This window comes from Curtobacterium sp. 'Ferrero' (genome assembly GCF_002412165.1).
Taxonomy (GTDB): Bacteria; Actinomycetota; Actinomycetes; order Actinomycetales; family Microbacteriaceae; genus Curtobacterium.
Genome location: NZ_NXIA01000009.1, coordinates 57672 through 115342, shown reverse-complemented (window position 1 = coordinate 115342; position 57671 = coordinate 57672). Strand labels below are relative to the sequence as shown.

Annotated in this window: 55 protein-coding genes (2 of these 55 cut by a window edge); 8 read left to right on the top strand and 47 right to left on the bottom strand. The window is 71.6% G+C overall.

Going from position 1 to position 57671, the window contains the following annotated elements; all coding sequences use genetic code 11:
- From tdh to Csp2054_RS09860, 15 genes are all read right to left on the bottom strand, one after another.
- A protein-coding gene (gene tdh / locus Csp2054_RS09930; protein ID WP_096899173.1) for an L-threonine 3-dehydrogenase crosses the window boundary here: on the bottom strand, window positions 1–984 show its 5' portion. It extends 84 nt beyond the left edge of the window; only the first 984 of its 1068 coding nucleotides appear in the window; the start codon lies at window positions 982–984; the stop codon falls past the left edge of the window.
- 272 nt (window positions 985–1256) lie between these two features.
- Window positions 1257–3239: a hypothetical protein gene (locus tag Csp2054_RS09925; RefSeq protein ID WP_096899146.1), complete on the bottom strand. Its 1983-nt coding sequence runs from the start codon at window positions 3237–3239 to the stop codon at window positions 1257–1259.
- An 8-nt stretch (window positions 3240–3247) separates the two neighbouring features.
- Window positions 3248–4462, bottom strand: a complete 1215-nt coding sequence (metK, locus tag Csp2054_RS09920) for a methionine adenosyltransferase (protein ID WP_096899145.1) — start codon at window positions 4460–4462, stop codon at window positions 3248–3250.
- A gap of 5 nt (window positions 4463–4467) precedes the next feature.
- The gene (gene rpoZ / locus Csp2054_RS09915) at window positions 4468–4731 is read right to left on the bottom strand and encodes a DNA-directed RNA polymerase subunit omega (protein WP_022906709.1); all 264 of its coding nucleotides are present in this window, start codon (window positions 4729–4731) and stop codon (window positions 4468–4470) included.
- Between the two features lie 53 nt (window positions 4732–4784).
- Window positions 4785–5705 (bottom strand): guanylate kinase, encoded by a 921-nt coding sequence (gene gmk, locus Csp2054_RS09910; RefSeq protein ID WP_096899144.1) that lies wholly within the window; start codon window positions 5703–5705, stop codon window positions 4785–4787.
- On the bottom strand, window positions 5702–6574 hold the full coding sequence (gene pyrF / locus Csp2054_RS09905) for an orotidine-5'-phosphate decarboxylase (RefSeq protein WP_096899172.1): 873 nt from the start codon (window positions 6572–6574) through the stop codon (window positions 5702–5704). The genes gmk and pyrF overlap by 4 nt, the downstream gene beginning before the upstream one ends.
- 68 nt (window positions 6575–6642) lie before the next feature.
- A complete protein-coding gene (gene carB / locus Csp2054_RS09900; RefSeq protein WP_096899143.1) occupies window positions 6643–9921 on the bottom strand; it encodes a carbamoyl-phosphate synthase large subunit in 3279 nt (1092 codons plus the stop codon).
- Entirely contained in the window at window positions 9921–11120 is a 1200-nt protein-coding gene (gene carA / locus Csp2054_RS09895) for a glutamine-hydrolyzing carbamoyl-phosphate synthase small subunit (RefSeq protein ID WP_096899142.1), read from the bottom strand. Before carA ends, carB begins: the two co-directional genes overlap by 1 nt.
- Window positions 11120–11662 carry a hypothetical protein gene (locus Csp2054_RS09890; protein ID WP_096899141.1) on the bottom strand — a complete coding sequence of 181 codons (543 nt, stop codon included), beginning with the start codon at window positions 11660–11662 and terminating at the stop codon, window positions 11120–11122. The genes carA and Csp2054_RS09890 overlap by 1 nt, the downstream gene beginning before the upstream one ends.
- On the bottom strand, window positions 11659–13014 hold the full coding sequence (locus Csp2054_RS09885) for a dihydroorotase (RefSeq protein WP_096899140.1): 1356 nt from the start codon (window positions 13012–13014) through the stop codon (window positions 11659–11661). The genes Csp2054_RS09890 and Csp2054_RS09885 overlap by 4 nt, the downstream gene beginning before the upstream one ends.
- Window positions 13011–13991, bottom strand: a complete 981-nt coding sequence (locus tag Csp2054_RS09880) for an aspartate carbamoyltransferase catalytic subunit (RefSeq protein WP_096899139.1) — start codon at window positions 13989–13991, stop codon at window positions 13011–13013. Before Csp2054_RS09880 ends, Csp2054_RS09885 begins: the two co-directional genes overlap by 4 nt.
- Window positions 13988–14551 (bottom strand): bifunctional pyr operon transcriptional regulator/uracil phosphoribosyltransferase PyrR, encoded by a 564-nt coding sequence (gene pyrR, locus Csp2054_RS09875; protein WP_096899138.1) that lies wholly within the window; start codon window positions 14549–14551, stop codon window positions 13988–13990. Before pyrR ends, Csp2054_RS09880 begins: the two co-directional genes overlap by 4 nt.
- A 57-nt stretch (window positions 14552–14608) precedes the next feature.
- Window positions 14609–15085, bottom strand: a complete 477-nt coding sequence (gene nusB / locus Csp2054_RS09870; protein ID WP_096899137.1) for a transcription antitermination factor NusB — start codon at window positions 15083–15085, stop codon at window positions 14609–14611.
- Window positions 15086–15096: 11 nt separating this feature from the next.
- The gene (gene efp / locus Csp2054_RS09865) at window positions 15097–15660 is read right to left on the bottom strand and encodes an elongation factor P (RefSeq protein WP_096899136.1); all 564 of its coding nucleotides are present in this window, start codon (window positions 15658–15660) and stop codon (window positions 15097–15099) included.
- Window positions 15661–15798: 138 nt separating this feature from the next.
- On the bottom strand, window positions 15799–17487 hold the full coding sequence (locus tag Csp2054_RS09860) for an ABC1 kinase family protein (protein WP_096899135.1): 1689 nt from the start codon (window positions 17485–17487) through the stop codon (window positions 15799–15801).
- Between the two features lie 149 nt (window positions 17488–17636).
- Here Csp2054_RS09860 and Csp2054_RS09855 point away from each other — a divergent pair, with 149 nt between their 5' ends.
- Both Csp2054_RS09855 and Csp2054_RS09850 read left to right on the top strand, forming a co-directional pair.
- Window positions 17637–17933, top strand: a complete 297-nt coding sequence (locus tag Csp2054_RS09855) for a hypothetical protein (protein ID WP_096899134.1) — start codon at window positions 17637–17639, stop codon at window positions 17931–17933.
- Window positions 17933–18127, top strand: coding sequence for a hypothetical protein (locus tag Csp2054_RS09850; RefSeq protein WP_096899133.1), 195 nt, complete (start codon window positions 17933–17935; stop codon window positions 18125–18127). Before Csp2054_RS09855 ends, Csp2054_RS09850 begins: the two co-directional genes overlap by 1 nt.
- Before the next feature lie 24 nt (window positions 18128–18151).
- Here Csp2054_RS09850 and aroB read toward each other — a convergent pair whose 3' ends face one another.
- From aroB to Csp2054_RS09805, 9 genes are all read right to left on the bottom strand, one after another.
- Window positions 18152–19261 (bottom strand): 3-dehydroquinate synthase, encoded by a 1110-nt coding sequence (gene aroB, locus Csp2054_RS09845; RefSeq protein ID WP_411897149.1) that lies wholly within the window; start codon window positions 19259–19261, stop codon window positions 18152–18154.
- A complete protein-coding gene (locus tag Csp2054_RS09840; protein ID WP_411897148.1) occupies window positions 19258–19848 on the bottom strand; it encodes a shikimate kinase in 591 nt (196 codons plus the stop codon). The genes aroB and Csp2054_RS09840 overlap by 4 nt, the downstream gene beginning before the upstream one ends.
- Window positions 19845–21065, bottom strand: coding sequence for a chorismate synthase (gene aroC / locus Csp2054_RS09835; RefSeq protein ID WP_096899132.1), 1221 nt, complete (start codon window positions 21063–21065; stop codon window positions 19845–19847). The genes Csp2054_RS09840 and aroC overlap by 4 nt, the downstream gene beginning before the upstream one ends.
- Window positions 21066–21136: 71 nt before the next feature.
- Window positions 21137–22645 (bottom strand): endolytic transglycosylase MltG, encoded by a 1509-nt coding sequence (mltG, locus tag Csp2054_RS09830; protein WP_141399215.1) that lies wholly within the window; start codon window positions 22643–22645, stop codon window positions 21137–21139.
- Window positions 22646–22731: 86 nt separating this feature from the next.
- Entirely contained in the window at window positions 22732–23181 is a 450-nt protein-coding gene (gene ruvX / locus Csp2054_RS09825; RefSeq protein ID WP_096899130.1) for a Holliday junction resolvase RuvX, read from the bottom strand.
- Between the two features lie 2 nt (window positions 23182–23183).
- Window positions 23184–25841: an alanine--tRNA ligase gene (gene alaS, locus Csp2054_RS09820; RefSeq protein ID WP_096899129.1), complete on the bottom strand. Its 2658-nt coding sequence runs from the start codon at window positions 25839–25841 to the stop codon at window positions 23184–23186.
- A gap of 62 nt (window positions 25842–25903) precedes the next feature.
- On the bottom strand, window positions 25904–26086 hold the full coding sequence (locus Csp2054_RS09815) for a hypothetical protein (RefSeq protein WP_096899128.1): 183 nt from the start codon (window positions 26084–26086) through the stop codon (window positions 25904–25906).
- Between the two features lie 126 nt (window positions 26087–26212).
- Window positions 26213–26842, bottom strand: a complete 630-nt coding sequence (gene rpsD / locus Csp2054_RS09810; protein ID WP_096899127.1) for a 30S ribosomal protein S4 — start codon at window positions 26840–26842, stop codon at window positions 26213–26215.
- A 234-nt stretch (window positions 26843–27076) separates the two neighbouring features.
- Window positions 27077–28450: a replication-associated recombination protein A gene (locus tag Csp2054_RS09805; protein WP_096899126.1), complete on the bottom strand. Its 1374-nt coding sequence runs from the start codon at window positions 28448–28450 to the stop codon at window positions 27077–27079.
- Window positions 28451–28594: 144 nt separating this feature from the next.
- Between Csp2054_RS09805 and Csp2054_RS09800 the strand changes: the two genes are divergently transcribed.
- Both Csp2054_RS09800 and Csp2054_RS09795 read left to right on the top strand, forming a co-directional pair.
- Window positions 28595–29407, top strand: coding sequence for a peptidylprolyl isomerase (locus Csp2054_RS09800; protein WP_096899125.1), 813 nt, complete (start codon window positions 28595–28597; stop codon window positions 29405–29407).
- A gap of 113 nt (window positions 29408–29520) precedes the next feature.
- Entirely contained in the window at window positions 29521–30753 is a 1233-nt protein-coding gene (locus tag Csp2054_RS09795) for a DUF349 domain-containing protein (RefSeq protein WP_176491646.1), read from the top strand.
- Window positions 30754–31023: 270 nt separating this feature from the next.
- Here Csp2054_RS09795 and Csp2054_RS09790 read toward each other — a convergent pair whose 3' ends face one another.
- The 5 genes from Csp2054_RS09790 to Csp2054_RS09770 form a co-directional block, all read right to left on the bottom strand.
- Window positions 31024–31986: a bifunctional riboflavin kinase/FAD synthetase gene (locus Csp2054_RS09790; RefSeq protein ID WP_096899123.1), complete on the bottom strand. Its 963-nt coding sequence runs from the start codon at window positions 31984–31986 to the stop codon at window positions 31024–31026.
- 8 nt (window positions 31987–31994) lie between these two features.
- Window positions 31995–32441: a hypothetical protein gene (locus Csp2054_RS09785; protein WP_096899122.1), complete on the bottom strand. Its 447-nt coding sequence runs from the start codon at window positions 32439–32441 to the stop codon at window positions 31995–31997.
- A 145-nt stretch (window positions 32442–32586) separates the two neighbouring features.
- Window positions 32587–32952 (bottom strand): hypothetical protein, encoded by a 366-nt coding sequence (locus Csp2054_RS09780; protein WP_096899121.1) that lies wholly within the window; start codon window positions 32950–32952, stop codon window positions 32587–32589.
- Window positions 32953–32955: 3 nt separating this feature from the next.
- Complete coding sequence (gene truB / locus Csp2054_RS09775) at window positions 32956–33891, bottom strand: tRNA pseudouridine(55) synthase TruB (protein WP_096899120.1); 936 nt, start codon at window positions 33889–33891, stop codon at window positions 32956–32958.
- Window positions 33892–33928: 37 nt separating this feature from the next.
- The gene (locus Csp2054_RS09770; RefSeq protein WP_096899119.1) at window positions 33929–34375 is read right to left on the bottom strand and encodes a hypothetical protein; all 447 of its coding nucleotides are present in this window, start codon (window positions 34373–34375) and stop codon (window positions 33929–33931) included.
- Window positions 34376–34505: 130 nt separating this feature from the next.
- Between Csp2054_RS09770 and Csp2054_RS09765 the strand changes: the two genes are divergently transcribed.
- Window positions 34506–35357, top strand: coding sequence for an A/G-specific adenine glycosylase (locus Csp2054_RS09765; RefSeq protein ID WP_411897151.1), 852 nt, complete (start codon window positions 34506–34508; stop codon window positions 35355–35357).
- 3 nt (window positions 35358–35360) lie between these two features.
- Here Csp2054_RS09765 and rbfA read toward each other — a convergent pair whose 3' ends face one another.
- The 12 genes from rbfA to Csp2054_RS09705 form a co-directional block, all read right to left on the bottom strand.
- Entirely contained in the window at window positions 35361–35801 is a 441-nt protein-coding gene (gene rbfA / locus Csp2054_RS09760; protein ID WP_096899117.1) for a 30S ribosome-binding factor RbfA, read from the bottom strand.
- 89 nt (window positions 35802–35890) lie between these two features.
- Window positions 35891–38719, bottom strand: coding sequence for a translation initiation factor IF-2 (infB, locus tag Csp2054_RS09755; protein ID WP_096899116.1), 2829 nt, complete (start codon window positions 38717–38719; stop codon window positions 35891–35893).
- A gap of 74 nt (window positions 38720–38793) precedes the next feature.
- Window positions 38794–39108: a YlxR family protein gene (locus Csp2054_RS09750; RefSeq protein ID WP_096899115.1), complete on the bottom strand. Its 315-nt coding sequence runs from the start codon at window positions 39106–39108 to the stop codon at window positions 38794–38796.
- A 124-nt stretch (window positions 39109–39232) separates the two neighbouring features.
- Window positions 39233–40228: a transcription termination factor NusA gene (nusA, locus tag Csp2054_RS09745; protein ID WP_096899114.1), complete on the bottom strand. Its 996-nt coding sequence runs from the start codon at window positions 40226–40228 to the stop codon at window positions 39233–39235.
- A gap of 157 nt (window positions 40229–40385) precedes the next feature.
- The gene (locus tag Csp2054_RS09740; protein WP_096899113.1) at window positions 40386–42140 is read right to left on the bottom strand and encodes a proline--tRNA ligase; all 1755 of its coding nucleotides are present in this window, start codon (window positions 42138–42140) and stop codon (window positions 40386–40388) included.
- A gap of 100 nt (window positions 42141–42240) precedes the next feature.
- Window positions 42241–43374 (bottom strand): flavodoxin-dependent (E)-4-hydroxy-3-methylbut-2-enyl-diphosphate synthase, encoded by a 1134-nt coding sequence (ispG, locus tag Csp2054_RS09735; protein WP_096899169.1) that lies wholly within the window; start codon window positions 43372–43374, stop codon window positions 42241–42243.
- A gap of 89 nt (window positions 43375–43463) precedes the next feature.
- The gene (locus tag Csp2054_RS09730) at window positions 43464–44018 is read right to left on the bottom strand and encodes a cysteine hydrolase family protein (protein WP_096899112.1); all 555 of its coding nucleotides are present in this window, start codon (window positions 44016–44018) and stop codon (window positions 43464–43466) included.
- A complete protein-coding gene (locus Csp2054_RS09725; RefSeq protein ID WP_411897147.1) occupies window positions 44015–45502 on the bottom strand; it encodes a purine-cytosine permease family protein in 1488 nt (495 codons plus the stop codon). The genes Csp2054_RS09730 and Csp2054_RS09725 overlap by 4 nt, the downstream gene beginning before the upstream one ends.
- 24 nt (window positions 45503–45526) lie before the next feature.
- Window positions 45527–46861 carry a M50 family metallopeptidase gene (locus Csp2054_RS09720; RefSeq protein ID WP_176491645.1) on the bottom strand — a complete coding sequence of 445 codons (1335 nt, stop codon included), beginning with the start codon at window positions 46859–46861 and terminating at the stop codon, window positions 45527–45529.
- Window positions 46862–46975: 114 nt separating this feature from the next.
- Window positions 46976–48037: a 1-deoxy-D-xylulose-5-phosphate reductoisomerase gene (gene dxr / locus Csp2054_RS09715; RefSeq protein ID WP_096899168.1), complete on the bottom strand. Its 1062-nt coding sequence runs from the start codon at window positions 48035–48037 to the stop codon at window positions 46976–46978.
- 178 nt (window positions 48038–48215) lie between these two features.
- Window positions 48216–49187, bottom strand: a complete 972-nt coding sequence (locus Csp2054_RS09710; RefSeq protein WP_096899109.1) for an FKBP-type peptidyl-prolyl cis-trans isomerase — start codon at window positions 49185–49187, stop codon at window positions 48216–48218.
- A gap of 6 nt (window positions 49188–49193) precedes the next feature.
- The gene (locus Csp2054_RS09705; RefSeq protein WP_096899108.1) at window positions 49194–49691 is read right to left on the bottom strand and encodes an OsmC family protein; all 498 of its coding nucleotides are present in this window, start codon (window positions 49689–49691) and stop codon (window positions 49194–49196) included.
- Between the two features lie 35 nt (window positions 49692–49726).
- Here Csp2054_RS09705 and Csp2054_RS09700 point away from each other — a divergent pair, with 35 nt between their 5' ends.
- Complete coding sequence (locus tag Csp2054_RS09700; RefSeq protein WP_096899107.1) at window positions 49727–50698, top strand: asparaginase; 972 nt, start codon at window positions 49727–49729, stop codon at window positions 50696–50698.
- On the opposite strand, the gene Csp2054_RS09695 is transcribed toward Csp2054_RS09700, so the two are convergent.
- Together Csp2054_RS09695 and Csp2054_RS09690 are read right to left on the bottom strand one after the other, a co-directional pair.
- Complete coding sequence (locus Csp2054_RS09695) at window positions 50619–51770, bottom strand: hypothetical protein (protein ID WP_096899106.1); 1152 nt, start codon at window positions 51768–51770, stop codon at window positions 50619–50621. The two genes, Csp2054_RS09700 and Csp2054_RS09695, sit on opposite strands and share 80 nt — an antisense overlap.
- Before the next feature lie 102 nt (window positions 51771–51872).
- On the bottom strand, window positions 51873–52697 hold the full coding sequence (locus Csp2054_RS09690) for a hypothetical protein (RefSeq protein WP_096899105.1): 825 nt from the start codon (window positions 52695–52697) through the stop codon (window positions 51873–51875).
- A gap of 845 nt (window positions 52698–53542) precedes the next feature.
- Between Csp2054_RS09690 and Csp2054_RS09685 the strand changes: the two genes are divergently transcribed.
- Entirely contained in the window at window positions 53543–53956 is a 414-nt protein-coding gene (locus tag Csp2054_RS09685; RefSeq protein ID WP_096899104.1) for a hypothetical protein, read from the top strand.
- Between the two features lie 8 nt (window positions 53957–53964).
- Here Csp2054_RS09685 and Csp2054_RS09680 read toward each other — a convergent pair whose 3' ends face one another.
- Window positions 53965–54348 (bottom strand): NUDIX domain-containing protein, encoded by a 384-nt coding sequence (locus Csp2054_RS09680; RefSeq protein ID WP_255252689.1) that lies wholly within the window; start codon window positions 54346–54348, stop codon window positions 53965–53967.
- Window positions 54349–54554: 206 nt separating this feature from the next.
- On the opposite strand from Csp2054_RS09680, the gene Csp2054_RS09675 reads away from it, so the two are divergent.
- Window positions 54555–55091 (top strand): AAA family ATPase, encoded by a 537-nt coding sequence (locus tag Csp2054_RS09675; protein WP_217990901.1) that lies wholly within the window; start codon window positions 54555–54557, stop codon window positions 55089–55091.
- A gap of 184 nt (window positions 55092–55275) precedes the next feature.
- Here the strand turns inward: Csp2054_RS09675 and Csp2054_RS18090 are convergent, their stop codons facing one another.
- The 3 genes from Csp2054_RS18090 to Csp2054_RS09665 form a co-directional block, all read right to left on the bottom strand.
- Complete coding sequence (locus Csp2054_RS18090) at window positions 55276–55719, bottom strand: barstar family protein (RefSeq protein WP_176491644.1); 444 nt, start codon at window positions 55717–55719, stop codon at window positions 55276–55278.
- A 217-nt stretch (window positions 55720–55936) separates the two neighbouring features.
- Window positions 55937–56173: a hypothetical protein gene (locus Csp2054_RS18085; RefSeq protein WP_176491643.1), complete on the bottom strand. Its 237-nt coding sequence runs from the start codon at window positions 56171–56173 to the stop codon at window positions 55937–55939.
- A 331-nt stretch (window positions 56174–56504) separates the two neighbouring features.
- A protein-coding gene (locus tag Csp2054_RS09665) for an FHA domain-containing protein (RefSeq protein ID WP_096899101.1) crosses the window boundary here: on the bottom strand, window positions 56505–57671 show its 3' portion. Its footprint extends 579 nt past the window's final position; only the last 1167 of its 1746 coding nucleotides appear in the window; its start codon lies off the right edge, out of view — the gene reads right to left on this strand; it ends in the stop codon at window positions 56505–56507.

The window sequence follows — 57671 nt, the reverse complement described above, 5'->3', positions numbered from 1 at the left end:
GTAGCGCGCGGACACGATCGAGCCGATGCGCTCGCGCAGGACCGCGCTGCTCTGCAGCATCGAGCTCATCGCCTGCCACGTCTCGAACATCTCGCGGCCGTAGATGCCCTTCACGGTGAGCATGTGCGTGACGACCTTGCCCCAGTCGACCGCGATCGGCCCGCTCGGCAGCCCGAGCATCGCGATCCGGCCACCGTGGTTCATGTTCTCGACCATCGCGGGCAGCGCGGTCGGCGCGCCGGACATCTCGAACCCGACGTCGAACCCCTCCCGCATGCCGAGCCGCTCCTGCGCCGCACGGATCGCGGCAGCGCCACCCCCCGGTTTCGCGTCTCCGCGCACGTCCACCCCGAGGTCGGCGCCCATCGCCTCGGCCATCCGCAGACGGTTCGGGCTGACGTCGGTCCCGACCACGAACCGGGCGCCCGCGTGCCGTGCGACCGCGATCGCCATGAGCCCGATCGGTCCGCACCCGGCGACGAGGACGTCCTCGCCGACGAGCGGGAACGCGAGCGCCGTGTGCACGGCGTTGCCGAGCGGGTCGAACAGGGCACCGACCTCGGGCTCGACCTCGCCGTGGTGCACCCACACGTTCGTGCCGGGCAGCGTCAGGTACTCGGCGAACGCACCGTCGCGCTGCACCCCGAGGCCCTTCGTCCTGATGCACATCTGTCGGCGGCCTGCACGGCAGTTCCGGCAGGTGCCGCACACGATGTGCCCTTCGCCGGAGACCCGGTCGCCCACGGCGACGTCCCGGACGGCGGCACCGACCTCGACGACCTCGCCGAAGAACTCGTGCCCGGGGACGAGCGGCGCCGTCACCGCCGAGGCCGCCCAGTCGTCCCACCGCTGGATGTGCAGGTCGGTGCCGCAGATCCCGGTCCGCAGCACGCGGATGAGGACCTCGTCCTCGGTCGGGACCGGCACGGGCCGGTCGGTCATGGTCAGTCCCGGACCGGCGTCCGGCTTGTAGAGCGCCCGCATCGGCGTCACCTCGTCACTTCGTCGTGCGTGTGATGTGTTCGGCGGTGGTTCGTGGCCACCGTCGTCCAGCCTCCCACAGGTCGGCTCGCGCGGGGTGCGCGGCACGATGCAGGCGCATCGTGCGACGAAACACGCGTCGATCACGCGGTGTGGTGTCGCACGGTGCACGCGCATCCGATGCGGGCGCATCGTCCGACGAAACACGCGTCGATCGTGCGGAGTGATGTCGCAGGACGAGCACGCAACGATGCCGCGGACAGGGGCTGCGCGGGTCAGACCTCGGTGAAGGGCTCCGCGTCGTCGAGCCGCACGCGCAGGGTCGGTGCCGCACGACGGCGGTTGCCGCCCGGGAGCACTCGCCGGGTCGACGACCGCCGGATGACCTCGGCCTTGAGCGTCGCCGCGACCTCGGCGCCGTGCGCGTACGGGAACCGCACGATCGCCCGCACCGTCCCCGGCACCGGGTCGCCCTCGACGGGCACCGGCCCGAGCACCGGACCGGCGATGGCGTCACCGAGGGCCTCGACCGCTGCCGTCACCGCCTCGTCCGTCCCGGTGAGCGTCGCGACGCGGACGGCGGGCGGGAAGTGCAGCTCCCGACGGTCCGCGAGCTCGTCGTGCGCGGGGCCGTCGAGCCGCCACGTCGCCATCGCCGTCGCGAGCCGCCCGCCGATGCCGACGAGGTAGACCTCGGCACCCGGCGCGCCCTTGGCGGCGGCGTTCGTCCAGAAACGCAGGACGTCCTCCTGCACGCGGAGCCCCTCGCGGGCCAGCAGCCGTTCGCCGTCGAGCAGCAGCACGCACGCGTAGCCGCCGGGCACGCTGGGCTCCGCACCGCGGGTGGCGACGACGACCGACGGCCGCGCCGGGACCTCGTCGAGCGGGCGGGACCCGTCGGCCACCACGATCCGCGTGCCCGGGAACGCCCGACCGAGCTCGTCCGCGGTCCGCTGCGCGCCCTGCCCGACAGGCTTGAGCCTCCCACCGCCGCACGTCGGGCACCGGAACCCGACCGCGAGGGCCCCGCAGAACCGGCACTGCGGCGTGGCGTTGCGGTGCGGGGCGCCGAGCGGACCGCCACAGACCCGGCAGTGCGCCCGTTCACCGCAGTCGGCGCACACGAGCCCGGTGCCGAAACCCGGGTTGGCGACCTGCACGAGCACGGCGCCGTGCTGACTGGCCTCGCGGGCGGCGCGCCAGGCCGTGCTCGGGATGCGGGCCTGGGCGGCGAAGCCCTCGGCACTCGCCTGCTGCGCCGTCGGGATCACCTTCGGCGTCGGCACCCGGTACGGCGTGACCTCCTGCAGCCAGTGCAGTTCGACGAGCCGTTGCACGTCGGTCGAGCGGGCGTGCGCGAGGAACAGGAGTGCTGCGCCCGACTGCGCCGTGCGGACGAGGGCGACGTCCCGGGTGTGCACGTACGGCGCCCGGGGCTCGATGAAGGAGGCGTCGCCGTCGTCCCACATCGCGATGAGTCCGAGCTCGGTCGCCGGCGCGAACACGGCGGTCCGGTTGCCGATCGCGACGACCGCGTGCGTCCGCGCCTGCAGCAGGGCCTTCGCGCGCTGCCCGTTCGTCTGCTTGGCGTCGAACCGGACGACCCGCTCGGGCGGCAGGAGCGCGAGCAGCGCGCGTTCGAGGTCGGTCACGTCGCGGAAGTCCGGCACCGCCAGCACGGCGGACTGCTCCCGCGCGACGACGTGCGACGCCGCCTGGGCGAGCGTCGCCGCCCAGCCGGGCACCCAGCAGGGTTCGTCGGCGGAGCCGAGGTCGACGGGGTGGGGGACGGCGTCGACCGCAGCCCGTCCGCGGTCGGCGAGCAGTGCCTCCAGGACGCCGTCGGCGTAGCCGGTGACGGGCGTGGGCTGCACCGCCGGCGGTGACCACGAGGGGTCGCGGGCGAGCCACGCCTTCTCGGCGCGGACCTGGCGCGTCGGCACCGCGAGCCGGAGCACGTCGGACGCGACGCCGGCGGCCCGGTCAGCGACCGCGCGCGCCAGCGTCCAGATCTCCGGGGCCAGGACCGGCACCGGCGAGAGCACCGCTTCGACCTGACTGAGTTCGCCCGGGTAGTCGCCCTCCGAGACGACCTCGACGACGTACGCGTCGGACATCCGCGCACCGGTGCGCAACGGCACCTTGACGCGGACCCCCGGCACGCAGTCGTCCTCGAGCTCGTCCGGCACCCGGTAGTCGAACAGACGGTCCAACTGCGGGAGCGGCGAGTCGAGGACGACGCGCGCGACGGTGGTCACACGGTGACCTAGACGGCGGCGGCGACGAGCCCTGCTGCGGCCCGGAGCGCCTCGACGCGGTCGAGCTGTTCCCAGGTGAACCCGGGGAGCTCGCGGCCGAAGTGCCCGTACGTCGCGGTCTGCGCGTAGCGGGGCTTGAGGAGGTCGAGGTCGCGGATGATCGCGGCCGGCCGGAGGTCGAAGACCTGCAGGATGGCCTGCTCGATGGTGGCGTCGTCGACGTGGCCCGTGCCGAACGACTCCACGTAGAGCCCGACGGGCTTCGCGCGGCCGATGGCGTAGGCGACCTGCACCTCGAGGCGGTCGGCGAGCCCGGCGGCGACGGCGTTCTTCGCCACCCAGCGGAGCGCGTACGCGGCGGAGCGGTCGACCTTCGACGGGTCCTTGCCGGAGAACGCCCCACCGCCGTGGCGGGACGCCCCACCGTACGTGTCGACGATCACCTTGCGGCCGGTGAGCCCGGCGTCGCCCTGCGGCCCGCCGATCTCGAACCGACCGGTCGGGTTCACGATGACGTCGACGTGCGACGAGTCGAGGTCGACGAGGTCGAGCACCGGGTGGATCACGTGCGCGGTGACGTCGGCGGTGAGCTGCTCGAGGGTGACGCTCGGAGCGTGCTGCGTGGAGAGCACGACCGTCTCGACCGTCTTCGGCACGACGCCGTCGTAGCCGACCGTGACCTGCGTCTTGCCGTCCGGACGGAGGTACGACAGCTCGCCCGACTTGCGGACCGCGGCGAGGCGCTCGGCCAGCCGGTGCGCGAGCCAGATCGCGACGGGCATGTACTCGGGGGTCTCGTTCGTCGCGAACCCGAACATGATGCCCTGGTCGCCCGCACCCTGGCGGTCGAGCGGGTCCACGCCGGAGCCCGAGCGACTGTCGAGCGACTCGTCGACCCCCTGGGCGATGTCCGGCGACTGCGCGCCGATCGAGACCTCGACGCCACAGGTGCGGCCGTCGAAGGAGACCTCGGACGAGTTGTACCCGATGCCCGTGATGACGTCGCGGACGAGCTTCGGGATCTCGACGTAGCCGGATGTCGTGACCTCGCCGGCGACGTGCACGAGACCGGTGGTGACCATGGTCTCGACCGCGACGCGCGCGTGCGGGTCGGCCTCGAGCAGGGCGTCGAGGATGGTGTCCGAGATCTGGTCGCAGATCTTGTCGGGGTGCCCCTCGGTCACCGACTCGGACGTGAACAGGCGCAGGTTGCTCGTCGTCACCGGGGTCAGTCGGTCGGCTGCTGCTGCTTGGTGACCGTCAGCTTGTCCTCGTTGATCTCGTGGAGCGCGACGGAGAGCGGCTTGTCGTCGATGGTGGAGTCGACGAGCGGACCGACGTTGTCGAAGAGCGAGCCCTCGTGCAGGTCGGCGTAGTAGTCGTTGATCTGGCGGGCGCGCTTCGACGCGAAGATCACGAGCGCGTACTTCGACTCGACCTTGGCGAGCAGGTCGTCGATGGGCGGGTCGATGATGCCCTGGGGGTTGGCCATGGTGTCTCCTGTCAACGGTCGTGTCGCGCCCGGTGGGCACAGCGCAGCCCCGGCTAGGGCGCAGTGAACAAGTCTACGACTTCGTGTGCCGCGGTGCTGACATCGGAGTTCACGATCTTCACGTCGAACTCGTCCTGCGCGGCGAGTTCGACCTTCGCGGTCTCGAGGCGTCGGGCCTGTTCCTCGGGCGACTCGGTGCCCCGGCCGATGAGCCGACGGACGAGTTCCTCCCAGCTCGGGGGCAGCAGGAACACGAGGACCGCCTCGGGCATGGCGTCCTTCACCTGGCGGGCGCCCTGCAGGTCGATCTCGAGCATCACGCGGTCACCGGCGTCGAGCGCGCGGTCGATCGGCGGACGCGGCGTGCCGTACCGGTAGGAGTTGTGCACGGTCGCCCACTCGAGCAGCTCGCGGTCGCGGATCATCCGGTCGAACTCGGCGTCGTCGACGAAGTAGTAGTGCACGCCGTCCACCTCGCCCGGGCGGGGCTTGCGGGTCGTGGCGGACACGCTGAGGTTGACGTCGGGGAAGTGCTCGCGGATGTACGCGCTCACGGTGCCCTTGCCGACCGCGGTGGGGCCGGCGAGCACGACGAGCTTCGAGGCGCCGCGCTTCCGACCGCGCGCCGCGAGCCAGTCGGCCAGCACGGAGCGCTGCCGCACGCCGAGACCGCCGAGCCGCTTCGACGGCGCGATGCGCAGGCTTGCCATCACCGAGTCCGCCCGCGCCGGGCCGATGCCCGGCAGGCTCGTCAGGAGGTCGCGGACCCGCAGGGACTTCTCGGCGGGAGCGTCCTCGTCGGACCAGGCCGCCCGCGCGACGTCGAGCGCCGAGCGCTCCCCCGAGACGACCGCGGCCTTGACCGCGGCCCGGGCACGCCGGGCTGCGACGGCGGCCTGCGCGGCGGCGACGCGGTCGACCTCCGGTGGGTTGCGGTGCGCCGGGAGCGCCCCGCGGTCGGCACCTTCCGTCACGCGGCGGCCCCGAGCGCGGCGGCGATCCGGTCGGCGCGGTCGGCCACCAGTGCGGCGACACCGTCGGGTCCGTCGACGAGCAGCCCGCGCGACTCGTTCACGAGCACCTGCTCGGCCCGCGAGCCGTACCGGGCACGGAGGTCCTCGATCCGGGCGCCCTGCGCGCCGAACCCCGGGGCGAGCACCGGCGCGGAGCCGATGTCGTCGGCGGTGATGCCGAAGTCGGTCAGGTCGAGGGTCGCGCCGAGCACGAGCCCGACGTCGCCGAGGGGCTGCGCCCCCACGGAACGGTTGTCGTCTGCCACGTCCACGACGATACCGGCAGCGACGGTCCGTCCCGCACGCGGTCCCTCGGCGAGCACCGCCGTCTGCAGCACGCGGGCCTCGGGGTTGCTCGTCGCGGCGAGCACGAACACCCCGGCCCCGTTCGCCCGCGCGGTGTCGATCGTGCCGCGGAGCGAGCCGTAGCCGAGGTACGGCGACACCGTCATGGCATCGGCCCGGAACGGCCCGTCGCGGTCGACCCACGCCTCCGCGTAGTCGTCGCCGGTGCTGCCGATGTCGCCCCGCTTCACGTCGGCCACGACCAGGAGGCCCGCATCGCGTGCCCGACGGATCGTCGCGTCGAGCGCACGGTAGCCGGCGACGCCCGCCGCCTCGAAGAACGCGATCTGCGGCTTCACGACGGCGGCGCGGCCGGCGGCCGCGTCGACCAGGGTCGCGCCGAAGGCGGTCAGTCCCTGCTCGTCGCGGCCGAGCCCCCACGCCGCCAGGGTGGCGGCGTGGGGGTCGATGCCGACGCAGAGCGCGGAACGTGAAGCGATGGCGGACGCGAGCCGGACGCCGAAGGAGGCTGGGCCTCTCCCCACCGGCACGGCCGACCCGCCGCTGGCGCGTCGGTCCGGAACCGGCGGCGTTGGCCCAGGCTGCACTGCGCTCACCAGGTGGCGCGCTCGAGCGCGTAGTCCTGCAGGCTGCGGACCGTGTGCTCGGTGCCGATCGTCTCGATCGCGGCGACCGCCGCGCCGAGCTGGGCGATCGTCGTGAACAGCGGCTTGTCGGCCGCCACGGTGGCCGCACGGATCTCGTAGCCGTCCGCGCGACCGGCCGCACCGGACGGCGTGTTGATGACGACGTCGACCTCGCCGCGGGCGAGCAGGTCGACGACGCTCTCGCCGCCCTCGCTGTACTTGCCGACCAGCGTCACCTCGATGCCGTTGCGGCGGAGGACCTCGGCCGTGCCCTCGGTCGCCGTGATCGTGAACCCGAGCTGCTGCAGGCGGTGGATCGGCAGGACGACCTGGCGCTTGTCGGTGTCGGCGACGCTCACGAACACCGTGCCGCTCGTCGGCAGGCCGCCGTACGCGGCGTCCTGCGACTTGAGGAAGGCCCGCGGGAAGTCGCGGTCGATGCCCATGACCTCGCCCGTGGAGCGCATCTCGGGGCTGAGCACCGAGTCGACCACCTGGCCGTCGTGCGTGCGGAAGCGGCGGAAGGGCAGCACGGCCTCCTTGACGGCGACCGGGGCCTGCGCGGGCACCGAGGAGCCGTCGCGCTCCGGCAGGAGTCCCTCGGCGACGAGCGCATCGATCGAGGTCCCCGTCATGATCCGGCTCGCGGCCTTCGCCAGCGGGATGCCGAGCGCCTTCGAGACGAAGGGCACCGTGCGGCTCGCGCGCGGGTTCGCCTCGAGGACGTAGAGCACGCCGGCGCCGATGGCGAACTGCACGTTGAGCAGCCCCTGCACGCCGATGCCGCGGGCGATCCGCTCGGTGGCTTCGACCACGCCGCGGATCTCCGCCTTGCCGAGGCCGACCGGGGGCAGGGTGCAGGCCGAGTCGCCGGAGTGGATGCCGGCCTCCTCGATGTGCTCCATGATCCCGCCGACGTACAGCCGCTCGCCGTCGAAGAGCGCGTCGACGTCGATCTCCACCGCGTCGTCGAGGAAGCGGTCGACCAGGAGCGGCAGCTCCGGGCCGATGATCGCCTGGTCGGCCATCCGGTCGAAGTAGTCCGCGAGGGCGGCCGGGTCGTAGACGATCTCCATTCCGCGGCCGCCGAGCACGAAGGACGGGCGGACCAGGACCGGGTAGCCGATCTCCTCGGCCACGGCGGTCGCGCTCGCGAGGTCGTGCGCGGTGCCGTTGCGGGGCGCCAGCAGGCCGGCCTCCTCGAGGATGGCGGCGAACTGGCCGCGCTCCTCGGCGGAGTCGATGGCGGCGGGCGACGTGCCGAGGATCGGGATGCCCGCGGCCTCGAGCGGCTTCGCGAGTCCGAGGGCCGTCTGGCCGCCGAGCTGCACGACCACGCCGACGAGCTCGCCGGACGCCCGCTCGGCCTCGATCACCTCGAGGACGTCCTCGGTGGTCAGCGGCTCGAAGTACAGGCGGTCCGAGGTGTCGTAGTCGGTCGAGACCGTCTCCGGGTTGCAGTTGATCATGATCGTCTCGAACCCGGCGTCGCTCAGCGCGAAGGACGCGTGCACGCAGGAGTAGTCGAACTCGACGCCCTGGCCGATGCGGTTCGGGCCGGAGCCGAGGATGACGACCTTCTTGCGGTCGCTCGCGGCGACCTCGGTCTCGGTGTCGTACGACGAGTAGTGGTACGGCGTGAGGGCCGGGAACTCACCGGCGCAGGTGTCCACCGTCTTGAAGACCGGGCGGATGCCGAGCCCGTGCCGGGTGTCGCGGGCCTCCTGCTCGGAGATCCCCCGCAGCGACGCGATCTGGACGTCGCTGAAGCCGTGCTCCTTGGCCCACCGCAGGGTGTCGGCGTCGAGGGTCTCGGCGGCGGCGACCTCGGCCGCGACCTCGTTGATGAGGACGATCTGGTCGATGAACCACGGGTCGATCCCCGTGGCCTCGAAGACCTCCTCCGCCGTGGCGCCGGCGACCAGGGCCTGCTGCACCGTGACGATGCGGCCGTCCGTCGGGGTCCTCGACTTCTCGAGCAGCGCGTCCTTGTCGAGCTCGGCGGCCGGGGTGTCCCAGTGGAACGAGGACCCGCGCTTCTCGAGCGAGCGGAGGGACTTCTGCAGGGCCGTCGCGTAGTTCCGGCCGATGGCCATCGCCTCGCCGACGCTCTTCATCGTCGTGGTGAGGGTGGCGTCGGCGGCCGGGAACTTCTCGAACGCGAACCGCGGGGTCTTCACGACGACGTAGTCGAGCGTCGGCTCGAAGCTCGCCGGCGTCACCTGCGTGATGTCGTTCTGGATCTCGTCGAGGCGGTACCCGATGGCGAGCTTCGCGGCGATCTTCGCGATCGGGAAGCCCGTCGCCTTCGAGGCCAGGGCGGACGACCGCGAGACGCGGGGGTTCATCTCGATGACGATGATCCGGCCGTTCGACGGGTCCACCGCGAACTGGATGTTGCAGCCGCCGGTGTCGACGCCCACCCGGCGGATGATGTCGATGCCGATGTTCCGCATGGCCTGGTACTCGCGGTCGGTGAGCGTCAGCGCCGGGGCGACGGTGATCGAGTCGCCCGTGTGCACGCCCACCGGGTCGACGTTCTCGATCGAGCAGATCACGACGGTGTTGTCGAAGTTGTCGCGCATCAGCTCGAGCTCGTACTCCTTCCACCCGAGGATCGACTCCTCGAGCAGGACCTCGCTCGTGGGGCTCGACTGCAGGCCGTCGCCGACCATGCGGACGAGCTCGTCCTCGGTGTACGCGAACCCGGAACCGAGGCCGCCCATGGTGAACGACGGACGGATGACCAGCGGGTACCCGAGGTCGGCCGCGTACTCCTTGGCCTCGTCGAGGGTGTGCGCGATGTGGCTGCGGGCCACGTCCGCGCCGGACTCCAGGACGAGGTCCTTGAAGAGCTGCCGGTCCTCGCCGCGCTGGATCGCGTCGACCTTCGCGCCGATGAGCTCGACGCCGTGCTTCTCGAGGATGCCGGCCTTGTCGAGGGAGATCGCCGCGTTGAGCGCGGTCTGCCCGCCGAGCGTCGGCAGGACGGCGTCGGGGCGCTCGATCTTGATGATCTCCTCGAGGGAGGCGTCCGTGATCGGCTCGATGTAGGTGGCGTCGGCGAAGTCCGGGTCGGTCATGATCGTCGCCGGGTTCGGGTTGACGAGGATGACGCGGACGCCCTCGGCGCGGAGGACACGGCACGCCTGGGTGCCGGAGTAGTCGAACTCGGCGGCCTGCCCGATGACGATCGGGCCGGAGCCGATGACGAGGACGGAGTTGATGTCTGCGCGCTTCGGCATCAGTTGGCTTCCTTGGTGACGTCGGCTGCGGGGGTGGTGGCGGTGGCGGTCGCCGCGTCGAGCGGCTGCCCGTCGCGTCGGGCACGCACGAGGTCCGCGAACCGGTCGAACAGGTACATCGAGTCGTGCGGACCGGCCGCCGCTTCGGGGTGGTACTGCACGCTGAAGGCGGGCACGTCGAGCGCGCGGAGGCCCTCGACCACGTTGTCGTTCAGCGAGTAGTGCGAGACCTCGACCCGGCCGAACCCGGCGGGCGATTCGACGACCTCGCCGAGCGGCGCGTCCACGGCGAAGCCGTGGTTCTGGCTGGTGATCTCGACCTTGCCCGTCGCCGTGTCGAGCACGGGCTGGTTGATGCCGCGGTGGCCGAACGGCAGCTTGTACGTGCCGAACCCGAGCGCGCGCCCGAGGAGCTGGTTGCCGAAGCAGATGCCGAAGAACGGGCGGCCGGTCCTCAGCGACTCCTGCAGCAGTTCGACCTGCGCGTCGCTCGCGGCGGGGTCGCCCGGGCCGTTGGAGTAGAAGAGCGCGTCGGGATCGAGCTCCTGCAGCGCGGACGCCGTGATGTCCTGCGGCACGACGTGCACCTCGAACCCGCGCTCGGCGAGGTACCGGGTGGTCGAGGCCTTCACACCGAGGTCGAGCACGGCCAGGCGACCGATCTGCTCGCCCACCGCGGGGACCACGTAGGTCTCGGGCGTGCTCACCGTCGCGGAGAAGCTCGCGCCCGCCATGCCGGCCTGCTCGCGGACGGCCGCGAGCTGCTCGTCGGCGGGCAGGTCGGCGTCGGCGCCGCTGAAGACGCCGCCCTTCATGGCGCCGGCGTCGCGGATCCGGCGGGTGAGCGCCCGCGTGTCGATGCCGGAGATCCCGACGATGCCGTCGCGGACCAGGTGGTCGTCGAGCGTGGCGTTCGCGCGGTGGTTCGACACGATGCGGCTGGGGTCGCGCACCACGTAGCCGGCGACCCAGATGCGACGGGACTCGGGGTCCTCGTCGTTCACGCCCGTGTTGCCGATGTGCGGCGCGGTCTGCACCACGATCTGTCCGGCGTAGGACGGATCGGTCAGCGTCTCCTGGTAGCCGGTCATGCCGGTCGCGAAGACCACCTCGCCGAGGGATCGGCCTCGGGCACCGTAGGCCCGTCCGTCGTACCGGGTACCGTCCTCGAGGACCAGTACGGCCCGTTCGCGTGTCATCAGTTCGTCCCTTCGCCCGCGGTGTGCGGGTGCTCGTGCTTCGTCGTCAGTCCCTGCAGGGCGTCGAGCGCTGCTGCGTCGCCCTCCGGGAACCGGAAGTAGGTGTCGAGGTCCGTCGCACCTGCGGCGCCGGTCGCCGTCCATCGCAGACGGACCAGTCCCCCGGGCTCGACCACGCGGTCGATGGCCCACGTGGCGCGGTCGGCGCCGCGGACGGCGTCGGCCGCCACCCATCGGTCGGGTGCCCCGGCGTGGTGCAGCACCACGCCGGCCCCGTGGACGGTCACGCCGCCGCGGCTGCGGAAGCCGAGACCGCCGGCGGTGATGCGCTCGAGCGGCTGGTCGGCGCGGGTCGTCGCGACCGTGAAGCCGTCCCACGACCCGACCTGCGCGCCCGGATCGGCCGGCACCGGGACGGGAGGCACGGCTGCGGCCTGCGCGCGGGTCCGGGTCCGCCAGGTGCGTGCCATGGCGACGAACAGCAGCGCCACCAGCAGGAGGATCACCCCGCCGGCGAGCCACCGCAGCGCGTCGCCGCTCACCGTGCCGCCGCCCGGGTCGCGGCGGCGTGCGCGGCGACCGTCCCGGCGTCGACGACCGTGCCGTCGAGCACGGTCGGGTACCCGTGGTGGAAGGTCGCGACGACCCGTCCGGGCAGCCGCATCCCGAGGTAGGGCGAGTTCTGCGACTGCCCGGCGAGGTCCGTCACGGCGAACTCACGGACGGCGGCCGGGTCGTACAGCGTGACCTCGGCCGGGGCGCCCTCCGCGATCCGCTGCCCGTGGCCGTCGACCTGACCGATGCGCGCGGGGGCCTCGGACAGGACCCGTGCGACGTCCGCCCAGTCGAGCTGGCCGGTGTCGACGACGGCGGCCTGCACGACGCTGAGCGCCGATTCGAGGCCGACCATGCCGTTGGCGGCGGCCGGCCACTCGCAGCACTTCGCCTCGGCGGTGTGCGGCGCGTGGTCGGTGGCGACGATGTCGACCGTGCCGTCGGCGAGCGCGGCCCGGAGCGCCTCGACGTCCTCGCGGGCGCGGAGCGGCGGGTTCACCTTGTAGCGGGCGTCGTAGCCCGGTGCGCCGTCGACCCCGGCGATCAGGTCCTCCGTGAGCACGAGGTGGTGCGGTGTGACCTCGGCGGTGACGTCGATGCCGCGGGACTTCGCCCAGCGGATGACCTCGACGCTGCCGGCGGTGGAGACGTGGCACACGTGCAGGCGTGCCCCGACGTGGTCGGCGAGCAGCACGTCCCGCGCGATGATCGCCTCCTCCGCCACCGCCGGCCAGCCCGCGAGCCCGAGCTCCGACGACAGCCGGCCCTCGTTCATCTGCGCGCCGATGGTCAGCCGCGGCTCCTGGGCGTGCTGCGCGATCACGCCGCCGAACCCCTTGACGTACTCGAGCGCCCGGCGCATGAGCAGCGGGTCCGCGACGCAGGAGCCGTCGTCCGAGAACACCCGCACCCGGGCACGGCTCGTCGCCATCGCGCCGATCTCGGACAGGTGCGTGCCCTGCAGGCCCTGCGAGACGGCGCCGATCGGTCGGACGGTGACGTAGCCCGCGTCGTCGCCGAGGGCCTGGACCTGCTCGACCACACCGGCGGTGTCGGCCACCGGGTTCGAGTTCGCCATCGCGTTGACGGCCGTGAACCCGCCCGCGGCGGCCGCACGCGAGCCGGTCAGGACGGTCTCCGCCTCCTCGCTGCCGGGCTCGCGCAGGTGCGTGTGCAGGTCGACGAGCCCGGGCAGGGCGACCAGCCCGTCGGCGTCGACGACCGTGGCACCGGCCGAGTCGAGACCGGACCCGACCGCGGTGATGCGCCGTCCCTCCAGGCGGATGTCGGCACGCGTGCCGTCGACCAGCTGCGCGCCGCGGATGAGGTGGGCGGTCATGCGACGGACTCCTTCGTGTCGTGCGCGCCTGCGCCGGCGTGGTCGCCCGTCAGGGCGAGGTAGAGGACGGCCATCCGGACGCTGACGCCGTTCGCGACCTGCTCGACGACCGTCGAGCGCGGGTCGTCCGCGGCGACCGCCGCGATCTCGAGCCCGCGGTTCATCGGTCCGGGGTGCATGATGAGCGTCCGGTCGGACAGCCGCGCCGCACGGGAGGCGGTCAGGCCGAAGTGCCGGGTGTACTCGCGCTCGTTCGGGAAGAACGCGTCGTGCATCCGCTCCTGCTGGATGCGCAGGAGCATGACGACGTCGGGGTCCTCGGCGAGGGCGACGTCGAGGTCGTGGTGGACGGCCGCACCGAACGGGCGCTCGACCGCGGGCAGCAGGGTGGGCGGCGCGACGAAGGTGACCTCGGCTCCGAGCGTGCGCAGCAGCCAGGCGTTGCTCCGCGCCACCCGGCTGTGCAGCACGTCGCCGACGATCGCCACGCGCACGCCGTCGAGGCCCTTCCCGCGGCTCGCGTCGCCGTGCAGTCGGCGCCGCATCGTGAACGCGTCGAGCAGCGCCTGCGTGGGGTGCTCGTGGGTGCCGTCGCCCGCGTTCACGACGGGGACGTCGATCCAGTCGGCGTCGGCCAGCACCCTCGGGGCACCGGACGCGCCGTGGCGCATGACGATGCCGTCGATCCCCATGGCGCCGAGGGTCTGCACGGTGTCCTTGAGCGACTCGCCCTTCGAGACGCTCGAGCCCTTCGCGGCGAAGTTGATCACGTCGGCCGAGAGCCGCTTCGCCGCTGCCTCGAACGAGATGCGGGTCCGGGTGGAGTCCTCGAAGAAGAGGTTCACCACGGTCTTGCCGCGGAGCGCGGGGAGCTTGCGGACCTCGCGGGTGTTGACCTCGGCCATCTCCTCGGCCACGTCGAGGATGTGCACCGCGTCGGCCCGGGAGAGGTCGGCGGTGGAGAGCAGGTGCTTCACGAGGCCACCCCCTCGCCCTGTTCGATGACGACCTCGTCGCTGCCGTCGGTCTCCGTGAGCCGCAGCGTGACGCGCTCGTCGGACGCCGTCGGGAGGTTCTTGCCGACGTGGTCCGCCCGGATCGGGAGCTGCCGGTGCCCCCGGTCGACGAGCACCGCGAGCCGGACCGCCCGGGGACGCCCGATGCCCTGCAGGGCGTCGAGCGCGGCCCGCACGGTGCGACCGGAGTAGAGCACGTCGTCGACCAGCACGACGACCTTGCCGTCGATGCCACTCGTCGGGATCGTGGTGCGGTGCGGCGCCCGACCGATGCCGTGCCCGAGGTCGTCCCGGTGCATCGTGACGTCGAGGGTGCCGAGCCGCTGCTCGCGGTCGGCGGCCCACTCGGGCTCGATGCCCGCCAGGATCGACGCGAGCCGCTCGGCCAGGACGGCACCCCGTGTCGGGATGCCCAGGAGCACGAGGTCCGAGGCGCCGTGGTTGGCCTCGAGGATCTCGTGCGCGATGCGTGTCAGTGCACGCGTGATGTCGGTGTGCTGCAGGACCGTTCTGGTGCCCACGCCGACCTCCTTCCCCGCCTCACCGGACGGACTTAAAGGACGCTGACGTGGACAACCCTACCGGGACTCCTGGTCCCCTGCGACCGTCCGACCGGACGGTGGAGTGGTCTGCCGGGCACCGGGCGCGCGGCCCCCGGCGACGGCACCGAGCACGCCGTTGACGAACCCGGCGGACTCCTCCGTCGAGAGCGACTGGGCGAGCTCGACGGCCTCGGCGATCGCGACGGCGTCGGGGACCTCGGCGTTGAACCGGAGCTCCCAGACGCCCATGCGCAGGATGCAGCGGTCGAGCACGGGCATGCGGGCGATCGACCACCCTTGGGCGTGGTCGACGATCACGGAGTCGATCTCGTGCCGCGCCTCGTCGACCCCGGTGACGATCTGCCGTGCGTAGTCCCAGCTCGACGCCCGCTCGGGCTGGTCGAGGTGGCGGACGGTCTCGGTGGCGAGGACGTCCGCGATCGGCAGGTCACGGACCTCCGCGACGTACAGCATGTCGAGGGCGCGCTTGCGGGCCTTCGAACGAGCACTCATGTGGCGAGCGCCTAGTTGTTGACGCGGCCGAGGAAGCTGCCGTCGCGCGTGTCGATCTTCACGGTGGTGCCGCTCTCGAGGTAGAGCGGGACCTGGATGCGGTGGCCGGTCGCGATGATGGTCGCGTCCTTCGTGCCGCCGGAGGAGCGGTCGCCCTGGAGGCCCGGCTCGGTCTCGACCTCGGTGGTGATCGACGTCGGCAGCTCGATGTAGAGCGGGTTGCCCTCGTTCATCGCGATGGTGACCATCGCGGACTCGAGGAGGAAGTTCTTGGCGTCGCCGACGACCGTCTCCGAGACCGGGATCTGGTCGTACGTGTCGGTGTCCATGAACACGTACGAGTCGCCGTCCTGGTACAGGTACTGGTAGTCGCGGCGGTCCACGGTGGCGGTGTCGATCTTCGCGCCCGCGTTGAAGGTGCGGTCGACGACCTTGCCCGAGACGACGTTCTTGAGCTTCGTGCGGACGAACGCGCCGCCCTTGCCCGGCTTGACGTGCTGGAACTCGACGACCGACCAGAGCTGGCCGTCGATGATGAGAACGGCGCCGTTCTTGATGTCAGTGGTGCTGGCCATGGGTCTTCCCGTTCGATGGTGTTGTGAAGGTCTCGCGGACGGATCGTCCGCCGTGGTCGTCGTCCACCGGATCGGCGCGACGCCCCGACGAGTGTAGCGGACCCGTGCGGCGGGCCCCGGAGGCACCCGACCCCGCGGTCAGTCCCGCCGCCGCGCCAGCCACGCGTCGATCGCCGCCCACACGAGCAGGAACGTGGCCGTCCCGCCGAGCAGCCCGCCCGCCACACCGGTCGGCAACGTCGCGGTCGGACGAGCCGGGAGCGTGAGGTACACGATCGCGAGCACCCCGGCCCCGGCGCCGAGGGCGACGAGCAGGATCCGCCGGACGAGCCCCGTGACGAGCCGCCGGTCCGAGCGGTCCCCGAACAACCGGATGTTGACGGTGAGCCGTCCGGTCTCGAGGGCCTCGGTGATCCGGTCGACCCGCCGCGGCAGCTTGCGCGCGGCCGACACGACGCCGAAGAGCTCGCGCACCGCGACGTCGCGCAGCGCCGAGGGCCGGAGTTGGTCGCGGATCTGCTGCTTCGCGAGGTCCCGCGACTCCTCGAGCAGGTCGAACGACGGCGCCAGTGTGCGCAGGGTCCCCTCGAAGATCGCCAGCGCCCGGGCCGCGGCGACGAAGTCCGGCGGCGGCTTCAGCCGGTAGCGGCCGAACACCTCCACCGCGTCGTCGACCGTCTCGACGCCGATCCGGGCGCCCGGGCCGAGCTCGTCGGCCACGAACCGCGCGATGTCGCGACGGAAGTCGGCCTCGTCCGCCGGGTCGCGGACCGGCGCCATCCGCAGCACGTTGTCGGCGATGCGCGACGTGTCGTCCTGGAGGTAGCCGGCCAGCAGTTCCTGGACCGTGTCCCGGAGACCCGGGTCGAGCCTCCCGACCGAACCGAAGTCGATCAACGCGGGACGACCGTCGGGCAGGAGCACGACGTTCCCGGGGTGGAGGTCCGCGTGGTACAGCCCGTCGAACACGACCTGCCGGAGGAACGCCCGCAGGATCGCGCGCATCGGCGCGTCGAGGTCGCGGTCGGAGCGCTGCGCGCGCAGCGCGCTGAGCGTGTCGCCCTCGAGGAACTCCATCACGAGCACCCGGCGGCCGGACAGCTCCGGGTACGGGACCGGCAGGTACACCTCGTCGGGCCGGGCACTCCTGGCCTGGGCGGCGCGGAGCGCGGCGAGGTTGCGCGCCTCCGACGAGAAGTCGACCTGCTTCACGAGGTCCGCGGCGTACTGCTTCGCCACGTCGACGACGCCGACCTGCCGGGCCTCACTGCTCGTCCGCGCGAGGAACCGGACCACTCGGAGGGCGATGTCGACGTCCCGGCGGACCGCCGCGTCGATCCCCGGGCGCTGCACCTTCACGGCCACCTCGGTGCCGTCGTGCAGCCGGGCGCGGTGCACCTGGGCGATCGAGGCGGCCGCGACGGGGACCGGGTCGAACGCCGCGAAGACCTCGTCGACCGGCGCGTGCAGCTCGGTGGCGAGCAGTTCCGCGACGGCGTCGGCCGGGGCCGGGGTCACGTCGCGCTGCAGGTGTGCCAGACCCTCCGTCCACTCCTCCGGCAGCAGGTCGTCGCGCGTGGAGAGCAGCTGGCCCATCTTGACGAACCCGCCGCCCGCCTCCTCCAACGCCCGGCGCAGGTGCTCGGCCTGGTCCCGGCGGAGTGCACTCGTCTCCGGGTCGTGCGAGAAGTCCAGTCGTCGGAACGGGACGAGCTTGTGGCGTCGGGCGATGGCGAGCAGTTCGGCGAAGCGGCGGCCGCGGACGCGCAGGCTGCCGACGTCCGCGTCGGGCTGACCGAGGTCGCTCAGGCGGGGCGGGGTGGGCACCCGACCAGTGTGCTCCTCCGGGCTGGGTCCGTCGGGTGTGCAGGCACGGGCCGTGTGGCGGCTCCTGCACAGCCGGGAGGCTCGGCGCGGTCTCCACAGATCGGCTCGCGCGGGCGCCGGGTGCGGTGTCGGGTCGCCAGCATCGGGGCATGGAGACAGCAGTCATCGGCGCGGTGATCGCCGCGGGCGCGGCGATCGCCGCGGCCGTCGTCAGTTGGTTCGGGGCGTTCCAGTCGCGGCGGGCAGTCGACCGAGCGCATGCCTGGGAGCGCCTGACCTGGGCCGTCCGACGCTCGAGGACGCAGTCGGAGTACGACATCTCGAGGACTGTGCTCGAGCGGCTCATGAACGTACGGTGGGCGCCGAAGCCGGACCGGAACCTTGCGCGCCGCGCGCTGCGGCGACACCGGTACGAGCAGATCGACCGAGACGACGAGGACCACTGATGCGACTGTTCACGCCGCTGCCGGACGCCCCCCGCTTCAAGATCGACGGCACGGCAGAGGACGACGCGATCCTCGACGCATGGGTCGAGGGCGCCACGCTCGCCGAGTGGTACGAGTCCGAGCGGACCGGCATCGTCACCGTCTCGATGCGGATCAAGTGGTGGTGGCGACGCACCCGTCGGGTCCTGCGCTGAGCCCCGCGGGCGTCCGCGGCTCGGCTAGATCCCGACCTCCTGGTACGCGGTGAAGAGCAGGTGGTCCTCCGGGCCTTCGAGCGTCGTCGGCTTCCCCACCCCGTCGAGGATGATGAACCGCAGCATCCCCGCGCGAGCCTTCTTGTCGCGACGCATGGTGGCGAGCAGCCCCTCCCACCGACCGATGCCGTAGGTCGTCGGGAGCTCGAGCGACTCCAAGATCGCGCGGTGCCGATCGACCGTGGCGTCGTCGAGGTGCCCGGTGAGCCGCGCGAGCTCGGCGGCGAACACCATCCCGACCGAGACCGCCGCGCCGTGGCGCCACTGGTAGCGCTCCGCGTGCTCGATGGCGTGACCGAGCGTGTGGCCGTAGTTGAGGATCTCCCGGCGCCCCTGCTCGGTGAAGTCGTCGGACACCACCTGCGCCTTGAGCTCGATCGCGAGTTCGACGACCCGGCGGAACTCCGGCGTGGTCGGGTCGGTCACCCGTGCGACATCGGCCTCGATCAGGTCGAGGATCTCCGGGACGGCGATGAACCCGGCCTTCACGATCTCGGCGAAGCCGGTGAGGATCTCGTTCCGGGGCAGCGAGCGCACGAGGTCGAGGTCGGCCACGACCGCGCGCGGCGCGAAGAAGGCGCCGACGAGGTTCTTGCCCTCGTTCGTGTTGATGCCGGTCTTCCCGCCCACGCTCGCGTCGACCAGGCCGAGGACGCTGGTCGGGATCGCGACGTAGGGCACACCGCGTAGCCACGTGGCGGCGACGAAGCCAGCGAGGTCCGTGACCGCTCCCCCGCCGAGCCCGATCACGGCGTCGGTCCGCGTGAAGTCCGACTGCCCCATGATCTGCCAGCAGAACGCAGCGACCTCGACCCGCTTCGCGCCCTCGGCGTCGGGGACCTCGGCGATGAGTGCTTCGAGCCCGGCGTCGACGAGCAGCTGGCGGAGCTCGTTCGCACGGGCGCCGAGCGTGGGCGCGTGCACGATGAGGACCTTCGCGACGCGCGGGCCGAGGATCGCCGCGACGGCTCCGAGCAGCCCGGTGCCGACGGCGACCACGTACCCGTCGTCGCCGCCGACGCGGATCTCGGTCGTGCCCTCGGGCAGGGTGGTGGACGGGACGGTCGCGCTCACGCGGTACCTCCGGTGGGGTCGGGCTGGTGGGACGGCTCCGCGCCGCCGGTCGTGGAGTCTTCCTGGTCGCGCACCCACGCGACGATGTCGTCCACCACGTGGGACATCGGCCGCCGAGAGGTGTCCAGGACGATGTGGGCGAGCTCGGCGTAGGTCGCGGCGCGCTCGTCCAGGATGGTCTGCCAGGCGTCCAGACCGCCGGTCGCCAGGAGCGGCCGGTCACTCCCCGCGATCCGTTCCGCGACCGCCTCGGCGGAGACGGTCAGCAGGACGATCCGCGCTCCGGTCAGCGCTTCACGGGTGGCGGCGTGCGTCACCGCACCACCACCGACCGCGACCACACCGTTCGTCCGCACGGCGTCGCGCACCGCAGCGGCCTCGAGCTCCCGGAACTCCGGCTCGCCGCGGGTGGCGAAGATCGTCGGGATCGGACCGTGCTCCCGGGCGATGACCCGGTCGGTGTCGGTGAACGGCACGCCGAGGGCCCGCGCGACCCGTTTGCCGACGGTCGACTTGCCGGCGCCCATCGGCCCGATCACGACCACCGGCGCGCCGAGACGCCCCGTTCGTGGTGCCGGCGCGCTCACCGGGCGGCGGTCGTGTCCGCGGGCTCCACCCGGCGGCTGCGGAGGGTCTCCGGGATCGACGCGAGGTAGGACTCGAGGTTCCGCTTCGTCTCCGCGACGTTGTCGCCGCCGAACTTCTCGAGCACGGCGTCCGCGAGCACGAGCGCGACCATGGCCTCGGCCACGACGCCGGAGGCCGGGACGGCACAGACGTCGGACCGCTGGTGGTGCGCGGACGCGTCCTCACCCGTGGTCACGTCGATGGTGTGCAGGGCGTGCGGGACGGTCGCGATGGGCTTCATCGCGGCGCGCACCCGCAGGACGGTCCCGGTCGACATCCCGCCCTCGGTGCCGCCGGCACGGTCCGACGTGCGGACGATCTCGCCGTCCTCGCGGTACAGCTCGTCGTGCGCCGCCGACCCACGACGAGCCGCGGTCGCGAACCCGTCGCCGACTTCGACGCCCTTGATCGCCTGGATGCCCATGATCGCAGCGGCGAGCCGCGCGTCGAGCCGACGGTCCCACTGCACGTGCGAGCCGAGCCCCGGCGGGACACCGTAGAAGAGCACCTCGACGACGCCGCCCAGCGTGTCTCCGTCCTTCTTCGCCGCCTCGACCTCGGTCACCATGCGGGCGGAGGTCTCGGCGTCGAAGCAGCGGAGCTGGTCGTCGTCGAGCCGGTCGACGTCGTCGGGCTGCGGCAGTGCCGTCCCGTCGGGCACGCGGACCGTCCCGACCTGCAGCGTGTGCGCGACCGAGCGCATGCCGAGCTCGGCGAGGAAGGACTTGGCGACGGCGCCGAGCGCGACGCGGGCTGCGGTCTCACGGGCACTCGCGCGCTCGAGGATCGGCCGGGCCTCGTCGAAGCCGTACTTCTGCATCCCGACCAGGTCGGCGTGCCCGGGCCGCGGCCGGGTGAGCGGCGCGCTCCGGCCCCGCGAGGCGTCGGTCTGTTCGACGGGCTCGGGGTTCATGACCTCGACCCACTTCGGCCACTCGGTGTTGCCGATGCGGATCGCGATCGGGCTGCCGAGGGAGTAGCCGTGCCGGACACCGCCGGACACGTGCAGCTCGTCCTGCTCGAACTTCATGCGGGAGCCCCGGCCGTAGCCGAGCTTGCGCCGCGCGAGGTCGGTACGGATGGACTCGAACGACACCGGGACGCCCGCGGGCAGTCCCTCGAGCATCGCGATCAGTTCGGGTCCGTGGGACTCACCGGCGGTCAACCAACGAAGCATGCCCCAATCCTCCCACAGCCCCCGGACGTGCGACGCGCGCCGCCCGCCGCCCGCCGCCCGCCGGTTCCGGGCTACTGGTAGTCGGGGTGCGCGCGCAGCCAGGACTGGAACTGCGCGACGGCGACCTGGTGCTGGGCGTAGGTGTCCGAGAACACCGTCTCGCCCGTCTCGAGGTTGACCGTCACGAAGTACAGCCACTTGCCCTGCGCCATCTTCGTCACCGCGTTGATCGCCAGGTCCCCGGGGTTCGAGATCGGAGCCGGCGGCAGGCCCTTGTGCACGTAGGTGTTGTACTTGTTCGACGCGTCGGCGCGTTCCGCGTCGGTCGTGGTGACCCGGTGCGTGTTGCCGGTGCCGTACGCCACCGTCGCGTCGGACTGGAGCGGCATGTCGATGTCCAGGCGGTTCTGGAAGACCCTTGCGACCTTCGGGTAGTCGGCGGCGAGACCCGCTTCCTTCTGCACGAGGGACGCGAAGATGACGACGCGCTCCTGGTCCTTCTCCGCCACACCGGCGGCGGCCAGGTGCTCCTTCATCGTGTCGACCATCGACTGGAAGTACTGCTCCGCGGTCCACCCGGGGTTGATCGGGTACGTCGCCGGGAAGAGCCAACCCTCGAGGGTCGTGACCCCGGACGGCAGCCCGTACTTCGAGAGGTCCTTCGCCGCGGCGGAGACCTCGGCCTCGGAGAGTCCGGCCTTCGAGACCATGCCCGCCTCGATGTCCTTGAGCGCCGTGCCCTCGGGGATCACGATCGACGCCTTCACCGCGTTCGCAGGGTCCTGGAGCGCCGCGAGGGCCGCCTTGGCGCTCATGTGCTTCTTGAGCGCGTAGGAGCCCGGCTGGAACTGCACGTCCGGCGATGCGAGGAGCAGCTTGTAGAACGCCCGCGAGCTCTTCACGACGTCGCTGCGCTGCAGGGTCTTCGCGACGTCCTCGCCGATGTCGCCCTGCTTGATCGTGATGGTCACCTTCGAGGTGCCGGAGCCCGTGTAGTCGTCGGACTGCTGGGCCCCGCCGATGGCCGACGCGATCTGCTGGATCTTCGGCGCGATGAACTGGTAGCCGCCGACACCCGCCGCGATCACGACGGCGACGATGACGATCCCGGCGATGAGGGGCCCGCGTCGGCGCTTCGGACGCGGCGTACGTCCCGCCCGGGAGGCACGGCCTCCTCCGCCACGCCGGTCACCGCCGCCTGCTGCCGCGGCCGCCACCTCGTCGGCCGGCACGCGGTGCTCGCCGGTGAGCAGGGCGGTCACCTCGGGGTGCAGCTCGTCGACGCTGCGCGCCACCGGAGCGTCCGCCGGGGACACCGGACGACCGCCGTCGTCCCCCACGCCACGCCGCGCCGCGTGCTCCTGCTGCGCCGGTTCACCCTGCTGCCCCGCGTCACCTCGCGTTGCGGTGTCGCCCTGCTGCTCGGCTGCACGTGCTGCTTCTCGGGCCCGCGCCTCCCGCCGGGAGAGCGGCCGGTCCGGGCGGGGGTCGTCGGCGGCGTCGTCGCCGTCTCCGTCCCGTCGCCGCTCGGCGCCGCCCGCGGGCGAGATGATCGCGTTCCAGTCCAGCTCGTCTGCCAACGGATCCTCTGGTCTCTCGTTCGGGGACTCCGCCTGGGCACCACTTCGGGGAAGGTCGGTCGGAGCCCGCTTCGGGGGCTCGTCCGTCAGGGGAGCTCGGCCCCGGGAGGGGCACCGGACGCACGCTCGTGGTCGAGCGCGTGTTGCAAGATGATAACAGCGGCCGCTTGGTCGATCACGGCGCGGGACTTCTTGGTGTTCCGACCTGCCTGGTGCAGCCCGCGCTGGGCGGTCACGGTCGACAGCCGTTCGTCGACGAGTCGTACCGGACGGTGTCGGGCGATGCGCTCCGCGAAGGCACGCGCGTCCGCGGTCGACGGGGTGTCGCCGCCCGACATGGACAGCGGCAACCCGACGACGACCTCGAGCACGTCGTACTCGTCGGCGATCTCGACGATGCGACGGAGGTCCGAGGCGTCGTCGCGGCGCACCGTCTCGACGGGCGTCGCCAGCAGGCCGTCCCGGTCGCAGACCGCGACGCCGATGCGGGCGCGCCCGACGTCGACACCGAGCCGACGCCCGGGACGGACCGGCACGGTCAGGCCGCCAGGCGGTCGGTCACGGCCCGCAGCGCCGCCGGCAGTGCCGCAGCGTCGGTGCCACCACCCTGCGCGAGGTCCGGCTTGCCGCCACCGCCGCCGCCCAGCACACCAGCCGCCTCCTTGGCGAGCGGACCCGCCTGCACACCGGCAGCACGGGCAGCGTCGTTCGTCGCCACGATGACCACGGGCTTGCCGCTCACCACCGCGCCGAGCACGACGACCGCCGCACCGGTGCCGAGCTGCGCCCGGACGCCCGTCGCGAGGGAGCGCAGGTCGTCGCCGGACTGCACGTCCTCCACCGCCGCGGCGACGACGGTGGTCGCGCCGACCGTGGTGGCCTGTCGGGCGATCGTGGGGACACGCTGCTGGAGGTTCGCCGACTCGAACTCGGCGATCCGCTTCTGCGCGGCCTTCAGGTCCTCCATGAGGGATTGCACCCGGGTCGGCAGGTCCTCACGCGGCGCCTTGAGCGCGCTCGAGAGCTGGGAGACGATCGTGCGCTCGGCCGCGAGGTCGCGGAAGCCCTCGAGCCCGACGAGGGCCTCGACGCGTCGGTTGGTCGACCCGACGCTCGACTCGCCCACCAGGTTGACCAACCCGACCTGCGCGCTCGACGCGACGTGCGTGCCACCGCAGAGCTCGCGCGACCAGGGGCCGCCGATGTCCACCATGCGGACCTCGGCGCCGTACTTCTCGCCGAACAGGGCCTGCGCGCCGAGCGCCTTCGCCTCGTCGATCGGCAGCACCCGGGTCGACACCTCGAGGTCGGAGCGGATCGCGGTGTTCACGACCTCCTCGATCTCGGAGCGGGTCTCGAGCGAGACCGGCTGGGACCACGAGAAGTCGAGGCGCATGTACCCGGACTTGTTGTACGAACCCGCCTGCAGCGCCTCCGGGCCGAGGATGTCGCGGAGCGCCGCGTTGACGAGGTGCGTCGCGGAGTGCGCCTGCGTGGCACCGCGGCGGTACTCCGCGTCGACCACGGTCGTCGCGGCGTCACCCACACCGACCTCACCGGACCGCACCTGGACGGTGTGGCTCCACAGACCGGCGACCGGGCGCTGCACGTCGAGCACCTCGAGGTCGAAGCCGTTGCCGATGATCGATCCCTGGTCGGCGTCCTGGCCACCCGACTCCGCGTAGAGCGAGGTCTCGCCGAGGATGACCTCCGCGATGTCGCCCGCCACCGCCCGGTCCACGCTCACGCCGCCGACGATGATCCCGAGGACGTTCGTCTCGGCCTCGAGCGCGTCGTAGCCGAGGAACGTCGTCTCGCCCTTCGCCCGGAACGCGCTGTAGACGCTGAGGTCGGCGAGGGCGGTCTTCTTGCTCTTCGCGTCGGCCTTGGCCCGGGCCCGCTGCTCCGACATGAGGGTCTCGAACGCGCCGCGATCGACCTGCACCCCGGCTTCCTCGGCCATCTCGAGGGTCAGGTCGATCGGGAAGCCGAAGGTGTCGTGCAGCAGGAACGCGGTGTCGCCGCCGATCGCGGGCTTCCCGTCCGCCTTCGCTCGCTCGACCGCGACGTCGAGGATCGTCGTGCCCTGCGCCAGCGTGCGGAGGAAGGTCTCCTCCTCCGCGTAGGCGATGCGGGCGATGCGGTCGTAGCCCTCCGCCACCTCCGGGTAGGCGTCCTTCATGGCGTCGCGCGACGCCGGGAACAGCTGCGGGAACGTCGCACCCTCCACGCCGAGCAGGCGCATGGCGCGCACCGTGCGGCGGAGGAGCCGGCGGAGGATGTACCCGCGGCCCTCGTTCGACGGGGACACACCGTCGGCGATGAGCATCAGCGCTGAACGCACGTGGTCGGCGATGACCCGCATCCGCACGTCGTCCTCGTGCACCGCACCGTAGGTCCGGCCCGAGACCTCCGCCGCCTTGTCGAGGACCGGGCGGACCTGGTCGATCTCGTACATGTTGTCGACGCCCTGCTTGATGAAGGCGACGCGCTCCAGGCCCATGCCGGTGTCGATGTTCTTGTTCGGCAGTTCGCCGGTGATCGCGAAGTCGTACTTCGACCGGACGTCGGCGATCTGGTACTGCATGAACACGAGGTTCCAGATCTCGACGTACCGGTCGTCGTCGGTGGCGGGGCCGCCGTCGATCCCGTACGCCGGGCCGCGGTCGAAGAAGATCTCGGAGCAGGGCCCGGCCGGACCGGGCTGACCGGTCGACCAGTAGTTGGTGTCCTTGCCGAGCCGCTGGATGCGGTCGTCCGGCAGCGACGAGTGCTGCTTCCAGAAGGCGATCGCCTCGTCGTCCTCCTCGTAGACGGTCACCCAGAGGTCGTCGGGCGAGAAGCCGAGCCCGCCGTCCGACTCCGGCGTCGTCAGGAGCTCCCAGGCGTACTGGATCGCCTGCTCCTTGAAGTAGTCGCCGAACGAGAAGTTGCCGTTCATCTGGAAGAACGTGCCGTGCCGCGGGGTCTTGCCGACCTCTTCGATGTCGTTCGTGCGGATGCACTTCTGCACGCTCGTGGCACGCGGGTACGGCGCCGGGACCAGTCCGGTCAGGTACGGGATGAACGGCACCATGCCAGCCACCGTGAAGAGGAGTGACGGGTCGTCCGAGACGAGCGACGCGGACGGGACGACGGTGTGCCCGCGGTCGCCGAAGAACTGGAGCCAACGGCGGCGGATCTCTGCGGTCTGCATGGTGCTTCCTGGTTTCAGGTCGAGTGCGTGCGAGGAGGACGTGCGGCGGTCGGTGACCGGGCTCAGACGTCGGTGCGGAGCTCGGCGTCGCGGGACTTGTACCCGTCGGCGACCGCGTCGGCGAAGGCCTTCGTCCGCGCGTTCACGTCGGCGAAGAAGCGAGCGCCGGCGGGCGTGTTCGCGACCTGGTGGGCGACGACGAACCCGATGACGACGCCGACGGCGACGAAGAACAGCTGCTTCACGGTGCCTCTCCCTCTCGCGTGCGTGGTGTGCACGCCCGACAAGCTTAGTGGCGGTGCTGAGCGGGGACACGGAACGGCGGGCCGCCCTCTGAGAGGACGACCCGCCGTTCGTGGGTGATCAGGTGATCAGCGCGCTGCGTAGTACTCGACGACGAGCTGCACTTCACAGGTCACGGGGACCTCGGCTCGCTTCGGGCGACGCACGAGACGTGCCTGGAGCTTGTCGATCTCGACCTCGAGGTAGCCCGGGACCTTCGGCAGGACTTCCTGGTGCCCACCGGCGGCGGCGACCTGGAACGGCTCGAGGGATTCGGAGCGCTGCTTCACGTGGATGAGCTGCCCCTCCTTCACGCGGAAGGACGGACGGTCGACGAGCTTGCCGTCGACGAGGATGTGGCGGTGCACGATCATCTGACGGGCCTGCGCCGTGGTGCGGGCGAAGCCGGCACGGAGCACGAGGGCGTCGAGGCGCTGCTCGAGGAGCTCGACCAGGTTCTCACCGGTCAGGCCCTTCGTCTTGCGGGCCTCTTCGAAGACGATGCGGAGCTGCTTCTCGCGGATGCCGTACTGGGCGCGCAGACGCTGCTTCTCACGGAGGCGGACGGCGTAGTCGCTGTCCGCACGACGGCGGGTACGGCCGTGCTCACCGGGGCCGTAGGGGCGCTTCTCGAGGTAGCGGGCCGCCTTCGGGGTCAGCGGGATGCCGAGCGCGCGGGAGAGGCGGGTCTTGCTACGGGAGCGGGACTTGGTAGACACAGGGTCCTTTTCTGTACTGAACTGAACGGATCGCGGGCCCCGGCACGCGCACGCACCGACGAACCCCGCGAAGGGATCCAGAGGGATGAGCCTGTGGGATCGGACGGCTACAGTCCGAACCTCTGTCCCCGTACCACTGCTGTGGCACTGTGTCCTCGACGCAGCCGCACGCGAGGACCAGGACGTAGGCCCGTCAACGATAGCAGCAAGACGCGCTCCGGACCACCGCCGCGCCTACTCGCCGCGCGTGATCCGCCGGAGGCGTTCGAGCCGCGGTCCGACCTCGCGCTCGTACCCGTTCGTCGTCGGCGTGTAGTACTCGGTGCCCTCGAGCGCGTCCGGCAGGTACTGCTGCCGGGCGACCCCGTGCTCGGCGTCGTGCGAGTACACGTAGCCCTTGCCGTGGCCGAGCCGCTTCGCCCCCGGGTAGTGGGCGTCCCGCAGGTGCGTCGGCACGACCCCCATGCGCCCGGCCTTGACGTCCGCGATCGCCTGGTTGACGCCGTTGTACGACGCGTTCGACTTCGGCGCCGTGGCGAGGTAGACCACGGCCTCGGCGAGCGGGATGCGCCCCTCCGGCATGCCGATGAGTTGTACCGCCTGCGCCGCCGCCACCGCGATCGGCAGGGCCTGCGGGTCCGCCATCCCGATGTCCTCGGACGCAGAGATGATGATGCGCCGGGCGATGAACCGCGGGTCCTCGCCGGCCTCGATCATGCGCGCGAGGTAGTGCAGTGCAGCGTCGACGTCGCTCCCCCGCACCGACTTGATGAAGGCGCTGATGACGTCGTAGTGCTCGTCGCCCTGCCGGTCGTACCGCAGCAGTGCACGGTCCACGGCAGCCGCCACGGTGTCGGCGTCCACCACCGGCACGGTCTCGTCGTCCTCGTCCTGGGCGGCCGCCGCCGAGGCCGCAGCCGCCTCGAGCGCCGTGAGCGCACGTCGGGCGTCGCCGGAGGCCAGGCGCACGATGGCTGCCCGCGCCTCGTCCCCGAGGACGACCGCACCGCCGAGGCCCCGCGAGTCCTCCACAGCACGGTCGACGAGCATCCCGAGGTCGCCGTCGGTGAGCGGCTTGAGCGTGAGCAGGAGCGAGCGGGAGAGCAGGGGCGAGATCACCGAGAACGACGGGTTCTCGGTGGTCGCCGCGATGAGGATCACCCACCCGTTCTCGACGCCGGGGAGCAGGGCGTCCTGCTGGGCCTTGCTGAAGCGGTGGATCTCGTCGAGGAACAGCACCGTCGTCGACCCGTAGAGGTCGCGGTGCGCGAGCGCCTTCTCCATCACCTCGCGCACGTCCTTGACGCCGGCGGTGACGGCCGACAGCTCCACGAACTCGCGGCCCGACTGCCGGGCGATCGCCTGCGCGAGCGTGGTCTTGCCGGTGCCGGGCGGCCCCCAGAGGATGACGGAGACACCGCCGGGGTTCTCCCGCGTGCCGGTGGCGAGCTGCACGAGCGGCGACCCGCGCCCGAGCAGGTGCTGCTGGCCGGCGACCTCGTCCAGCGAGGTGGGCCGCATCCGCACCGCGAGCGGCACGGAACCCTGCGCGAGCCCCGCTCGCCCACCCGTGGTGGGCGCGTTGATGCCCGAGCGGTCCGTCGCCATGGGACCAAGCCTAGGCGTCACCACCGACAGGAGCGCCCACCGGACGGGAGGCGCGGTGCGGGCCGGCAGCGTGCCTCCAGGCCGACGACGGTGCCGGTCCGGTACGCTCGTCGCACCGTCCAGACGAGAGGCCCTCCCAGCACCGTGGCACCGAAGAACCAGGCGCGTGACAACCGTGAGGCGCGTGAGCGCCTCCGTCTCTACCAAGCCCGCCAGGGGCTGCACGAACGGCAGCGGCGGCGGCGGGTGCGGGACAACCTCGTCGGCGTCGGCGTCCTCGTGGTGGTCGCGGCCCTCGCGACCGGGTCGCAGCTCGCCTTCGCCGGCTCCCGCGGCTCGGTCTCGGCCGGTGCGAGCGCGACGGCGACCGGCACCACGACCCCCTCGCCGAGCGCCACCGCCGGGAACACCGGGGACGTGCCGAGCAAGTCCATCGCGAAGGACTCCACCTGGACCGGGACGCTCACGCTCAACAAGGACGTCCGGCTCGGCATCGAGCTCGACGGCAAGGCCGCCCCGCAGGCCGCGAGCGTCGAGATCAAGCTCATCCAGGACCAGTTCTACACGGGCACCACCTGCCACCGGCTCGCCGACAGCGCCGGCCTGCAGTTCCTGCAGTGCGGGTCCGCGAACGGCGACGGGACGGGCGACGCCGGGTTCGAGTACGGCCCGCTCGAGAACGTGCCGAGCGACGGCGAGTACACGAAGGGGACGATCGCCATCGCGCGCGGCTCATCGCCGTACTCGCAGTCCACGCAGTTCTTCATCGTGTACGGCGACACCACGCTCGACACGTCCACGGGCGGCTACACCGTCGTCGGCAAGGTCACGAGCGGCCTGCCGGACCTGGTGTCGGAGATCACGTCGAAGGGCATCGCGAGCGCCGGCAGCGACGGCACCGGCGAGCCGAAGGTGGCCACCAAGATCACCGGCGCGACGATCTCCCGCGAGCAGTAGTCCACCGGTCGTCGACCCCGGCCGTTCGCGGAGGCCCCGCGTGCAATAGGCTGACGACCTGACCGTGCCGACGGGGACGTCGGCGATGCACGACCACGATCGAGGCGAGACCTGTGGGATCTGACGAAGCAACGACCTGGGGGCGGGTCGACGAGGACGGGACGGTGTACGTCCGGTACGGCGACGGCGAGCGAGCCGTCGGCGAGTACCCGGACGCGACCGCTGACGAGGCGCTCGCCTACTTCGCCCGGAAGTACGCCGACCTCGAGGGGCAGGTGAAGATCGCCGAGCAGCGCGTGCAGCGCGGCGCCAGCGCGAACGACGTCTCCCGCACCGTGGCGCACCTCCGCGAGCAGCTGTCCGACGCACGGGTCGTCGGCGACATCAAGGCGCTCGAGGACCGCGTCGCGGCGCTCTCCGACCAGGTCGGGTCGCTGACCAAGGAGCAGGCCGAGCAGGCCCAGCAGGCGCTGAGCGACGCCCTGGCCCACCGCACGGCGTTGGTGGAGGAGGCCGAGGCCCTCGCCGCCGTCGACCCCGCCCGTGCCCAGTGGAAGCAGATCACCGCGCAGCTCGACGACGTGTTCGCCCGCTGGCAGCAGCACCAGCACGACGGGCCGCGCATCCCCAAGAACGAGGCGAACGAGCTCTGGAAGCGGTTCCGTGCCGCACGCTCGACCGTCGACCAGCACCGCCGGGCGTTCTACTCCGAGCTCGACGCGCAGCACCGCGACGCCCGCAGCCGGAAGCAGGACCTCGTCGCACAGGCCGAGGCACTCGCGCCGCGCGGCTCCGAGGCCATCCCCGCGTACCGCCAGCTCCTCGACGACTGGAAGCGCGCCGGGCGGGCCGGCAAGCGCCACGACGACGCCCTCTGGGCCCGGTTCAAGGCCGCGGGCGACGTCCTGTTCGAGCAGCGCCACGCCGAGGCCGCGGTCGAGAACGAGGAGTTCTCCGCGAACCTCGAGGCGAAGCAGGCGCTCCTGACCGAGGCCGAGCCGCTCCTGCAGGCCACCGACCGGGTGCAGGCCCGGAAAACCCTGACGGGCATCCAGCGGCGGTGGGACGAGATCGGCAAGGTCCCGCGCGGGGACGTCCGCCGCATCGAGGACCGGCTGCGGCAGATCGAGGACCACGTGCGGAGCCTCGAGGACGCCCACTGGAAGGCGTCCGACCCGGAGCGCAAGGCCCGGCAGACCGGACTCGCGAGCCAGCTCGAGGACGCCATCGGCAAGCTCGAGGCGGAGCTCGCGGCGGCGAAGGAGTCCGGGGACGCCCGCAAGATCAAGGACGCGCAAGAGGCCCTCGACGCCCGCAAGATCTGGCTCGACGCCCTCGGCGGCTGAGCCGTCCGCGCCTCCGACGCCCCGCGACCGATCGGTCGCGGGGCGTCGTGCGTTCCGCCCGGTGCCGTCCGAGTGCCGGCTGCCACGCCCTCCGAAGGCCGCCTGTCGCGCCCTCCGAAGGCCGGCTGTCGCGCCCTCCCCTGCCGACACTGCCGCGAAAGCGACAGAACGCGCGGCCGGACCGGCGCGATCTGTCGCTTTCGCGAAAACGACACCGTGGTCTGTCGCTTTCGCGCCACCAACGATCCGCCGCAGCGACGAATGGACGGCTCAGACGGGCGCGGGCATGCCGAGCAGTGTCCGGATGTCGCGGTCGTCCTGCTGCATCTGCGCCGCGAGTTCGTCCATCGACGAGAACTTCACCATGCCCCGCACGTACGACACGAACAGCACCGCGATCGTGTCGCCGTACAGGTCGATGTCGACGTCGAGCAGGTGCGCCTCGATCTGCTTCTCCGGCACACCGTCGAACGTGGGGTTGTTCCCGACGGACACCGCCGCCGGGTAGACCGTCCCCTCGTGGAGCACGCGGGCCGCGTACACGCCGTCGGCGGGCACGAAGCCCTCGCAGCGCGGATCGAGGTTCGCGGTCGGGTACCCCATCGCCCGGCCCCGCTGGTTGCCGTGCACCACCGTGCTCCGGACGGCGTGCTCGCGGCCGAGGAGCCGTGCCGCCTCGGCCACGCGCCCCTCGCCGAGGAGTTCCCGGATCCAGGTCGACGACACCCGCCGCTCCCCCGCGGGCCGGACGTCGTCCACCAGGTCGACGTCGTCGATGAGCTCCACCGCGAACCCGTGCTGCTCTCCGAGTCGCCGCAGCAACGCGACGTCGCCGGCGCCCTTCGCCCCGAACCGGAAGTCGCTGCCGACGAAGACGAGCCGGGCGTGCAGGGTGTCGACGAGGATGTCGGCGACGAAGTCCTCGGGTGCGCGGGACTGCAGCTCGTGGTCGAACCGCAGCAGCACGGTCGCGTCGACCCCGACCTGCTCGAGGAGTTCGCGGCGCTGTGCCACGCTCGTCAGCGCCGGCGGGACCCGCTCGGGGTCGATGACGTTGAGCGGGTGGCGGTCGAAGGTGACCACGGTGGACACGAGCCCCTGCTGACGCGCGGCCTGTTCGAGGTGTGCGATGACGGCGCGGTGCCCCACGTGGACGCCGTCGAACTTCCCGATCGTGACCGCACTCGGGCCGAAGCCCTGGGCGACGTCGGCGAGGTCGTCGTAGAACTGCACGGGATCCCCTACTCGCCGGCGGCGACGGTCGGGCGGCCGGTGGACTGCTCCTGCGCCGCGGTCCGGTGGTGCTTGCGGAGCCACCACAGGCCGGCGATCGGGAGCACGAGCGGTGCGAAGAGGTACCCGAGCCCGTAGTACGACCAGACGGTGTCGTCGGGGAACAGCTGGTGGTCGAGGAGCGAGAGCGTGCCGACGACGAGCACGCCGGCCATCTCGAACCCGATGGTGACGCAGGCGACCCGGTACCACGCCCGTCCCGGTGCGATCAGGGCGATCATGGCGACGATGTAGACGACCGCCGACACCGCGCTCAGCGTGTACGCGAAGGGGGCGAAGGAGAACTTCTCGATGATCTGCACGACGCTGCGCCCCGTCGCCGCGAGCGCGAGGATGCCGTAGACGGCGATGAGGACGCGGCCGATGCCGGTCGCGAGGGAGGATCTGGTCGCCATTGCACCGATTCTACCGACGGCGGACGACACCGCGGTCACGCGGCGACCTGCGCACACGGCACGACCCGCCCACAGCCAGCACGACCCGCCCGCACTCGGCACGACCACCCGCACCCGGCACGACCCGCCAACGCCGAGCGCTGCGTCAGGTGAGGGCGAACCAGATCTGGTACATCCGGTACAGCATCACCGCGACGGTGAACGCGCCCGCACCGAGCACCACCGTGCTCCACTTCGTCCGGTCGATCAACGCCCACACGATCGTCGCCGGCGGCACGAGCAGGACCGACACCGCGTAGACGCCGAACTCCAGCCCGTTGCCGCGCGGCGGGCTGCCGACCGCGGGCAGCACGAGCGAGACGACGCCCTGCGCGATGAGGAGCAGCTCGACGAGGACGAGCGACCCCACGGTGTAGTCGTTCGGCTTCCACCCGATGAACCCCACCACCACGGCGAACAGCCCGGCGACGACCGCGATGACGAGCTGCAGCCACATGAACCACTCGATCACGGCTCAGGCTCCTGTCGGGGTCGGGAAGTTGGTGATGACGCGCAGCTGTCCGCGGCGGACCGAGACGAGTCCGACGAGTCGGTCGGCCGCACTCGCGACCGCCGCCACCGGCCCGTCGTCGTCCGGCTGCTCGACCCGCACCCGCTTGCCGTCCGCCAGGTCCTTCGCGGCGACCGGGTCGAGCGTGACCGTCGGGAAGAGCCGGCGGGCGATGTCGACCGGTCGTGCGAGCGCGGCCCGCACGTCCGTGGCGTCGTCCTCCAGGTCGACCGCGTCGTCGACGACGAACGGGCCGACCTCGGTCCGCCGGAGTGCGGTGAGGTGCGCCCCGGTGCCGAGCGCGGCACCGACGTCGCGGGCGAGCGCCCGCACGTACGTGCCGGAGGAGCAGGCGACGACCACGTCGAGGTCGACCACGCGGACGTCCTCACCGTCGACGGACACCGTCCGGTCGCGGCGGTCCGTGACCTCGAACCGGGACACCGTGACCGAGCGGGAGCGGAGGACGACCTCCTCGCCCTTGCGCGCGAGGTCGTACGCCCGGCGCCCGTCCACCTTGATCGCGCTCACGGTCGACGGGACCTGGTCGATCCGGCCACGCTGCGCGGCGACCGCCTGTTCGACCGCGGCGTCGGAGACGTCGGCATCGACGATCCCGGGGGCGGCGGTCGGCGTGCCGTCGGCGTCGTCGGAGTCGGTGGACACCCCGAGTCGGATGGTCGCCGTGTAGGTCTTGTCGAGCCCGACGAGGTGCGTGAGGAGCCGCGTCGACGACCCGACGCCGAGGATGAGCAGGCCGGTGGCCATCGGATCGAGGGTGCCGGCGTGACCGATCTTCTTCAGTCCGAGCCGGCGCCGGGCGATCGACACGACCCGGTGACTGGAGATCCCCTGCGGCTTGTCGACGAGGAGGATCCCGTCCGGCGGCGATTCGAGCACCCGGAGAGGCTACCAGCGCTCGTCGTGCCGCTCAGCGTCAGCAGGCGTCGTTCCACTCGCGCCGCGGGTGCTCCGGATCGGTGACGTCGAGGATCGCGGACGCGGCGATCTTGACGTCGGCGCGGCGCTCGAGGCGCCCCTGCTCCTGCTCGACCCACAACGACCAGCGCCAGAGTCCGCGGACGCCGGGGTCGAGCACGCCGTGGCCGTGCACGACGAGCACGCCGGGACCCTCGCCCGTCGAGCGGAACGGCGCGACGAGGTCCGTCCGCAGCGCTTCGGCGGAGGCCGACGGTGCCGCGGCCGCCATCGCCTGGACACCGTGCTGCTCGAACCCGGCGACGAGTGCCGCGGCGATGCGCTCGAGGTCGGTGCCCGGTTGCCCGTCGATCCCGATGACGGTCCGGTTCGTGCCGACCTGCGCGATCGCCTCGGCCGCGATCGCGGCCATGGTGTCGGTCTCCTGCGGTGCCCAGCGTGCCATGCGCCCACCGTAGGCTGTCCTGGTGAACGCGCGCCGAGCCTCCAGGCAGTCCGCGGAGGACGGACCGCCTGTGGACGGCGGCTCCGCGACCGACGGACCGCCCACCGTCCCCGACCTCGCCACCCCGCTCATCGCGTGGTTCCGCGCCGAGGCGCGTGACCTGCCGTGGCGCCGACCCGGATTCCCCGCCTGGGGGACGCTGGTCAGCGAGATCATGCTGCAGCAGACGCAGGTGGCGCGCGTCGTCCCCCGACTGGAGGCGTGGCTCACCCGGTGGCCGACACCGCGCGACCTCGCGCAGTCACCCCCGGCGGACGCGGTCCGGGCCTGGGACCGGCTCGGCTACCCGAGACGGGCGCTCGCGCTGCACGCGGCGGCGACGGTGATCGCCGAGCAGCACGACAACGTCGTGCCGCGCGACGTCGACGCACTCCTCGCCCTGCCCGGCATCGGTGACTACACCGCCCGTGCGGTGGCGGTCTTCGCGTACGGCGACCGCCACCCGGTCGTCGACGTCAACGTCCGCCGTGTGCTCGCCCGGGCGCTGCTCGGCCAGGGGCAACCCGGTCCGGCGAAGGCGAAGCAGGACCTGCCGCTCATGGAGTCCGTGCTGCCGTCCGACCGTGACGACGCAGCGGCCACGAACGCCGCGGTGATGGAGCTCGGCGCCCTCGTCTGCGTCGCCCGCTCCCCCGTGTGCGACGCCTGCCCGATCGCCGACCGCTGTGCCTGGCGCGCAGCCGGGTACCCGGAGCACGACGGACCGCGGGCGCCGAAGCAGGCGCGGTTCGCGGGGAGCGACCGGCAGGTGCGCGGGCTCATCATGGCGGAGCTCCGCGCGAGCGACGTCCCGGTGCTGCGGACCGAGATCGACATGATCTGGCCCGACGACGCACAGCGGGAGCGGGCACTCGCCTCGCTCCTCGCCGACGGACTGGCCGTCGGCGACGACACGGGCGGGTACACGCTCCCGCACGGGTGAGGGCTACGCCTGGTCGGCGTCATCGTCGTCGTCGTGCTTGTACGGGTCGGCATCGCCGGCGTACTGCGCCCCGGCCGAAGCTGCCCGCACCTGGGCGTCCCGCACCTGGGCCTGCGCGAGGAGGTCCTCCATGTGCGCCGAGGTCTCCGGCAGGGCGTCGGCGATGAACTCGAGCGACGGGGTGAGCCGCGCCGTGATGTTCTTGCCGACCTCGCTGCGGAGCATGCCGGTCGCCGCCTTGAGCGCCGCAGCCGAGTCCGCACGCTCCTGGTCGGTGCCGTACACCGTGTAGAAGACCGACGCGTGCTGCAGGTCCCCGGTGACGCGCACGTCGGTGATCGTCACGAAGCCGAGTCGCGGGTCACGCAGGCCCTTGTCGAGCCGACGTGCGACGACCTCCTTGATGCGGTCCGCCATCTTGCGGGCGCGCTGCGGGTCAGCCATGGGTGCCTCCTGGGGCAGGGATTCTTCTGGTGGAACGGGTGGACCCCGCCGCCCCCTGGGGGAACGGCGGGGTCCAGGATAGCCAGCGACTAGTCGCGCGGCTTCTCGACGAGCTCGGTCGTCTCGATCTCGTCACCGATCTGGATGTCGTTGTACTTGCCCAGACCGATACCGGCCTCGAAGTCCGTGCGGACCTCGGTGACGTCGTCCTTGAAGCGACGCAGGGACTCGATCGCCAGACCGTCGGCGATGACGACACCCTCGCGGATGACGCGCGCCTTGGCGTTGCGGGTGATCGTGCCGGAGCGGACGATGACACCGGCGATGTTGCCGAACTTCGAGGAACGGAACACCTCCCGGATCTCGGCGACGCCGGACTGGACCTCCTCGTACTCGGGCTTGAGCATGCCCTTGAGGGACTGCTCGATGTCCTCGAGTGCGTTGTAGATGACCGAGTAGAAGCGCACGTCGATGCCTTCGCGCGCCGCACGCTCGCGGGCCTTGACGTCCGGACGGACGTTGAAGCCGAGCACGATCGCGTTGTCGATCGTCGCGAGGTCGATGTCCGACTCCGTGATCGCACCCACACCGCGGTGCAGGATGCGCAGCTGGACGCTGTCGTCCACCTCGATGTCGAGGAGCGACTGCTCGAGTGCCTCGACGGCACCGGAGACGTCACCCTTGATGATGAGGTTGAGCGACTCGACCTTGCCCTCCTCGAGCGCACGGGTGAAGTCCTCGAGCGAGATGCGCTTGCGGGCCTTGGCCAGCTGGGCGTTGCGCTCGGCTGCCTCACGCTTCTCGGCGATCTGACGGGCCGTGCGGTCCTCTTCCGTGACGAGGAACGTGTCACCGGCGCGCGGCACCGACGACAGACCCTGCACCTGGACCGGGCGGCTCGGCGTCGCGGCCTGGACCGCCACGCCGTTCTCGTCCGTCATCGCCCGGACGCGACCGTAGGCCGTGCCCGCGACGATGGCGTCGCCGACGTGCAGCGTGCCGGACTGGATGAGGACGGTCGCGACCGAGCCGCGGCCCTTGTCGAGCTTCGCCTCGATGGCGACGCCTCGAGCGTCCTTGTCCGGGTTGGCACGCAGGTCGAGGCCCGCGTCGGCGGTGAGCAGCACCGCGTCGAGGAGGTCCTGGATGCCGACGTTGTTGCGCGCCGACACGTCGACGAACATGACGTCGCCGCCGTACTCCTCGGCCACCAGGTTGTACTCGGTCAGCTGCTGCCGGACCTTCGCCGGGTTCGCGCCTTCCTTGTCGATCTTGTTCACCGCGACCACGATCGGCACGTTGGCCGACTGCGCGTGGTTCAGCGCCTCGATCGTCTGGGGCATGATGCCGTCGTCCGCCGCCACCACGAGGATCGCGATGTCGGTCACCTGCGCACCACGGGCACGCATGGCGGTGAACGCCTCGTGACCCGGGGTGTCGATGAAGGTGATCGGACGCTCGATGCCCTCGTGCTCGGTGACGATCTGGTACGCACCGATGTGCTGCGTGATGCCGCCGGCCTCGCCCTCGACCACCTTCGAGTTGCGGATGGCGTCGAGGAGGCGGGTCTTGCCGTGGTCGACGTGGCCCATGACGGTGACGACCGGCGGGCGCTGCTGCAGCACGTCGTCGTCCTCGTCCTCGAGCTCGGCTTCGAGGTCGATGTCGAAGCCCTCGAGGAGCTCCTTGTCCTCGTCCTCCGGCGACACGATCTGGATCTTGTAGCCCAGCTCGTCACCGAGGATCTCGAACGTCGCCTCGTCCAGCGACTCCGTGGCGGTCGCCATCTCACCGAGGTGGAACAGCACCGTCACGAGGTTGCCGGGGCTCGCGTCGATCTTGTCGGCGAAGTCCGAGATGCTCGCACCACGACGCAGGCGGATGACCGTGTTGCCGTCGCCGCGCGGGACCTGCACGCCGCCGAGCGACGGCGCCTGCCGCATCTCGTACTCGGCGCGCTTCGTCCGCTTCGACTTGCGGGCACGGCTCTTGCCGCCACCGCGACCGAACGCACCGGCGGTACCACCGCCGGGGCCACGACCACGACCGCCACCACCGGCGGGACGCGGGCCGCTGAACGCCGGGCGGCCGAAGCCACCCGCGCCGCCACCGGCACCACCGGGACGGTTGAAGCCGCCGCCCTGGCCGCCGCGACCGCCACCCTGGCCCGGGCGCTGCCCGAAGCCGTTCGGACGACCCTGCTGGCCGGGGCCACCCGGACGCGGAGCGCCGGGACGCGGGGTCCCGGGGCGCGGCGGAGCCGGACGCGGGATGCCGTTGCCGCCACCGGAACCGGCGGCCGGACGCTGGCCCATGCCCTGGTTCTGGGAGTACGGGTTGTTGCCGGGGCGCGGCGGGCGCGAGCCCATGCCCTGGCTGGACGCGTAGGGGTTGTTGCCCGGACGGGCGCCCGGCTTCGGTCCGCCGGGCTTGGGCGCGGCGGCGTTCGGCTTCGGGGTGCCCGGCTTGGCGTCGGTGGAGCCGCCGGAGGCCTTCTCGGCAGCGGCGGCCTTCTGCGCGGCCTCGGCCTCGGCCTGACGCTGCGCGACCGACTTCGGCGCACCGGGGACCGGGGCGTCGGACGCGGGCTGCTCAGCCGGCTGTGCCTTCGGGGCGGGCGTCGCCGGACCCGGCTTCGCGCCGGGCTTGGGCGCAGCGGCACCGGGCTTCGGCGCGGACGCACCGGGCTTGGGCGCGGCGGCACCGGGCTTCGATGCGCTCGCGGTCCCAGCCGCGGCGGGCTTCGACGCCGGGACGCCGTCCGCCTGCAGCGCAGCACGGAGTTTGCGCGCGACGGGGGGTTCCACACTGGAGCTCGGGCCCTTGACGAACTCGCCGAGTTCCTTGAGCTTCTCCATTGCGGTCTTGCTGTCGACACCGAGTTCGGATGCGATCTCGTGTACGCGTGGTTTTGCCACAGTTCTCCTTCACGGGTCCTGCCCCGTGAAGGGGCAGGACTCACTGGATGACGGGTCTCATTTCGAGCCGCTCATCAGTTGTCCATAAGCCGTTCAGCCTGTTCTGTCGTGTCCGGGCGCTCGGATGTCTGCGCGGCCGGGAGGCCTTGCAGGTACTCGAGCACCGAGGACGTGTCGGGTTCACGATCCAGCCGAAGCGCCCGGCGGAACGCCCGTCGCTTGACGGCCAGCTCGTAGGCGTCGACGGTCGGGGTGAGCCACGCTCCCCGGCCCGGCATGACTGCCTTCGGATCCGCCACGACCCGGCCGTCACGCAGGGCGACGACACGGAGGAGGGAGGATCGGGGCGCGCGACGGCGACTGCCGATGCACGTTCTGACGGGTTCCACCTTACTCCTTGCCTCCGACGGGCGCGATCCGGCGCGCCCGGTCCGGCCACGCCGGGAGCGAAACACCCTCGACCCGGACCGGACCACGGCACCTCAGCACGCGTGCCCGTGCGCGTGTGGGCGCCTAGTCGTCGCCGTCGAGGATCGAGTCGGGCTGGATGTCGATCCGTGCGCCCGTCAGCTTGGCGGCCAGGCGGGCGTTCTGCCCCTCCTTGCCGATCGCGAGCGACAGCTGGTAGTCCGGCACGAGCGCACGCACGGCCTTCGTCGAGGCGTCGAGCACGAACGAGCTGGTCACCTTGGCCGGCGACAGCGCGCTCGCCACGAAGGTCGCGAGGTCCGGCGACCAGTCGACGATGTCGATCTTCTCGGCGCCGAGTTCCGTCGTCACGGCCCGGACGCGCGCGCCGAGCTCGCCGATGCAGGCGCCCTTCGCGTTGACGCCGGGCTCGTTCGCCTTGACCGCGAGCTTCGTGCGGTGTCCGGCCTCGCGGGCGAGGGAGGTGATCTCCACGACGCCCGACGCGATCTCGGGCACCTCGAGCGCGAACAGCTTCCGGACCAGGCCCGGGTGGGTGCGCGAGACGGTGATCTGGGGGCCCTTGGCACCGCGGCCGACGCTCGTCACGTAGACGCGGATGCGGTTGCCGTGCTTGTACTCCTCGCCCGGCACCTGCTCCTCGGGCGGGAGGATCGCCTCGACGGTGCCGAGGTCGACGTGCACCATCTTCGGGTTCGGCCCCTGCTGGATCACCCCGGCGACGATGTCGCCCTCCTTGCCGCGGAACTGGCCGAGGATCTTGTCGTCGCCGATGTCGCGCAGGCGCTGGTTGATGACCTGCTTCGCCGCGAACGCCGCGATGCGCCCGAAGTCGCTCGGCTGGTCGACGGCCTCGCCGACGACGGTGCCCTCCTCGTCGCGCTCGGGCACGTACACGGAGACCTCGCCGCTCTTGCGGTCGAGCTCGACGCGGGACTGCGGGTCGGCCGGCTCGCCGTTCTCGGCGGTGTGCTTGTGGTAGGCAGTCAGGATCGCCTGCTCGATGATCTGGACGAGTTCTTCGAACGGGATCTCCCGCTCGCGCTCCATGAGTCGCAGGACTGCGAGATCGATCTTCACCGAGGTGCCTCCGTATTCAGCTGAGTCGCCTCCGCTGTGGAACGTCGCGGAAGCCGGCCAACAGCGTACCCCAGAACCAGGAGACGGACTGGAGGCGCGGTGCCAGCCGGCACCGCGCCTCCCGTCCGTCCTGTGGTCCTGTCCCGGACGTGACCCGCTAGATCGCGCGGACCGCGTCCAGCAGGTCGGCGACCGGGACGTCGCTGCGGTCGCCCGAGCGCCGGTCCCACAGCTCGACGACGCCGTCGGCGGCGTTGCGTCCGGCCACGACGACGACGGGCATCCCGAGGAGCTCGGCGTCGCGCAGCTTCACGCCGGGCGACACCTTCGGGCGGTCGTCGTAGACGACCTCGAAGCGCTCCTGCTCGAGCGACGACACGATCGAGGACGCGAGGTCGTAGGCGACCTCGTCCTTGCCCGTCGCGACGACGTGGACGTCGAACGGCGCGACGTTCTTCGGCCAGACCAGGCCCTTCTCGTCGTTGTGCGCCTCGGCGAGGATCGCCAGGATGCGCGTCACGCCGATGCCGTACGACCCCATCGTGACGGTCGCGAGCTTGCCGTTCTCGTCCTGCACCTTGAGGCCGAGCGCCTCGGCGTACTTGCGGCCGAGCTGGAAGACGTGGCCGATCTCCATGCCGCGCGCGGTCTCGAGCGGGCCGGAGCCGTCGGGAGCGGGGTCGCCGGCGCGGACGTCGGACACCTCGGCGACACCGTCGGCGGTGAAGTCGCGGCCCATGACGAGGCCGGAGACGTGCACGCCGCGCTCGTTCGCTCCGGTGATCCACGCGGTGCCGTCGACGACGCGGGGGTCGACGAAGTAGCGGATGCCGGACGGGCTGTCGGCGCCGAGCACCTGCGGCCCGATGTAGCCCTTGACGAAGACGCCCGGGTGCTTCCGGAAGTCGTCGTCGCCGGCGGCCTCCACCTCGGCGGGCGCGAAGGCCACCTCGGCGCGCTTCAGGTCGACCTCGCGGTCACCGGGCAGGCCGACGACGACGACCTCGCGGGTGCCGTCGAGGTGCGTCAGCGCGAGGACGACGTTCTTGAGCGTGTCGGCCGCGGTCCAGGGGGCGCCCTCGCGCGGTGCGACCTCGTTCGCGTGCGTCACGAGGGTGTCGATCGTGGGGGTGTCCGCGGCAGGCAGGCTGACCGGCGAGGGCTGTCCCTCGATCGGCAGCGACTCGGGCACCGGGGTGACGTAGGCCTCGACGTTCGCCGCGTAGCCGCCGGCACTGCGCACGAAGGTGTCCTCGCCGACCGCGATCGGGTGCAGGAACTCCTCGGACTTCGAGCCGCCCATCGCGCCGGCGTCCGCCTTGACGATCGCGTACTCGAGGCCCAGCCGCGCGAAGATCCGCTCGTACGCATCGCGCATCGTCTGGTAGCTGCGGTCGAGGCCGGCGTCGTCGATGTCGAACGAGTACGCGTCCTTCATCGTGAACTCGCGGCCACGGAGGAGCCCGGCGCGGGGGCGGGCCTCGTCGCGGTACTTGTCCTGGATCTGGAAGAGCGTGACGGGGAGGTCCTTGTACGACGAGTACAGGTCCTTCACGAGCAGCGCGAAGAGCTCCTCGTGGGTCGGCGCGAGGAGGTAGTCGGCGTCCTTGCGGTCCTTGAGCCGGAAGATGCCGTCGCCGTACTCGGTCCACCGGTTCGTCGCCTCGTACGGCTCCCGCGGGGCGAGGGCCGGCAGCAGGACCTCCTGCGCGCCGGCCGCGACCATCTCGTCGCGGATGATGCCCTCGATGCGGGCGCGGACGCGCAGGCCGAGCGGCAGCCAGGCGAAGATGCCCGGGGCCTGGCGACGGATGTACCCGGCGCGGACGAGCAGCTTCGCGCTCGTCACCTCGGCGTCGGAGGGGTCGTCGCGGAGCGTGCGGAGGAAGAGATGGGAGAGCCGTGTGACCACGCAGCAAGCCTAGCGGCGAGCGGTCGACCACCGGCGCTGATGACGGACGGGAGGCACGGTGCCAGCTGGCACCGTGCCTCCCGTCCGTCGTCGGGTGGCGCTACGGCGCGGTGACGACCTGGACCGTCCCCGGGGCGGCGTCGGGCCCCATCTCGTCGGCGATGCGGTTCGCCTCCTCGATGAGGGTCTGCACGATCTCACGCTCCGGCACGGTCTTGATGACCTCGCCCTTGACGAAGATCTGGCCCTTGCCGTTGCCCGACGCCACACCGAGGTCGGCCTCGCGGGCCTCGCCCGGGCCGTTCACGACGCAGCCCATCACCGCGACCCGCAGCGGCACGGTCATGCCCTCGAGCCCCTTGGTCACGTCGTTCGCGAGCTGGTACACGTCGACCTGCGCGCGGCCGCAGCTCGGGCACGAGACGATCTCGAGCTTGCGCTCGCGGAGGTTGAGCGACTGCAGGATCTGCAGGCCGACCTTGACCTCCTGCACGGGCGGCGCGGAGAGCGAGACCCGGATGGTGTCGCCGATGCCCTCCGCGAGCAGGATGCCGAACGCCGTGGCGCTCTTGATCGTGCCCTGGAACTCCGGGCCGGCCTCGGTCACGCCGAGGTGCAGCGGCCAGTCCCCCGCCGCGGCGAGCTGGCGGTAGGCCTTCACCATGACGATCGGGTCGTTGTGCTTGACCGAGATCTTGAAGTCGTGGAAGTCGTGCTCCTCGAAGAGGCTCGCTTCCCAGACGGCGGACTCGACGAGCGCTTCGGGCGTCGCCTTGCCGTACTTCTGCAGCAGGCTCGGCTCGAGCGACCCGGCGTTGACGCCGATACGGAGCGAGACGCCGGCGTCCTTCGCGGCCTTGGCGATGGCACCGACCTGGTCGTCGAACTTCCGGATGTTGCCCGGGTTCACGCGGACCGCGGCGCACCCGGCGTCGATGGCCTGGAAGACGTACTTCGGCTGGAAGTGGATGTCGGCGATGACCGGGATCTGCGACTTCTTCGCGATGATCGGCAGCGCGTCCGCATCGTCCTGGCTCGGCACGGCGACGCGCACGATGTCACAGCCCGAGGCCGTGAGCTCGGCGATCTGCTGCAGCGTCGCGTTGATGTTCGTCGTCGGCGTCGTGGTCATCGACTGGACGGAGACCGGCGCGTCGCCGCCCACGAGGACCTTGCCGACCCGGATCTGCCGGGACTTGCGGCGCGGGCTCAGGGTTTCGGGGACTTTCGGCAGACCGAGGTTCACTGCTGGCACGCTGGTCACTCTACGCGGTGGCCCCGGCTCCCCCGGTCCCGTTCACAGGTCGTTCGCGGAGTCGACCGTCACAGGTCGGCCTGGGAGTCGACCACCGTGATGAGCGGCGCGTACAGCCGCATCGCCGCGAGGGCACGGTCGTGGTCCTCGTCGCTCGCGCCGGCGCACGCGTCGGCGACGACCGTGACGGTCGCGCCCGCGTCGGCCGCCGCGAGCGCGGTCGACAGGACGCAGCAGTCGGTCGAGACGCCGGTGAGCACGAGGTGCGGGTGGTCGCCGACGACGGCCTGGAGGCTCGTCCCCCACTTGCCGAACGTCGGTTCCGTCACGACGGGGTCGCCGCGGTCCGCCGCCGCGGTCGCGAACGGTTCCGTCAGCGCGTAGACCGGGTCCTCGTCGGGGACGAGGGCGAACGGCCAGTCGCGGTAGTACGGCACCCAGGCGCCCTCCGGGTGCTCGGGCGCGACGAAACGGGTGAAGACGGTCCGTCCGGTGAACCGCGGCAGCAGGTGCTCGATCGCCATGCCCGCGTGCGCGTACCGCGGCGCCGCCCAGGGGCTCTCCCCGGTGAACACCTCCTGCATGTCGACGACGACGAGCCAGGCGTCGTCGGGGACGGTCATGCGCGGCCCTCCTGGCGGCGGACGGCGCCGGCGGAGAACAGGAGCGTGCCGAGGAAGCCGACGAGCAGCGCCACGAGGACGCCGAGGTTGGCGTAGGCCCACGCACCGTCGCGGCCGCCGAGCCCGAACGGGCCGAGGAGGTAGCCCTGCCACGCGAGCCACGCCGGGCCGGACAGGGTCACGAGTCCCCAGCCGAGCGCCGTGCCGACGACGATGAGGGTGATCGCGGACCAGCGGACGTCGCCGTACCGTCCACGCGGGTCCTCGAGTTCGGTCTCGGCGTAGTCGCGCCGGCGGAGCAGGACGTCCGCGACGAACACCCCGGCCCACGCCGCGATCGGCACGCCGAGGGTGATGAGGAAGGACTGGAACGGTTGCAGGAACCCGCCGGCGAAGAAGACGACGTACACGGCGCCGACGATCATCACCACACCGTCGACGCCCGCCGCCACGGGCCGCGGGATGCGCACCCCCGTGCTGAGGAGCGCGAGGCCGGACGAGTAGATGTCGAGCACCGCACCGCCGACGATGCCGAGGATGGCGACGATCGCGAACGGGATGAGGAACCAGACGGGCAGGATCGTGGTGAGCGCGCCGATCGGGTCGTTCTGGATCGCGGTGTTCAGCTCCTTCGACGACGCCGCGAGGAGCACGCCGAACACGACGAGGATCGCCGGCGCGAGGGCACCACCGAACGTGGTCCACCCGACGACACCGCGCGTCGATGCCGACCGGGGCAGGTACCGCGAGTAGTCGGCGGCGGCGTTCACCCAGCCGAGTCCGAAGCCGGTCATCACGAGGACGAGCGCCCCGATCACCTGCTGTGCACTGCCCGACGGGAGTGCCGCGACGGTCGCGAAGTCGATCGAGGGGACGGCGAGGACGACGTAGACCACGGTCAGGACGGCGGTGACGACCGTGATCCAGGTCTGCAGCCGCATGACCACGTCGAAGCCCGCGATGCCGGCGCCCACGACGAGGGCGGCGACGACGAGGAGCGCGACGAGCTTGGTCACGACACCGCCGTCCCACCCGAGCTCCGTGAAGACGGTGGAGGTCGCGAGCACGGCGAGCGCGGCCAGGGCGGTCTCCCACCCGACCGTCAGGACCCAGCTGAGGAACGACGGCAGCCGGTTCCCCCGCACCCCGAACGCGGCGCGGCTGAGCACCATCGTCGGCGCGGACCCCCGCTTGCCCGCGATCGCGACGACGCCGCACAGCAGGAACGAGAAGACGACGCCCACGACCGCGACGACCGTCGCCTGCCAGAACGAGATGCCGAAGCCGAGCACGAACGCGCCGTACGCGATGCCGAGCACCGACACGTTCGCCGCGAACCACGGCCAGAACAGCCCGCGTGGCGTGCCCTTCCGGTCGGCCTCGGCGATGACGTCGGTGCCCTGGCGTTCGACCGTGCGGACTCCGGGTGTTCCGGGTGCAGGTGCTCGTGGGTCCGCGGCCGGGGGCATGGGCGCTGTGCTCATGCGCCGAGCGTAGTGCGCGCCGGGCTACCCGAACAGGTTCACGGGACGCACGATGTCCGCGTAGATGAGCAGCGCACTCATGCCCGCGAGCAGCACGACGACCACCATCGTGAGCGGCATGGTCTTCGCGAGGTCGATCGGCCCCGGGTCCGGCTTGCCGACGAGCTTGTAGGAGCGGCGCTTCACGGCCTCCCACAGTGCGCCGGCGATGTGTCCACCGTCGAGCGGCAGGAGCGGCACCATGTTGAGGACGAACAGGCCGATGTTCAGCGAGGCGAGCAGCCCGAGGATCGTGTACGCCTTGTCGACCACCGGCACGCCCGACATCGACGACACCTCGCCGATCGCGCGGCCGACACCGACCACGGAGACCGGGCTGTCCTGCGACCGCGCCTGCGAGCCGAAGGCGGCGTTCCAGACCGCGACGAGCCGTTGCGGCAGGTCGATGATGAGGTGGGCCGACGCGGCGATCTGCGCACCGGTCGCCGGCAGGACCGCGGCCGGTGACTGCCGGACGAGGGACTGCCCGATGCTGACGCCGACGACGCCGACCTGCTGCGTCTTCGTCGTGCCGTCCGCGTTCTTCGCCACGGTGCCGTCGGACCGGTAGACGTCGCGCGTTGCCTCGACCGGGGTGATCTCGAGCGTCTTCCGCGCCCCGTCGCGCTCGACCACCACGGTGACCTGCTCGCCGGCGTGCTGCTGGAACGCCGTCGAGACCTCGGCGATGGTCGGGTTCGTCGTGCCGTCCACCGAGAGCACGACGTCGCCGGAGCGGATGCCGGCCTCCTTCGCCGGGGACACCGCGTCGCCCGACGAGCAGGTCGTGGTCTGGCTGTTCGGCAGTACGCAGCCGATGCTCGACGTGAACGTGGTGGTGGGGGCGCCGAACCCGCACAGCAGCACGCCGAACAGCACGATGCCGATCACCAGGTTCATCGCGGGCCCGGCCACCATGACGATGATCCGCTTCCACGGCGTCAGTCGGTAGAACGCGCGGGAGTCGTCGCCGCCGGAGTCCGCGATCTGTTCAGCGCTCGCCTGCCGCGCGTCCTGCACGAACGCGCCGTACATGCCGGTGTTCGTGATCGCGTTCGGCTTGCCCGACGCGCGCGGCTTGAGCATGCCGACCATCGAGATGTACCCGCCGAGCAGGATCGGTCGGATGCCGTACTCGGTCTCGCCGCGCCGGAACGACCAGATCGCCTTGCCGAACCCGAGCGAGTACTGGGTCACCTTCACGTTGAAGAGCTTCGCGAACGACAGGTGTCCGAGCTCGTGGAGTCCGATCGAGACCAGCAGGCCGACGATGAAGACGACCACGCCGAGGACGAAGAGCAGGACGGATTCGACGGTCACCGGGAAAGGGTACGGGACGCTCCCCATGACGGAGCCGAGCGCCGTCTGAGAGGTGATGTGGGCCTCCCGTCCGTCACGTGGCGACCAGGCGACGGACGGGAGGCGCGGGTCGGGTCAGCGCGACAGCGCGCGGTCCGCCGCGGTGCGGGCCCAGCGCTCCGCTGCCAGCACACCCTCGAGGGAGGGCTCCCCCATCGTGTGCACGTCGACGATCCGCTCGACGGTGTCGACGATGTCGAGGAAGCCGATCGCGCCCGCGTGGAACGCCGCGACGGCCTGCTCGTTCGCCGCGTTGAACACCGCGGGGAAGGTCCCGCCCGCTTCACCCACGCGCTTCGCGAGCGCCACCGCGCCGAAGGCGTCCGTGTCGAGGGGTTCGAACGTCCACGTGCTCGCGGTCGTCCAGTCGAGGGGCACCCCGACGCCGGGCACCCGGTCGGGCCAGGCCAGACCGAGCGCGATCGGGAGTCGCATGTCGGGCGGCGACGCCTGCGCGATCGTCGAGCCGTCGACGAACTCGACCATCGAGTGCACGATCGACTGCGCGTGCACGGTGACGTCGATGCGGTCGTAGGGCACGTCGAAGAGCAGGTGCGCCTCGATGACCTCGAGGCCCTTGTTGACGAGCGTCGCCGAGTTGGTCGTCACCACCAGGCCCATGTCCCACGTGGGGTGCGCGAGCGCCTGAGCGGGCGTGACGTCGCGGAGCTCGTCACGCGAGCGCCCCCGGAACGGACCGCCGCTCGCGGTGAGCACGAGCCGTCGGACCTCGTCCGATGAGCCGGACCGGAGCGCCTGTGCGATCGCGGAGTGCTCGCTGTCGACCGGCACGATCTGCCCGGGCCGGGCTGCCGCCTGCACGAGCGGGCCTCCGACGATCAGGCTCTCCTTGTTGGCGAGGGCGAGCGTCGCACCGGACCCGAGCGCGGCGAGCGTCGGGCCGAGGCCGACGGAGCCGGTGATGCCGTTCAGGACGACGTCCGCCTCGACGGTCCGGACCAGCCGCTCCGAGTCGTCCGCGCCGAACGCGGTGTCCCGGACACCGAAGCGCGCGGCCTGCTCGGCGACGAGGTCGCGGTTGCTTCCGGCGGTCAGGCCGACGACCTCGAAGCGGTCGGGGTTGCGCGCGATGACGTCGAGCGCCTGGGTGCCGATCGATCCGGTGCTGCCGAGGATGACGACGCGGCGCCTGGCGGGATGCGCGGAGCTGTCCTGGGTGCGGTGCGCGGTGTCGTTGTCGGGCGCGGCGTCGTCGTCGGTGCGGTGCGCGGTGTCGTTGTCGGGCGCGGCGTCGTCGTCGGTGCGGTGCGCGGTGTCGGTGTGGTGCACGGGGTGACCCGAGGGGGCTCGCGACTCAGCCGAGCGCGAGGACGTCGACCACGAACACGAGGCTGGCGTCCTTCGGGATGTTCGACCCCTCCGGCGGGTTCGACCCGTAGGCGTCCTCCGGCGTCGTGACGATCAGCACCTGCGAGCCGACCTTCTGCCCCACGAGTCCGGTGACGAAGCCCTTGATCAGGCTGCCCTCCGAGACGGTGAACGTGGTCGGCACGCCCTTCGACCACGACGAGTCGAACTCCTTGCCGCCGTCGAGGGTGACGCCCTTGTACTGGACCAGCGCAGTGTCGCCGTCCTTGATGGTCGCGCCCGTGCCCTGCTTGAGCACCTCGACCTGGGTCTTCGAGGGGGTCTTGATGCCGGACGGGATGGTGATCTCGGGCTCGCCGTCCGCCTTGTCCTGCACGGTCGGCAATGCCGGGTCTTGCTTCTGGGGGGTGCCGGTCGCCTTCGTCGGGATCTTCGAGACGATGTCGGCGACCACGACCACGTCGCCGCCGGTGTTGAAGCCGATCGCAGACGACTGCCCGACGACGACCACGCGCTCGCCGACCTTCGTGCAGGCGAGGATCGCGCCGAAGCCCTGGCCGCCGACGGAGAGCGCCTGCGGGTTGCCGGCGTCGAAGCCGACGCTGCCGAGCTTCGACGCGTCCTTCGCCTGGTAGACGCTGTAGGACACCTGGGCGTAGTCGCCCGACTTGAGCGAGGCACCCTTGCCCGCGACCGCCACCGTGGCCTGCGGCGTCGCGGCGCTGAGGCCCTTGTCGAAGGACACCTTCGGCGCCGTGCTCGACGCGACCGCACCGGAGACCTTCACCGAGTCGGAGGCCTTGCCCGGGTCGGGGCACGAGGTGATCGCCGCGGCGCTCGCGCTCGAGGACGCGGACGGGCTGGCGGAGGCGTCGCCCGAACCGCTGCCCGAGCAGGCGGCGAGTCCCAGCACGACGGCGGGGACCAGGGCGATGGGGAGCAGGCGGAGTCGCTTCACGGGACCCTAGTTTGCCGCACCCGCCGATGATTCCCCTGCGAGCACGCGGATCTCCGGTTCGTGGTGCACCGGGAAGGCGACGGAACGTGCGATGAAGCAGAGGCCGTTCGCCGTCCGGTGGGCGGCCGTGGCGTCCTCGACGCGGTCGGCCTCGCGGATGGTGACGACCGGGTGGAGGGTCGCCTCGACCAGTTCGCCGGATCCGTCGCGGTTCAGGTTGAGGCTCGCGGTCGCCCGGTCCTCGTAGTCCACGACCGTGAAGCCCTGCATGACCGCAACGTGCAGGTAGCTGAGCATGTGGCACTGCGACAGGGCCGCGAGCGTCAGCTCCTCGGGGTTCCACCGGTCGCGGTCACCGCGGAACGTCGGGTCGGCCGACCCCGCGACGTCGTGCTTCCCCGCGGCGGAGACGACATGGTCACGGCCGTAGTCGCGGTACCCGCTCGTGCCGGAGCCGCGGTCGCCGGTCCACCGGACGGACACTTCGTAGGAGTGGTCGGACACCCTGGGCACCTCGTTCGTCTCGTTAGCATTGCGGGATGACTGCGCGCCATCCTCTCACCGCCGACGGAAGCGTCGAACTCGCCGTCCTCGACCGGAACGGGTTCGACGAGAGCCGGCACGTCGGGGCCGGGGTCGTCGTCGCCGCGGACGGCACGGTCCTCGATGCGGTCGGCGACGTCGCCGCGAGCATCTACCCGCGGTCGACGATGAAGCCGTTCCAGGCGCTCGCCGTCCGCCGGGCGGGAGCGGTGTTCTCCGACGAGGAACTCGTGCTGTCCACGGCCAGCCACGCCGGCACGGCCGCGCACCAGGCGATCGCGCAGCACATGCTGGAGTCGTTCGACCACGTCGAAGCCGACCTCGGGTGCCCGCCCGACCTGCCCTTCGACCGCGCGACCGCCCGCACCATGACCGGTCCCCGACGGCTCGCGATGAACTGCTCCGGCAAGCACGCCGGCATGCTCGCCGCCTGCCGCGTGAACGGGTGGGACGAGGACTCGTACCTCGACCTCGACCACCCGATGCAGCAGCGCGTGCGCGCGACCGTCGAGGAGTACACCTCCGAGACCGTCGACCTGGCCGGTACCGACGGGTGCGGCGCCCCGGTGTTCCCGCTCACCCTGTCCGGGCTCGCGCGCGGCTTCGCACGGGTGGTCGCGCGCGCGGACGACGACGCCACGGCGCTGACGGACGCGGTGCTCGCCCACCCGTGGGCGATCGACGGCGTCGGCCGGGCGAACACCGTCACCATCGAACGGCTCGGTGTGCTCGCCAAGCTCGGTGCCGAGGGCGTGATGGTGATGGGGCTCCCCGGCGGGGCGGCCGTGGCGGTCAAGGTGCTCGACGGTGCGCAGCGCGCCGGGACCCTGGCGGCGCTGACCCTGCTGGAGCGGAACGGCCTCGTGTCGTCGGACGGTGTGTCCGACGTCATGACGGCGACCGGTGAGCAGGTGCTCGGTGGCGGCGTCCCGGTCGGTCGGGTCCGGGCGGGGGCCGGGCTGCGCTGAGCCCGGTGGCCGCGCTGGTCGCCCACCCCGCGGCGCCGTTCGACGCCGGGACGTGGCGGCGCATCCTGGTGACGCGCTCGTCCGGGTCGGACCGTGACGGGGTGCTGTCCGGATCGTCGCGTCGCGCGGCGCTGTCCGGGTCGTCGCGTCGCACGTCGCTGTCCGGGTAGTCGCGTCGGGCGGCGTCGATGGCGTCCGTCGCGGAGATCGGGAGCACGGGGAGGACCGGTACCACCCGCGTCATCTCGGCCGACGATCCGTCCACGCCGCCGAGGCAGACGCCGCACCCGTAGCGTCCCACCTCGACCACCGCGTCGTGCAGCCGCGGGACCGTGGACTGGTCCGGCACCCGCACGACCGTCCGCCGGCGACCGTCCGCCGTCCAGCAGACCGCGACCTCGGCGTCGTCCGGGAGCGGGAACCCATCGTCCGGGGCGTGCCGCACGTCGGCCGCGGTCACGGTCGCGACGACCTGGTCGACGATCGCCGCGAAGACCGCTTCGGCGAGGGGCCCGTGCCCGACGACCACCAGGTGCTCGCCACGGGTGACGACGGTGCCTGCGGCGGCGTCGTCGGCGGTGCCGAGGGTGATCGCGGGGAACGGCTCCGGGCCGCTGTGCGCGGGCGCGGTCGACGTCGGCGGTCCGGGCGGCTCGGGTGCCGGTGGCAGCGCGGGCAAGGTCGCGGCCGGTTGCGACCCCGGCGTCGTCGCGGCCGGTCGCGCCCCGGGCGTGGTCGCCGGCGAACTCGCTTCGGGCGAGGTCGCGGCCGGTCGCGCCCCGGTCGTGGTCGCCGCCGAACTCGCCTCAGCCGCAGTCGGCGGGGCGGTCGGCACGACAGACCGGTGGGCAGCGCTCGTTGCACGGGAGGAGCGCATCGTCGCGGGCGTGCTGTCGGTTCCCGCTCCGTGCACGATGCCCCGGTCGAGCACCGCACACACCAGCCCCGCCGTCACCAGGACGATCCGGGACCACGGCGGCATCGTCGGCAGTACCCCGGGCAAGACGATCCCGACGAGGACGAGCACCGCGGCGGCGAGCACCAGCACCGTGCGAGCCGTCAGGAGTCCCATGGATCCATCGAACCGGTCGCGGCCAGGTCACACTGGGCGGGACACCGATCCGTGGAGACCGAGGGGCACGGGGGTGGCTGTGCAGGACCAGCACCCTCTCGATCAGGGCTTTGCCCCGTTCCCGAACGACCCGTGCAGCGTCGTCCCGGCGAACGCGGTTCCGTCGATCACGTGGCGCACCCGCGCGAGCGTGGCGTCGTCGGCCGGGGAGACCTCGATCGTCAGCGAGCCGTAGTCGACACGCATGGTCCGCGGGATGCTCGCCTCGAGTCCGGTCACGCCTGCAGTAGCGGCGAGCCTGGCCAGTCCGGACGCGACACCGAGAGCGGTGTCATCAGGGATCTGCTGGTCGAACGTGCCCGAGTAGGTGACGGTGGAGAGGACGTGTCCCGGCCCGGCCGGCACCTGCAGCGTGAGGGTGACACCGGTCCACGCGATCCGCTTCGCCATCGCGACCGGGACCGCCGCCGCTTCCGACGGAGACGCGTCGGGATCCATCGTGACGACGAAGGCGCTCGTGAACGAGTGCGTCTCGGTCGCACCGGCCGGGGGTGCGGGACGGGCCGAGGGTGTGGGCACCGGCGGGAGGACGGGGTCGTCCGGGGAGACAGCGCCGATCGGGGGCGGTGCGGTCGGGCCGGCGTCTCGGTTGTTCCATGCGTCGAGGCCAGGGGGCGTGACGTCTGTTCCGTCGGCGGCGGTGTAGCGCTGGTGCAGTTCGATCCGGTTGGTTGCGCTCGCGACGCCCGGGCTGGCCTGCACGGTGCGGAGCGCGTCGTCGAGCGACGACCCGACCTGCGCATCCATCTGCGGGACCGCCGCGGTCGTGGCGGAGGAGGTAGTGCCTCCCGGTCCGGATGCGCACCCGCTGGCCGAGACGAGCGTGATCACGAGGGCTGCGGTGATGGCGGCGGTTCGCTGGAGCATCTTTCGACCGTACGGGCCGCAGACGACCCGACGCATCGACCATCCGGCGGAGATCGGGTGAGACGGTCGCCCAGCGGACACCGGAGAGGACGGTGGCGACGACCACCCACGGCTTGCCCACCGTCCCGTCGGATGATGGGCTACCGAGGCTCGGCACCGATCCCCGGCCTGAAGAGAACCAGCCCCGGTGCACCGTTCGGGCTGCGGGGCCGTGGCCGATGGTCGCGAAGCCCAGCGAGACGTAGAGCCTTCGGGCTGGACTGTCGAGGTCGGACGTCTGCAACCAGCACGGATCGCTGTTGATCGCGCCGAGCCATTCGACGAGCACGCCGCGTCCCAAGCCGTGGTACTTCTCGCCTGGTGCTCGGGCAAGGAGGTTCAGCGCGAACGAGCCGTCGAGCTTCGGTGCTTCGTCGCCCAGACTCGCTCGCAGCTCATCAGCCCACGGGTACCGTTGCTCTTCCCATCGCCACGGATGCCCGTACGCGAACGCGACGAGGCGACGGCTGTCGCGAGCGGCCGTCGCAACAACTCGTTCGCTGCGAGTCGCTGCTTGGTAGAGCGTCGCGAACAGCTCGGCTGTGGACGGTGGCTCGGACAGCGGAGGCTGTTCCGACGCCGTCCGGTAGAGCGCCCGGACTTCCGTGGGGCTCGGGAACTCGTCACCGGAAGTCGTGCTCCTCACGACGATCATGTCGTGAGCCGAGAGGCCAGTCCGCTCGGCCCGATGTGTCCCGGCACTCTTCGGGTTGTTCCCTTGTCTTGAACAGCCCGGTCCGCTGAGGATCGGTCAGTCGGCCGAGGACCACCCGCGCCGACCTCCGGCTCGGAAGTACGCTGCACTGATGGTCGAGTTCGTGCGGTGGCAGAGCGCCGTCCCCAACCGGAACGGTCACTACCCGGGCGTCTTCGCACTCGCGAACGGCCTCCGCCACAGCGGCCTGCTCAACGGCGAGGACGCCGCTTGGCACCGAGCGGCGAATCGGCGAGCCGCCGCCGCCTACGCCGATCCGACAACGGTCGATCCCTCTTGCTACGACCAGGTCGACAACCCTGGAGCCCGTGCGTGGTTCAACACGCGCGCAGTCGAACTCCTGGCACTCACGCAGCCCTACCTCGATCTTCTCGACCGCTATGACGTCCCATGGGTGAAGCTGACCACCCGAACGCCGGGTCGGATCGTGTACCGCGATGACGTCCAAGTCGTCGCCGTGCCACTTGCCTACCCTGACGATTGGTCCTTTCCGACGTCCCCGTAGTCGAGCGGTCACCGGACGGCGTCGTGCAGCACCTGGTCGATCCACTCGTGATGATCCAGCTCACCGAGCTCGGCGAGAGTGACCCACCGGATCTCGAGCACTTCGTCTTCATCAAGGGCGAACGCTGCGGCATCGAGTGAGCAGAGGTACGCCACCGTCACGTACCCGACGTGGTCACCATCGGGGTAGACGTTCTCGAGAAGGGGGCCGCCGTAGGCGCCGACGATCCGGATGATGTCGCTGCCGACGCCGAGCTCTTCTCGCACTTCGCGCTGCAGAGCGGCGCGCGGTTCTTCGCCGGGTTCCACACCGCCACCGACCAAGCTCCACCGTCCGGAGTCGCTCTGGCGAGCCAGGAGGAAGCGATCGCCGTCTCGGACGACCGCGGTCACACCGGGGAGGAGGAGGTAGCTGCTGCCGACCTGCTGTCGTAGCGATCGTACGTACTCAGAAACGGCCACGTTCCGAAGCTACCGCCCGCCACGCTTGATCGAGCATCCGCTACCGGGCACCGGCGACCCGACGGCTCCTCTGATCAAGCCGACGTCGAGAGTCTCACCGGAGACTCGAACGACCGCAGTCGTGGTCGGATGGCTTCGTGCAGACAGTGATCGTGACCGGGATGCCCGGTGCCGGCAAGTCCACCGTGACTCGGCTTCTCGCAGCGAGGATGCCGCGCGCCGCGCGCGTCGCAGCCGACGACATGAACGCGATGATTCTCGCCGGTGCCGTCTGGCCACTCGGTCACCCAGCGGAGGAAGCCGCGCGTCAGGTCGAACTCAGCTACCGGAACCTGGCTGCGCTGGCAAAGAACTTCACCGACGCTGGCTTCGTCACCGTCATCGACTGCGTCATCCCGGACGGTGCGCACCTCAACCGGCTACTCGGGCATCTCCGGTCAGACACCCCATCTCTGGTTGTTCTGGCTCCGGGCGCAGAGGCCTGCAAGGAACGCAACGCAGGGAGAGCGGCAAGCGAGCGGTTCACCTTCGACGGGTACGACGAACTGGACGAGGCGATGCGTCGCGGCTTCGGAGACCGCGGATGGTGGCTCGACACCAGCGATCTCAGCGCGGACAGGACAGCTGATCTCATCGCCGCCGGTCTCGACCTCGAAATTGCTGAGCCTCAGTGAAGGATCGGCTCACGAGACACGGAACGAGGCCGCGGTCATACAATCCTTCTGGCTTGCCCCAGCCAGTCACCCGCCCACAGGGCCTGGCCGAGTTTGGGAGAGGGAGGCAGCCCGTTCGAGCCGGGCCAAGTGTGGGCGCCCATGGACCCGACAACTGATGGCGTTGGCCGACGGCGGATCCTCTTCAGGACAAGATCGTGAGGAGCCGGTTCCCGAAGAGCGCTGCGTAGCGTCCCTGCCTTGCCAGAATCTGCTTCACATGGTCGGCGATGCGTGGGAGTCGTTGAGCGAGATCGTCGAAGCCGGAGACGATCAGGACGAGCCCGGTCTCGGTCGGGTCCCATCCGTACTCCGCCTCGGCTACGTCTGACATGCAGTCGTTGAGCGCGCTCAGGTTCTTGCCGTAGTGGCCGGGGAACTGGAGGGCCGTCGCGAAAGCGATGTGCATCTGCATGGCTTCTCTCCGTGCCCCGGCGTCCAGTTCGATGACCCGGTAGCCCTCGCGTCGAAGCCACGTCTCGGCGTTGCGCAACGCAGCGTCGCCGTGCAGCCTGCAGACGAATCCGTCACGGGCAATCTCGAAGTCCAGCCTGTTACCGAGGATGTCGTCGGTAGAGAATGCCGTCACGCTGGAACCGTAGTACGTGAGGTCAAAGAACGGCCGGTCGTTCAGCGGCGCAGGGTCGAACGCCTCGGGCTGAAGTGCTTCGCGCTCGGGCCTCGGTCGCGCCGTGGGCGAGCTGCGCAACGCGTGGGAGGGATGAGCCCCGTAGATCCCGACGTCCCGAAGACCGATCGGTTGCTGACGCGCCCGACTTCTGGCAGGTCGCATCCGCTCTGCCCCATCACGCGTCGGAGGTACGACCTCGCCGACGAACGAGCGAACCGACCGCGGCGACGAGCAGGATGGCTCCGCCTCCGATCGCGACAGGCACTCCCACAAGCAGCAGGAGGCCAGCGCCGATGTTCGCTCCACCATCGAATCCGACAGCGAAGGTAGCGATCACCGCGGTAACGCAGAGAAGGCCGCCTGCGGCAGCGATGATGCCGCCAACGAGGCGGAGAGCGCGGAACTCGTTCATGTCCGCAGCGTATCCGGCCGGATCGCGGTCTTCGAGAGCACGGCACGAGGCACGCTGAGCGCCCCGATGGCCGGTCCATCAAAGACAGCCTTCCCGCGGGTGCTTCGGACTCGGACGGTCACGCTCAGGACCGATCCCTGGCTCACAGAGGTGGTCCGTGAACCATCTCAGTGCACGCAGGTCGTACGAGCGCGCCGAGACCCACGGCGGCTGAACTGTGCCCTTGTCGAGGGAGCGGCTCCGTGCTGCCGGACAACGCGTCCACATCCGCATCTCGGACACGTCGGATGGCGGTCGGACGGGTCAGCTGACGGAGGACGAGGCCGGTGCGCTACTGCACGAGGAAGAACTGCTCGCCCACGTCCACCCGCGCACCACGCTCGACCCGGTACCGGCGCCCGGGCTCACAGCGGCGGATCGAACCGTCGATGTGGCGGACCACCGTGCCGTTGCCCGAGAAGCGGTCGGACACCCAGAGGTCGTCGCCGTCACGGCCGAGCTCGAGGTGCGTCTTGGAGACCGACTTGCCCGGGTCGTGGATGGTCAGGAGCTCGTCGAAGCGCTCCCCCGGCTGCGGTCGCGGGAGCCGGCCGAGCAGACCGGTCCCGTGGACGTCGACCCGCTCCCCCGTGCTGAAGTGCAGGACGAACGGCGACCGGGACGGGGTCTTCGTGACGATGCGAGTCTCGTCGACGTCTTCGCCGTCGACGTCCTCGCCGTCCTCGACCACGCCGTCGTCGCTGGCCGATGACGCGCTCGTCGGCGCGGCCGGACCGCCGGGGGCCACCTGAGGCGGGCTCGCCAGGGTCGACACCGCCGGCTCGGGCAGCCCGGGGATCGGCGGGAGGGGCGCGACCGTCGGGACCGCCGGCCGTTCGTCGACCGGCGGGGCGCTCGACGGGATGGTCGCCGACCGGAACGCCGGTTCGGAGTGGTCCGGACTCGTGGTCGAGGGGCGCTCCGCTGCGACCGCGTCACCGGCGTGCAGGTCGGCTTCGGGGGCTGCGCCACGATCGGCCGCGGGGTCAGCGGCGGCGTCGGTGTCGACGGCTCCGGCGTCGGCCGTTGCGATGGCGGGAGCGTCAGCGTCGGCGGAGTCACGATCGGCCTGAACGCTGCCCGAGCCCTCTTCCGGTCGGCGCTCGGACGTCGACGGGTCGGCAGCCACCGGCGACCGGTCCTCGCCGTCCTCCCCGTCCTCGCCGTTCGGGCGAGCGTGGGGCTGCTCGTCCTCGGCTGCCCAGTCGGGCCGGGCGACCGGGAGCGGGACGACGGGCCCGGTGAAGGCCGCCGTCACCGCTGGTCGGACCGCGCCGCACGCGCCACAGAAGATGTCGTCCGGTTCGAGGGGGTGCCCGCAGATGTGGCAGACGGCTCCCGCCGCGCCGGGGGCGACCAGCGGGGTGGGACGCGGTGCGGGGCGCCGGTCGACGAGGGGCTCGACCGCGACGGTGTCGTTCGGCTGTGGCTCCGGTGCGGCGGTCTCGTCGGCGCGATC

Excerpts from the sequence above, each read along its gene's own strand:
- rpoZ (WP_022906709.1), bottom strand. The coding sequence starts at position 4,731 with ATGGCCAACCCCCAGGGCATCATCGACCCGCCCATCGACGACCTGCTC.
- carB (WP_096899143.1), bottom strand. The coding sequence starts at position 9,921 with ATGCCGAAGCGCGCAGACATCAACTCCGTCCTCGTCATCGGCTCCGGC.
- carA (WP_096899142.1), bottom strand. The coding sequence starts at position 11,120 with ATGACACGCGAACGGGCCGTACTGGTCCTCGAGGACGGTACCCGGTAC.
- Csp2054_RS09885 (WP_096899140.1), bottom strand. The coding sequence starts at position 13,014 with ATGACCGCCCACCTCATCCGCGGCGCGCAGCTGGTCGACGGCACGCGT.
- nusB (WP_096899137.1), bottom strand. The coding sequence starts at position 15,085 with ATGAGTGCTCGTTCGAAGGCCCGCAAGCGCGCCCTCGACATGCTGTAC.
- efp (WP_096899136.1), bottom strand. The coding sequence starts at position 15,660 with ATGGCCAGCACCACTGACATCAAGAACGGCGCCGTTCTCATCATCGAC.
- Csp2054_RS09855 (WP_096899134.1), top strand. The coding sequence starts at position 17,637 with ATGGAGACAGCAGTCATCGGCGCGGTGATCGCCGCGGGCGCGGCGATC.
- Csp2054_RS09850 (WP_096899133.1), top strand. The coding sequence starts at position 17,933 with ATGCGACTGTTCACGCCGCTGCCGGACGCCCCCCGCTTCAAGATCGAC.
- aroC (WP_096899132.1), bottom strand. The coding sequence starts at position 21,065 with ATGCTTCGTTGGTTGACCGCCGGTGAGTCCCACGGACCCGAACTGATC.
- alaS (WP_096899129.1), bottom strand. The coding sequence starts at position 25,841 with ATGCAGACCGCAGAGATCCGCCGCCGTTGGCTCCAGTTCTTCGGCGAC.
- Csp2054_RS09805 (WP_096899126.1), bottom strand. The coding sequence starts at position 28,450 with ATGGCGACGGACCGCTCGGGCATCAACGCGCCCACCACGGGTGGGCGA.
- Csp2054_RS09785 (WP_096899122.1), bottom strand. The coding sequence starts at position 32,441 with ATGGCGACCAGATCCTCCCTCGCGACCGGCATCGGCCGCGTCCTCATC.
- Csp2054_RS09770 (WP_096899119.1), bottom strand. The coding sequence starts at position 34,375 with ATGGCACGCTGGGCACCGCAGGAGACCGACACCATGGCCGCGATCGCG.
- rbfA (WP_096899117.1), bottom strand. The coding sequence starts at position 35,801 with ATGGCTGACCCGCAGCGCGCCCGCAAGATGGCGGACCGCATCAAGGAG.
- Csp2054_RS09730 (WP_096899112.1), bottom strand. The coding sequence starts at position 44,018 with ATGACCGTCCCCGACGACGCCTGGCTCGTCGTCGTCGACATGCAGGAG.
- Csp2054_RS09725 (WP_411897147.1), bottom strand. The coding sequence starts at position 45,502 with ATGAGCACAGCGCCCATGCCCCCGGCCGCGGACCCACGAGCACCTGCA.
- Csp2054_RS09700 (WP_096899107.1), top strand. The coding sequence starts at position 49,727 with ATGACTGCGCGCCATCCTCTCACCGCCGACGGAAGCGTCGAACTCGCC.
- Csp2054_RS09695 (WP_096899106.1), bottom strand. The coding sequence starts at position 51,770 with ATGGGACTCCTGACGGCTCGCACGGTGCTGGTGCTCGCCGCCGCGGTG.
- Csp2054_RS09690 (WP_096899105.1), bottom strand. The coding sequence starts at position 52,697 with ATGCTCCAGCGAACCGCCGCCATCACCGCAGCCCTCGTGATCACGCTC.
- Csp2054_RS09685 (WP_096899104.1), top strand. The coding sequence starts at position 53,543 with ATGGTCGAGTTCGTGCGGTGGCAGAGCGCCGTCCCCAACCGGAACGGT.
- Csp2054_RS18085 (WP_176491643.1), bottom strand. The coding sequence starts at position 56,173 with ATGAACGAGTTCCGCGCTCTCCGCCTCGTTGGCGGCATCATCGCTGCC.